The 54,804-nt window shown below is 63.3% G+C and carries 53 protein-coding genes and 1 pseudogene; 30 read left to right on the plus strand and 24 right to left on the minus strand.

The features are described 5' to 3' along the window. Positions 1–129: 129 nt before the first annotated feature. From AC5ZGW_RS22085 to AC5ZGW_RS22100, 4 genes are all read left to right on the plus strand, one after another. The gene (locus tag AC5ZGW_RS22085) at positions 130–1,257 is read left to right on the plus strand and encodes an acyl-CoA dehydrogenase family protein (protein ID WP_130226640.1); all 1,128 of its coding nucleotides are present in this window, start codon (positions 130–132) and stop codon (positions 1,255–1,257) included. Between the two features lie 125 nt (positions 1,258–1,382). After that, the gene (locus AC5ZGW_RS22090; protein ID WP_130226639.1) at positions 1,383–2,627 is read left to right on the plus strand and encodes an acyl-CoA dehydrogenase; all 1,245 of its coding nucleotides are present in this window, start codon (positions 1,383–1,385) and stop codon (positions 2,625–2,627) included. A 139-nt stretch (positions 2,628–2,766) separates the two neighbouring features. After that, a complete protein-coding gene (locus tag AC5ZGW_RS22095; protein WP_130226638.1) occupies positions 2,767–4,011 on the plus strand; it encodes an acyl-CoA dehydrogenase in 1,245 nt (414 codons plus the stop codon). Positions 4,012–4,013: 2 nt separating this feature from the next. Further along, the gene (locus tag AC5ZGW_RS22100; protein ID WP_051397040.1) at positions 4,014–4,727 is read left to right on the plus strand and encodes a nitroreductase; all 714 of its coding nucleotides are present in this window, start codon (positions 4,014–4,016) and stop codon (positions 4,725–4,727) included. Positions 4,728–4,765: 38 nt separating this feature from the next. Here the strand turns inward: AC5ZGW_RS22100 and AC5ZGW_RS22105 are convergent. After that, positions 4,766–5,171: pseudogene (locus AC5ZGW_RS22105) on the minus strand (hypothetical protein). A gap of 222 nt (positions 5,172–5,393) precedes the next feature. Then, positions 5,394–6,179, minus strand: coding sequence for an enoyl-CoA hydratase/isomerase family protein (locus tag AC5ZGW_RS22110; RefSeq protein WP_130226637.1), 786 nt, complete (start codon positions 6,177–6,179; stop codon positions 5,394–5,396). A 354-nt stretch (positions 6,180–6,533) separates the two neighbouring features. Between AC5ZGW_RS22110 and AC5ZGW_RS22115 the strand changes: the two genes are divergently transcribed. Together AC5ZGW_RS22115 and AC5ZGW_RS22120 are read left to right on the plus strand one after the other, a co-directional pair. Further along, complete coding sequence (locus AC5ZGW_RS22115) at positions 6,534–7,196, plus strand: Crp/Fnr family transcriptional regulator (protein ID WP_028166780.1); 663 nt, start codon at positions 6,534–6,536, stop codon at positions 7,194–7,196. Next, positions 7,193–8,089 carry a DUF6537 domain-containing protein gene (locus AC5ZGW_RS22120; protein ID WP_130226636.1) on the plus strand — a complete coding sequence of 299 codons (897 nt, stop codon included), beginning with the start codon at positions 7,193–7,195 and terminating at the stop codon, positions 8,087–8,089. Before AC5ZGW_RS22115 ends, AC5ZGW_RS22120 begins: the two co-directional genes overlap by 4 nt. A 64-nt stretch (positions 8,090–8,153) precedes the next feature. On the opposite strand, the gene AC5ZGW_RS22125 is transcribed toward AC5ZGW_RS22120, so the two are convergent. From AC5ZGW_RS22125 to AC5ZGW_RS22135, 3 genes are all read right to left on the minus strand, one after another. Then, the gene (locus AC5ZGW_RS22125) at positions 8,154–8,393 is read right to left on the minus strand and encodes a hypothetical protein (RefSeq protein WP_130226635.1); all 240 of its coding nucleotides are present in this window, start codon (positions 8,391–8,393) and stop codon (positions 8,154–8,156) included. 64 nt (positions 8,394–8,457) lie between these two features. Then, on the minus strand, positions 8,458–8,673 hold the full coding sequence (locus tag AC5ZGW_RS22130) for a hypothetical protein (protein ID WP_028166777.1): 216 nt from the start codon (positions 8,671–8,673) through the stop codon (positions 8,458–8,460). Between the two features lie 16 nt (positions 8,674–8,689). After that, positions 8,690–8,899 carry a hypothetical protein gene (locus AC5ZGW_RS22135; RefSeq protein ID WP_028166776.1) on the minus strand — a complete coding sequence of 70 codons (210 nt, stop codon included), beginning with the start codon at positions 8,897–8,899 and terminating at the stop codon, positions 8,690–8,692. A gap of 228 nt (positions 8,900–9,127) precedes the next feature. Between AC5ZGW_RS22135 and AC5ZGW_RS22140 the strand changes: the two genes are divergently transcribed. Next, positions 9,128–9,334: a hypothetical protein gene (locus AC5ZGW_RS22140; RefSeq protein ID WP_028166775.1), complete on the plus strand. Its 207-nt coding sequence runs from the start codon at positions 9,128–9,130 to the stop codon at positions 9,332–9,334. Between the two features lie 63 nt (positions 9,335–9,397). Here AC5ZGW_RS22140 and AC5ZGW_RS22145 read toward each other — a convergent pair whose 3' ends face one another. After that, positions 9,398–9,589, minus strand: a complete 192-nt coding sequence (locus AC5ZGW_RS22145; protein ID WP_130226634.1) for a hypothetical protein — start codon at positions 9,587–9,589, stop codon at positions 9,398–9,400. Between the two features lie 216 nt (positions 9,590–9,805). On the opposite strand from AC5ZGW_RS22145, the gene AC5ZGW_RS22150 reads away from it, so the two are divergent. From AC5ZGW_RS22150 to AC5ZGW_RS22160, 3 genes are all read left to right on the plus strand, one after another. After that, a complete protein-coding gene (locus AC5ZGW_RS22150) occupies positions 9,806–10,543 on the plus strand; it encodes a Crp/Fnr family transcriptional regulator (protein WP_028166773.1) in 738 nt (245 codons plus the stop codon). A gap of 562 nt (positions 10,544–11,105) precedes the next feature. After that, a complete protein-coding gene (locus AC5ZGW_RS22155; RefSeq protein WP_051397039.1) occupies positions 11,106–11,453 on the plus strand; it encodes a DUF3307 domain-containing protein in 348 nt (115 codons plus the stop codon). 227 nt (positions 11,454–11,680) lie between these two features. Next, positions 11,681–12,079, plus strand: coding sequence for a hypothetical protein (locus AC5ZGW_RS22160; RefSeq protein ID WP_130226632.1), 399 nt, complete (start codon positions 11,681–11,683; stop codon positions 12,077–12,079). Between the two features lie 171 nt (positions 12,080–12,250). Here the strand turns inward: AC5ZGW_RS22160 and AC5ZGW_RS22165 are convergent, their stop codons facing one another. Next, positions 12,251–12,571, minus strand: coding sequence for a YkgJ family cysteine cluster protein (locus AC5ZGW_RS22165; RefSeq protein ID WP_130226631.1), 321 nt, complete (start codon positions 12,569–12,571; stop codon positions 12,251–12,253). Next, on the minus strand, positions 12,571–13,269 hold the full coding sequence (locus AC5ZGW_RS22170) for a helix-turn-helix transcriptional regulator (RefSeq protein ID WP_130226630.1): 699 nt from the start codon (positions 13,267–13,269) through the stop codon (positions 12,571–12,573). Before AC5ZGW_RS22170 ends, AC5ZGW_RS22165 begins: the two co-directional genes overlap by 1 nt. Before the next feature lie 130 nt (positions 13,270–13,399). On the opposite strand from AC5ZGW_RS22170, the gene AC5ZGW_RS22175 reads away from it, so the two are divergent. After that, positions 13,400–13,672 carry a hypothetical protein gene (locus AC5ZGW_RS22175; RefSeq protein ID WP_035691433.1) on the plus strand — a complete coding sequence of 91 codons (273 nt, stop codon included), beginning with the start codon at positions 13,400–13,402 and terminating at the stop codon, positions 13,670–13,672. Positions 13,673–13,708: 36 nt separating this feature from the next. Then, complete coding sequence (locus AC5ZGW_RS22180; RefSeq protein WP_028166768.1) at positions 13,709–14,437, plus strand: glutathione S-transferase family protein; 729 nt, start codon at positions 13,709–13,711, stop codon at positions 14,435–14,437. 11 nt (positions 14,438–14,448) lie between these two features. Here the strand turns inward: AC5ZGW_RS22180 and AC5ZGW_RS22185 are convergent, their stop codons facing one another. After that, on the minus strand, positions 14,449–15,081 hold the full coding sequence (locus tag AC5ZGW_RS22185) for a pyridoxamine 5'-phosphate oxidase family protein (protein ID WP_130226629.1): 633 nt from the start codon (positions 15,079–15,081) through the stop codon (positions 14,449–14,451). 118 nt (positions 15,082–15,199) lie between these two features. Here AC5ZGW_RS22185 and AC5ZGW_RS22190 point away from each other — a divergent pair, with 118 nt between their 5' ends. Further along, on the plus strand, positions 15,200–16,093 hold the full coding sequence (locus AC5ZGW_RS22190) for a LysR family transcriptional regulator (protein ID WP_130226628.1): 894 nt from the start codon (positions 15,200–15,202) through the stop codon (positions 16,091–16,093). A gap of 65 nt (positions 16,094–16,158) precedes the next feature. On the opposite strand, the gene AC5ZGW_RS22195 is transcribed toward AC5ZGW_RS22190, so the two are convergent. Then, a complete protein-coding gene (locus tag AC5ZGW_RS22195; RefSeq protein ID WP_130226627.1) occupies positions 16,159–16,611 on the minus strand; it encodes a PaaI family thioesterase in 453 nt (150 codons plus the stop codon). Between the two features lie 288 nt (positions 16,612–16,899). Next, entirely contained in the window at positions 16,900–18,069 is a 1,170-nt protein-coding gene (pobA, locus tag AC5ZGW_RS22200) for a 4-hydroxybenzoate 3-monooxygenase (RefSeq protein ID WP_130226626.1), read from the minus strand. A gap of 138 nt (positions 18,070–18,207) precedes the next feature. Between pobA and AC5ZGW_RS22205 the strand changes: the two genes are divergently transcribed. The 3 genes from AC5ZGW_RS22205 to AC5ZGW_RS22215 all read left to right on the plus strand — a co-directional run bounded on the left by AC5ZGW_RS22205 (position 18,208) and on the right by AC5ZGW_RS22215 (position 21,299). Continuing rightward, complete coding sequence (locus AC5ZGW_RS22205; protein WP_130226625.1) at positions 18,208–19,224, plus strand: TRAP transporter substrate-binding protein; 1,017 nt, start codon at positions 18,208–18,210, stop codon at positions 19,222–19,224. Positions 19,225–19,463: 239 nt separating this feature from the next. Then, positions 19,464–19,973: a TRAP transporter small permease gene (locus AC5ZGW_RS22210; RefSeq protein WP_130226624.1), complete on the plus strand. Its 510-nt coding sequence runs from the start codon at positions 19,464–19,466 to the stop codon at positions 19,971–19,973. A 6-nt stretch (positions 19,974–19,979) separates the two neighbouring features. Next, positions 19,980–21,299 (plus strand): TRAP transporter large permease, encoded by a 1,320-nt coding sequence (locus tag AC5ZGW_RS22215; RefSeq protein ID WP_130226623.1) that lies wholly within the window; start codon positions 19,980–19,982, stop codon positions 21,297–21,299. Between the two features lie 153 nt (positions 21,300–21,452). Here the strand turns inward: AC5ZGW_RS22215 and glpK are convergent, their stop codons facing one another. The 7 genes from glpK to AC5ZGW_RS22250 form a co-directional block, all read right to left on the minus strand. Further along, positions 21,453–22,955 (minus strand): glycerol kinase GlpK, encoded by a 1,503-nt coding sequence (glpK, locus tag AC5ZGW_RS22220; RefSeq protein WP_130226621.1) that lies wholly within the window; start codon positions 22,953–22,955, stop codon positions 21,453–21,455. Positions 22,956–23,181: 226 nt separating this feature from the next. Further along, entirely contained in the window at positions 23,182–23,955 is a 774-nt protein-coding gene (locus AC5ZGW_RS22225; RefSeq protein ID WP_130226620.1) for an SDR family NAD(P)-dependent oxidoreductase, read from the minus strand. 164 nt (positions 23,956–24,119) lie between these two features. Further along, positions 24,120–25,262: a pimeloyl-CoA dehydrogenase small subunit gene (gene pimD, locus AC5ZGW_RS22230; protein WP_130226619.1), complete on the minus strand. Its 1,143-nt coding sequence runs from the start codon at positions 25,260–25,262 to the stop codon at positions 24,120–24,122. Between the two features lie 149 nt (positions 25,263–25,411). Then, positions 25,412–26,602: a pimeloyl-CoA dehydrogenase large subunit gene (pimC, locus tag AC5ZGW_RS22235; RefSeq protein ID WP_130226618.1), complete on the minus strand. Its 1,191-nt coding sequence runs from the start codon at positions 26,600–26,602 to the stop codon at positions 25,412–25,414. Positions 26,603–26,777: 175 nt separating this feature from the next. Then, the gene (locus AC5ZGW_RS22240; protein WP_130226617.1) at positions 26,778–27,965 is read right to left on the minus strand and encodes an acetyl-CoA C-acyltransferase; all 1,188 of its coding nucleotides are present in this window, start codon (positions 27,963–27,965) and stop codon (positions 26,778–26,780) included. Further along, complete coding sequence (gene pimA, locus AC5ZGW_RS22245) at positions 27,962–29,656, minus strand: dicarboxylate--CoA ligase PimA (RefSeq protein WP_130226643.1); 1,695 nt, start codon at positions 29,654–29,656, stop codon at positions 27,962–27,964. The genes AC5ZGW_RS22240 and pimA overlap by 4 nt, the downstream gene beginning before the upstream one ends. A gap of 139 nt (positions 29,657–29,795) precedes the next feature. Beyond that, positions 29,796–31,892, minus strand: a complete 2,097-nt coding sequence (locus tag AC5ZGW_RS22250; RefSeq protein WP_130226616.1) for a 3-hydroxyacyl-CoA dehydrogenase NAD-binding domain-containing protein — start codon at positions 31,890–31,892, stop codon at positions 29,796–29,798. Positions 31,893–32,064: 172 nt separating this feature from the next. Here AC5ZGW_RS22250 and AC5ZGW_RS22255 point away from each other — a divergent pair, with 172 nt between their 5' ends. The 11 genes from AC5ZGW_RS22255 (at position 32,065) to AC5ZGW_RS22305 (ending at position 44,806) form a co-directional block, all read left to right on the plus strand. Continuing rightward, on the plus strand, positions 32,065–32,928 hold the full coding sequence (locus tag AC5ZGW_RS22255) for an IclR family transcriptional regulator (RefSeq protein WP_130226615.1): 864 nt from the start codon (positions 32,065–32,067) through the stop codon (positions 32,926–32,928). 72 nt (positions 32,929–33,000) lie between these two features. After that, complete coding sequence (locus AC5ZGW_RS22260; RefSeq protein WP_130226614.1) at positions 33,001–33,798, plus strand: ABC transporter ATP-binding protein; 798 nt, start codon at positions 33,001–33,003, stop codon at positions 33,796–33,798. After that, positions 33,795–34,508 carry an ABC transporter ATP-binding protein gene (locus AC5ZGW_RS22265; RefSeq protein WP_130226613.1) on the plus strand — a complete coding sequence of 238 codons (714 nt, stop codon included), beginning with the start codon at positions 33,795–33,797 and terminating at the stop codon, positions 34,506–34,508. The genes AC5ZGW_RS22260 and AC5ZGW_RS22265 overlap by 4 nt, the downstream gene beginning before the upstream one ends. A 13-nt stretch (positions 34,509–34,521) precedes the next feature. Beyond that, complete coding sequence (locus AC5ZGW_RS22270) at positions 34,522–35,400, plus strand: branched-chain amino acid ABC transporter permease (RefSeq protein WP_028166750.1); 879 nt, start codon at positions 34,522–34,524, stop codon at positions 35,398–35,400. 2 nt (positions 35,401–35,402) lie between these two features. After that, on the plus strand, positions 35,403–36,419 hold the full coding sequence (locus tag AC5ZGW_RS22275) for a branched-chain amino acid ABC transporter permease (protein ID WP_028166749.1): 1,017 nt from the start codon (positions 35,403–35,405) through the stop codon (positions 36,417–36,419). Positions 36,420–36,449: 30 nt separating this feature from the next. Continuing rightward, positions 36,450–37,679 (plus strand): ABC transporter substrate-binding protein, encoded by a 1,230-nt coding sequence (locus AC5ZGW_RS22280; RefSeq protein WP_130226612.1) that lies wholly within the window; start codon positions 36,450–36,452, stop codon positions 37,677–37,679. 241 nt (positions 37,680–37,920) lie between these two features. Further along, entirely contained in the window at positions 37,921–39,147 is a 1,227-nt protein-coding gene (locus AC5ZGW_RS22285; protein ID WP_130226611.1) for an ABC transporter substrate-binding protein, read from the plus strand. A gap of 165 nt (positions 39,148–39,312) precedes the next feature. Continuing rightward, positions 39,313–40,542, plus strand: coding sequence for an ABC transporter substrate-binding protein (locus tag AC5ZGW_RS22290; protein WP_130226610.1), 1,230 nt, complete (start codon positions 39,313–39,315; stop codon positions 40,540–40,542). A 387-nt stretch (positions 40,543–40,929) separates the two neighbouring features. Next, positions 40,930–42,156: an ABC transporter substrate-binding protein gene (locus AC5ZGW_RS22295; protein ID WP_130226609.1), complete on the plus strand. Its 1,227-nt coding sequence runs from the start codon at positions 40,930–40,932 to the stop codon at positions 42,154–42,156. Between the two features lie 137 nt (positions 42,157–42,293). Beyond that, positions 42,294–43,526 carry an ABC transporter substrate-binding protein gene (locus AC5ZGW_RS22300; RefSeq protein WP_130226608.1) on the plus strand — a complete coding sequence of 411 codons (1,233 nt, stop codon included), beginning with the start codon at positions 42,294–42,296 and terminating at the stop codon, positions 43,524–43,526. Beyond that, the gene (locus AC5ZGW_RS22305) at positions 43,526–44,806 is read left to right on the plus strand and encodes a glycerate kinase type-2 family protein (protein WP_463327353.1); all 1,281 of its coding nucleotides are present in this window, start codon (positions 43,526–43,528) and stop codon (positions 44,804–44,806) included. The genes AC5ZGW_RS22300 and AC5ZGW_RS22305 overlap by 1 nt, the downstream gene beginning before the upstream one ends. 332 nt (positions 44,807–45,138) lie before the next feature. Here the strand turns inward: AC5ZGW_RS22305 and AC5ZGW_RS22310 are convergent, their stop codons facing one another. Continuing rightward, positions 45,139–45,657: a MarR family winged helix-turn-helix transcriptional regulator gene (locus AC5ZGW_RS22310; protein ID WP_130229914.1), complete on the minus strand. Its 519-nt coding sequence runs from the start codon at positions 45,655–45,657 to the stop codon at positions 45,139–45,141. Positions 45,658–45,815: 158 nt separating this feature from the next. Here AC5ZGW_RS22310 and AC5ZGW_RS22315 point away from each other — a divergent pair, with 158 nt between their 5' ends. The 3 genes from AC5ZGW_RS22315 to AC5ZGW_RS22325 are packed head-to-tail and all read left to right on the plus strand — an operon-like array spanning position 45,816 to position 49,359. Further along, positions 45,816–46,856, plus strand: a complete 1,041-nt coding sequence (locus AC5ZGW_RS22315; protein WP_165435577.1) for a branched-chain amino acid ABC transporter permease — start codon at positions 45,816–45,818, stop codon at positions 46,854–46,856. Positions 46,857–46,861: 5 nt separating this feature from the next. Continuing rightward, positions 46,862–48,631: a branched-chain amino acid ABC transporter ATP-binding protein/permease gene (locus tag AC5ZGW_RS22320; RefSeq protein ID WP_130229915.1), complete on the plus strand. Its 1,770-nt coding sequence runs from the start codon at positions 46,862–46,864 to the stop codon at positions 48,629–48,631. Further along, entirely contained in the window at positions 48,628–49,359 is a 732-nt protein-coding gene (locus tag AC5ZGW_RS22325) for an ABC transporter ATP-binding protein (protein WP_130229916.1), read from the plus strand. Before AC5ZGW_RS22320 ends, AC5ZGW_RS22325 begins: the two co-directional genes overlap by 4 nt. A 22-nt stretch (positions 49,360–49,381) precedes the next feature. Here the strand turns inward: AC5ZGW_RS22325 and AC5ZGW_RS22330 are convergent, their stop codons facing one another. The 5 genes from AC5ZGW_RS22330 to AC5ZGW_RS22350 all read right to left on the minus strand — a co-directional run bounded on the left by AC5ZGW_RS22330 (position 49,382) and on the right by AC5ZGW_RS22350 (position 54,525). After that, positions 49,382–50,533 carry an ABC transporter substrate-binding protein gene (locus AC5ZGW_RS22330; protein ID WP_130229917.1) on the minus strand — a complete coding sequence of 384 codons (1,152 nt, stop codon included), beginning with the start codon at positions 50,531–50,533 and terminating at the stop codon, positions 49,382–49,384. A 92-nt stretch (positions 50,534–50,625) separates the two neighbouring features. Continuing rightward, entirely contained in the window at positions 50,626–51,045 is a 420-nt protein-coding gene (locus tag AC5ZGW_RS22335; protein ID WP_130229918.1) for an acyl-CoA thioesterase, read from the minus strand. Between the two features lie 9 nt (positions 51,046–51,054). After that, positions 51,055–51,816 carry an SDR family NAD(P)-dependent oxidoreductase gene (locus AC5ZGW_RS22340; protein ID WP_130229919.1) on the minus strand — a complete coding sequence of 254 codons (762 nt, stop codon included), beginning with the start codon at positions 51,814–51,816 and terminating at the stop codon, positions 51,055–51,057. Positions 51,817–51,836: 20 nt separating this feature from the next. Next, entirely contained in the window at positions 51,837–53,702 is a 1,866-nt protein-coding gene (locus tag AC5ZGW_RS22345; protein WP_496113960.1) for a feruloyl-CoA synthase, read from the minus strand. 19 nt (positions 53,703–53,721) lie between these two features. Beyond that, positions 53,722–54,525 (minus strand): crotonase/enoyl-CoA hydratase family protein, encoded by an 804-nt coding sequence (locus AC5ZGW_RS22350; RefSeq protein ID WP_130229921.1) that lies wholly within the window; start codon positions 54,523–54,525, stop codon positions 53,722–53,724. Between the last annotated feature and the right edge of the window lie 279 nt (positions 54,526–54,804).

A 54,804-nucleotide genomic window follows, 5' to 3' on the forward strand; every position in this document is an offset into this window, starting at 1 on the left:
GCCGCGCAGCGGCGAACCCGGAATCCATTTCTCCGCTTGCGCGCGTGGCCCGATGGATTCCGGGTTCGCGCTTCGCGCGCCCCGGAATGACAGTTCCTTGTTACGCATCATCAACCCGAGTGAAACGCCATGAATTTCGATTTCTCCGACGAACAGAAGCAGATGCGCGACGAGGCGCGGAAATTCCTTAGCGAGCAATGTCCGCCGAAAGCGGTGCGCGCGGTGCTCGATGGCAAGGCCGCCTACGACAAGGAACTCTGGAAGGGCCTCGCCGAGATGGGCTTTCTCGGCGTCGCGATCCCCGAACAGTTCGGCGGTGCGGGCGCGGGCCATCTTGAGCTCTGTGTGATCGCGGAGGAGATGGGCCGGGCGCTGGCGCCGGTGCCGTTCTCTTCGACCGTGTATCTGGCGGCCGAAGCCTTGATGCTCGCCGGCAGCGATGCGCAGAAGCAGAAATGGCTGCCGAAGATCGCCGCAGGCGAAGCCATCGGCACGCTGGCGCTGTTCGAGGGCAAGGGCAATCCGTCGCCGAAGGCGATCAAGCTCACTGCGGCGGGCGCAGCGCTCAACGGCACCAAGAAGCCGGTGCCGGACGGCGCCATCGCCGATTTCGCCGTGGTGGCCGCGCGCACCGGCTCGACCGGACGTGATGCCGATATCTCGCTGTTCCTCGTCGATCTCAAGGGGAGCGGCGTCGAGGTCAAGGAATTGACCAATCTCGATCCGACCCGCGGCCAGGCGGAGCTCACTTTCACCAACGCCAAGGCCGAGCCGCTCGGCGCCACCGGCGAAGGCTGGGGCATCATCACGCAAGTGCTCGACCGCGCCGCGGTGCTGCTGGCCTTCGAGCAGGTCGGCGGCGCCGACCGCGCGCTGGAGATGGGCCGCGACTACGCGCTCGATCGCATCGCCTTCGGCCGCCCGATCGGCTCGTTCCAGGCGGTGAAGCACATCCTCGCCGACATGTATGTCTCGGCGACGCTGGCGCGTTCCAATTGCTACTACGGCGCCTGGGCGCTCTCGACTAACGCCGCGGAGTTGCCGGAAGCGGCCGCCGCGGCGCGGATCAGCGCGACGCAGGCGTTCCAGCACTGCGCCAAGAACAACATCCAGGTCCATGGCGGCATGGGTTTCACCTGGGAGTTCGACTGCCACATGTACTACCGCCGCGCCAATGCCACCGCGCTCGGCCTCGGCAGCCTCTCTTATTGGGAGGACGCCCTGATCGACCGCATGCGCAAGAAGAACGCGGCGTAAGTCGTAATGACCGTAGGATGGGTAGAGCGAAGCGAAACCCATCAAACCAGTGGCGGCAAATGATGGGTTTCGCTGCGCTCTACCCATCCTACGACGCCACGAAACACGGCCGAGGATTTTAGAACATGAATTTCGACGACACCCCGCAGGAAGCCGCGTTCCGCGCCGAGGCGAGAGCCTGGATCGCGGTGAACGCGCCGAAGCAATATGAGGAAGAGCTGCGCACATCCTCGCTCGGCCGCGTCCAGCTCAAGAATGCCAACATCCTCGAGGTCGCAAAGGCCTGGCAGAAGAAGAAGGCGGATGCCGGCTGGGCCTGTCTGCACTGGCCGAAGGAATATGGCGGCCGTGGCGCCTCGCCGATCGAGCGCGTGATCTGGCAGCAGGAGGAGGGTCCGTTCGGCAGGCTCAGCGCGATGTTCATCATCGGCCACGGCATGTGCGGCCCGACCATGATGGCGTTCGCCCGCGAGGAGCATAAGCGCCACTATCTGCCGCCGCTGGCCTCGGGCGAAAAGATCTGGTGCCAGCTCTTCTCCGAGCCCGCAGGCGGGTCCGACGTCGCGGGGCTTCGTACCCGTGCGGAGAAGAAGGGCGACGAGTGGATCATCAACGGCCAGAAGATCTGGACCTCGGGCGCGCATTATTCCGACTACGGCATCCTGCTGACCCGCACCGATCCGACCGTGCCCAAGCACAAGGGCCTGACGATGTTCTTCCTGGACATGAAGAGCCCAGGCGTCGAAGTCAGGCCGATCAAGCAGGCGAGCGGGCAGTCCGACTTCAACGAGGTCTATTTCACCGATGTCAGGATTCCCGATCATCAGCGGCTCGGCGAAGTCAATGACGGCTGGAATGTCTCGCTGACCACGCTGATGAATGAGCGAATGTCGATCGGCGCCGGCGTCTCGACCGGTTTCCCGGAACTGTTCGAGTTCTGCAACAGTTTGATGCTGGAGGACGGCCCCGCGATCGAAGATCGCAGTGTTCGTTCAAGGCTTGCAAACTATGCGGTCAAGGCGAGCGGGTTGAAATACACCAGCATGCGCGCGATCTCGGCCCTGTCGAAGGGCGAGCGGCCGGGCCCGGAGAATTCCATCGGTAAATTGGTGGCGGGATCGATGATCCAGGAAGTCGCGATGTACGCGCTCGACCTGCAGGGCGCCGCCGGCGTGCTGAGCGGGACGGATGCGGAACTCGCCGGCAAGTTCCAGGCGATGCTGCTGCGCGCGCCCGGCACCCGCGTCGAGGGCGGCACCGACGAGATCATGCGCAACATCATCGCCGAACGGGTACTGGGATTGCCAGGTGATATCAGGGTCGACAAGGACGTGCCGTTCAACCAGATACCGACGAAGGGAAGGTCCTAGACCCTCATCCTGAGGAGCCCGCGGAGCGGGGTCTCGAAGGTTGCAGGCCCGCCTGGGGCCTCATGGTTCGAGACGGCGCTGCGCGCCTCCTCACCATGAGGGTTGATAGAGAACAAGAATAGAGATTGAGAGGTCCGCCATGAACTTCGACGATACCCCGGAGGAAGCCGCCTTCCGCGCCGAGGCGCGCAAATGGGTCGAGGCCAACGCGCCCAAGGAGTATGAGGCGGAGCTGTCAAGGTCGTCGCTCGGCCGTATCCGGCTGGAGAAGGCCGAGATCGTCGACGTCGGCAAGGCCTGGCAGAAGAAGAAGGCAGAGGCCGGCTGGGCCTGTCTGCACTGGCCGAAGGAATATGGCGGCCGCGGTGCTTCGCCGATCGAGAAGGTGATCTGGCAGCAGGAAGAGGGCATCTACGGCAAATTGACCCAGCCGTTCCAGATCGGCGAGGGCATGTGCGGCCCAACCGTGATGGCCTATGGCAGCGAGGAGCATAAGCGGCGCTATCTGCCGAAGCTCGCTTCGGGCGAAGAGATCTGGTGCCAGCTCTTCTCCGAGCCGGCCGGCGGCTCTGACGTCGCAGGGCTGCGCACGCGCGCGGAAAAGCAGGGCGACAACTGGATCATCAACGGCCAGAAGATCTGGACCTCCGGCGCGCACTATTCCGATTACGGGCTTTTGATCACGCGCACCGATCCCAACGTGCCAAAGCACAAGGGCCTCACCATGTTCTTCCTGGACATGAAGAGCAAAGGCGTCGAAGTCCGCCCGATCAAGCAGGCCAATAGCATGCAGGAGTTCAACGAGGTCTATTTCACCGACGTGGTGATCCCGGACAGCCAGCGGCTTGGCGCGGTCGGCGACGGCTGGAACGTCTCGCTGACCACCTTGATGAACGAGCGTATGTCGATCGGCGCGCGGCTTGCGACCGGCTTTCCGGAAATGTTCGAGTTCTGCTCGAATTTGATGACGGAGGACGGGCTTGCGATCGACGATCCCGCCGTGCGCTCGAAGCTCGCGAGCTGGGCCGTGAAGGCAAGCGGACTGAAATACACCAGCTACCGCGCGATCTCTTCGCTCTCCAAGGGCGAGCGGCCGGGACCGGAGAACTCGATCGGCAAGCTCGTCGCGGGCACCATGCTGCAGGACATCGCGACTTACGCGATGGACCTGGAAGGCGCCGCCGGCGCGCTCACGGGCGCTTCGGAGGAAGTGGCAAGCGGCCAGTTCCAGCAGATGCTGCTCACTTCACCGTCGATGCGGATCGCCGGCGGCACGGATGAAATTTTGCGCAACATCATCGCCGAACGCGTGCTCGGTCTGCCCGGCGATATCCGCGTCGACAAGGACGTGCCGTTCAACAAGATCCCAACCAAAGGACGCTGACCATGGATGCGAAAACGCCAAGCCCGCGTTACACGACGGAAGATCGCATCGGCGTTCTCGAAGAGCTCCTCAACGAGCGCTACTCCGTTCGCGCCTTCCTGCCGCGCGAAGTGCCGCGGGAGATCATCGAGCATGTGCTCAACGTGGCGCAGCGTACCGCGTCCTGGTGCAACAGCCAGCCCTGGCAGGTCCTGATCGCGAGCGGTGAGGCCAAGGAACGGTTCCGCAAATCGATCTATGCCGAGGCGGCTTCCGGTGCCAAGGACGACCATGACTTCACGCCGCCGCGCGAATATGTCGGGGTCTATCTTGAGCGCCGCCGCGAAAGCGGCTTCCAGCTCTACAACACGCTTGGCATCGCGCGCGGCGATAAGGCGGCGTATGCGAAACAGGCGCTGGAGAACTACAATTTCTTCGGGGCGCCGCATGTCGCTGTTATCCACACCAACGAGCCGCTCGGCATTTACGGCGCAATCGATTGCGGCGCCTATGTCTCTAATTTCATGCTGGCGGCCCAGGCGCTGGGGCTCGGCACCATCCCGCAGGCGGCGCTCGCCCGCCATTCCGGCCTGATCCGCCGTCACTTCAACCTGCCCGACGACCGCCGCGTCGTCTGCGGCATCTCCTTCGGCTACGCCGATCACAGCCACAAGGTGAACAGCTATCGGACCTCAAGGGCGACCGTCGCAGATGCCGTGACGTTCCTGGATGAGTAGTCCGTGATCTCGACGTGGCTCGTTTAACCCGCGACCGATCAGCGGGTGCGCGTCGGCGGTTTCGGTAGCTTGTCAGGGTCGAATTTTGGTGTCGGCCCGATCGGCTCCGGTGCAGGCAGCTGTGGTTCGCTGAGAATCAGGGTCCCTTCAAGGATCACTCCCGGCACCTGCTCCGCGGTCGCTGTGTAACGACCCAATTTGTCGGCGCACGTTCCTTCAAGCCGAAGCGTAAGGTCATCGGCGCCGAAGACGGTTGCATGTGCTTCGGTGTGCCTTCTGATCGATAGGATGGCGGTGAAGCGGTCCCCGTCGATTTCGCAGGAGCCGCTATAGGTCGTGATGCTGTCATGACCCCATATCCTGCCGTCTTCGACATGGGCGATGCCGGTGCCTTTGGCCCAGCGAGGTCTTGAACCACGCTGCATAGGTACCGTTTCTGAGCATGGAGGAACCTTCTCCCTCGGTGTTCACAGATGCCCCAGCCGGATCATCGACATGGCTAGCGCTAAAACTTGGTTAACCTCCTTCTCCGGGCGAATCCGGTGAAGAGCTGCGCAGCGGATCCAAGTGCAGCGGACCCAAGTGCGGCCGCCCCAGTCGCCGACCTCGACCGGCTGGTTGCGCAATCCGTGCCATTGACGTTTGCCGGCAGCAGCGCGCCCACGGTCAGAACTTCGCCGGCCGTTTCTCCGCGCGCGCCTTGATGCCTTCCTTGATCTCGGTCCCGCGCAGGCTCTCGCGATGACGGGTGTCGGCGGCTTCCTTGTCGAACTCGCCGTGAGCGAATTCATTGATAGCGCGCTTCATGCCGGCCATCGCGCGAGGCGCGTTGGCGGCGAGCAGGCTCGCGAGCCGGTCGACCTCCTGGTCCAGTTCGCCCTCGGGCACCATGGCGGTGAGATAGCCGATCCGCAGCATCTCCACCGCGCTGATCTTCTGCCCGGTCAGAAACAGCATCTTGGCATTGTTGACGCCGAGCCGCGACACATAACGCCTGATACCGCTCGGGTAATAGTGCAGGCCGAGCTTTGCGGCCGGCATGAACATCTCCGCGGTGTCGACGCCGATGCGGAAGTCGCAGGCAAGCGCCAGATCGGTCGAGCCGCCATAGACGCCGCCGTTGAGCCGGCAGATCGTGGGCACCCGCAGATCTTCGAGCCGGTTGGCCACGCCCTCGAACGCGGAACCGGAGCTCGGCTCGTCGCTGCCAGCACCGGCGCGGGCCGCCACCGAATTGAGATCGTAGCCGGCGGAAAAGGCCCGGCCGGTGCCGGTCAGCACCAGCACGCGGACGGCGGGATCGGCCTCGACGCGGTCGAACAGTCGCACCAGCTCGACCAGATCTTCCGCCTGCAGCCGGTTCATGTGCTTGGGACGGTTGAGGCGGATGGTGGCGCGAGGGCCCGAAATCTCGAGCTGCGGCGGGGTTGCGGTCTCGGCCGCGTCAGACATGGTTTGCTCCATTGTTGGTTCTCCAGCTCGCGCCGGTTTGGCGTCGGTCGTCTCGGCAAGGCCGGGCCTGTTGGCTGCTTCGCGGACGTGGTAATCCACACCGGTTGCCGGAAGGTGCCTTTCCTTGCCCAGCCCGTCAACGACCACTGGCAAATGGCTGCATTCCGCCTCGGTCTCACCCGTCTGGGCATGCCAGGCCGCCCTGGCCGGCGCCTGATTTGCCTGACAAAGTCGTGAGATTCGCGAACAAAAGAGCGACATTTCCCGTATATCAGGGAGAGGCTGCCGTGCGGGGCGGCCCCGGATTTAAGAAATCGCGGCGACATTCACTGCTTAGAAATTGGTTGGTTTCCTATGGATACCTCACATCTTGTTCAGCACGCAGGGACTGCCGGCACGTTGTTCGCGTCGATCTTCGTGATCGCGACCACCACGATGCGGACAATGATTCCCTTGCGCGTTTTCGGCATTCTCGCAAACATTGTCCTGATCATCACAGCCATTCCGATCCATAATTATCTGGTCATTCTGGTCCAGGTGGTCATGCTGCTGGTCAATACCTATCGCCTGCACCAGATGCTGCAGCTCGTCCGCGACGTCAGGAAGTCCGTCAACAGCGATCTCTCGATGGAATGGCTGAAGCCGTTCATGACCGAGCGCAAATGCAGCGCCGGCGAAGTCCTGTTCTACAAGGACGAGAAGGCCGACAGCATGTTCTACATCGTCAGCGGCCGCTTCCGCCTGGTCGAGTCCGGCATCGAGCTGCCGGTCGGCGCCATTGTCGGCGAGCTTGGCATGCTGTCGCCGTCCAACGTCCGCACGCAGACGCTGGAATGCGTCCAGGGCGGCGTCATCCTTTCGGTGAGCTACGACCAGGTCGAGCAGCTCTATGTGCAGAACCCGGCCTTCGGCTTCTACTTCCTCAGGCTTGCCAGCGCGCGGCTGTTCCAGAATATCGATACGCTGGAGCAGCGGCTGGCCCAGCAGGTGGCGGCGGTAGAGCCGAAGCCGGCATGACGAGCGAGAGTGCAACCGTGGCGGACGATGGCATCCTGTCCTCGTTGCGTTATCTGTTCGCCGATTTCCTCGGCGACGATGACGACACGCAGCCAGTGCTTCCCGAGGGATTGCCGGAGAGCGTCGCAGCCGTCGCGAGCGATGCCATCCACCTGCTGATCGACTATCAGAGCGCCGGCTATGCGCAGCTCTATGTCGACCGCTTGCGGCGCTTCGTCGGCAGGCGCGACGTCGACGAAGCGACGCTTGCCGAGATCGCGCAGTTGATGATGCAGCGCATGGCCTATGAGGATCCGATCCGGATCGCGCAATTGAAACTGCTCGAGCTCGGCGACAAGGGTGCGCAGGCCGGATCGGTGGATATCAGGAGATTCCGGTTCGACGAACTGGTTGATGCTCTGCCCGCGGCGATCGCCGAGCCGGTGCTCGATATCCTGGAGCGGCTGGGCTGGGCACGAAGGACGGTCAAAGTCCGCTTCTCCACCAAGAACCGCTTCAGCATCCGCCGCCTGAAGCTTGAGGCCGGCCTGAAGCGCTGGCGCCTGTTCTCGATTCGCTACGCCAAGGAGCGGGTCTGGGTGGAGCGCTGGCTGCATATGATCAACCGCAGCCTGGCCAAACAGCCCGCGGCAGCCCTCGCTGTCATCCGGACGGCGACGATGATCGAAGGCTATGGCGCGAGCTACCGCCACGGGCTCGCCGACTGGCACACGATCATCGACGACCTCGCCAAGCCGACCTTCGATGGCGTGCTCGCCTTGCCTGATCTCGCCGAGACCATTGCGGAGGCACGCGCGGCAGCGATGCCCGATCCGCGCCAGGCGGCGCTGAAGCGCAAGATCGCGGAGATCCGGGCCCGTCTGCCTGCCGAAGCCAGCGCAGCAGCCGGGTGATCGTTCGATTTATCTGAGCATGATCTCTTTCGGAAAACCGGTGCCCACTTTTCCGGATCATGTTTTATCGCGGGCCGTCCTCGCGCGAGGACAGTTTCGGCGGTTCGTCATAGCCGCGGCGGCTCGAGTAGAACAGGAGTGCCATTAGGCCGACGCCGATGACAACAGAGAACACGATGCCGATTGCCATGGCTGCATAGCCTTGGCCGGGCATCGCGGCACCCGGCATTGTGAGTCCCTCATAGGCGAAGACGCCAACGGCCGCCAGAATCGCGAGCAAGGCAAGGATGATCGCCACTCGCATGGCTGCTGCCTTTCCTGTTTGGGTAACAAGAGCCGGCAGGCGGGTTGTGTTCCTGCGAAAGCCGTTATTTCGCGGCGGGAGCCAGATTGCTGAGCGACCGCTTGCCCGCGGCGATCAGTTCCGTCAGCGTGGTCTTGCCGCCCTCGGCGGATCTGATGATTCGTCTCGCGATTCTCTTGCGAACCGAGTGCCGTTCGCCATGCTGCGTTTGCTCACATATCCGATCCAAGGCGGCGTTCATGATTGCCAAGGTCTTCGAATCAAATTTGCTCTCGATCATTTGCCCCTCCCTGATCTCACCTCTCATTGGTCGCATCGACATGGCGGACGCTCAGCATGGCGCTGACATCGAGGACATTCTCGGTCTGCCGGGCTTTCTTCATTAGCGCATCGCGCTCGCGGCCAAGCGGCAACCGGCGCGCAGCGGCGCGGGCATCGCGGGCGAATTTCTCTAAACGGACCTCGAATGGCTCGGTCGGCCGCGATCTGTTTCGCTTCTTCTTCATGCCGCCTCCGATCTGGAAGCGAAGCTAGTCTGACGCCTGGACAGCGTCCTTAACCTATGAAAGCCGATCAAACCAAAGATGCAAATCTCGGGCGACTGGAACGTTTGCAGCAGTCGGGCGTAAGCCTGTTGCTTCCGCTATCCGTCCCCGGAGGATGGCGGAGCACTCCGATGACAGGCCCCGGCGAAAGAGATCGTCGGGGCCGTCGAGATATCAGGGAAGCAGCCGATGACGCGTTCGGATCAGGGTATCGTCAGGGACAACAAGGGCGAGGAGCAGCCTGCCGACAAGCGTCGCGCTCAGACCGTTCACAAGACGGATCCGAAGCATTCGGTTTCGAAGGAGGCGACCCGCGATCCCAAGCTCACCGACGACAACAAGACGCCGGGGTCGGGCATGGGCCCCGACGACAGCGGCGACGCGCCGACGGGATAGAAGGACGCGCGTGGCTTTCTTGCGGGGCTGCGCGTGGCGACGGCCTGACACGAAGGGGTCCACTTATCGGGAGTCATCTCGGGAGTCATCGTCAAGTTTGGCGACGATGCGCACCCCCTGCCAGACCTCGACCGTCCCGCCATTGAAGTGCTGGCGTGCCCTGGCGACAGCCTCGTCGTCGGTCTCGCTTTCCAGCTCCATTTGCTTCCGAATGTGGCCGTCGCTTCCCAACAGATAGGCCCGGTATTCCTGCATCACATTTCCCCGACTGCACCAACAGCGATTGTCACAGACAGGGTTCCGCTCGCGCATTAACATGTGCTGGGGTCGTTGAAGAAACTCGCCTTTCAGGCGTCACTATCTGCAACCTGATAGAGTATAATATATAATTGGCTACTTGAGGGGGAATAACATAGGTTATTGAAAACGGTCTTATCCTTTACTCGACTTATTAGCGGGGAGACTGTTCCTTTGAGTCCACTCGTTCGTAAGCTTGAGCAGTTTGTGCGGCTGTCGTCGGCCGATCGCGCGTACCTCACCCGCGCGGCATCGGAACGGCTGCGCAAGTTCGGTCCCAGGGTCGATATCGTGCGCGAGGGCGAGAGGCCCAAGGACGTGCAATTGGTCGTTGCCGGCTGGGCATGCCGCTACAAGCAGTTGGAGGATGGGCGACGGCAGGTGGTGTCCTTTTTCCTGCCGGGCGATAGCTGCGATCTCAACGTCTTCATCCTGCGCGAGATGGACCATTCGATCGGCTCGATCACGGACTGCACCATCGCCGACCTGTCGCGCGATTTCTTCGAGGAGATCAGCGTCGGATATCCGCGCATCGTGACGGCGCTCTGGTGGGAAAGCCTGGTTGATGCCGCGATCCAGCGCGAATGGACGTTGAACCTGGGTCAGCGCACGGCGCTGGAGCGCATGGCGCATCTTTTGTGCGAGCTCTTCTTCCGCCTACGCCTTGCCGGTCTCACCAACGGCGACGGTTGCGACTTCCCCCTGACGCAGGCCGATCTCGCCGACGCCAGCGGGCTGTCCAAGGTGCATGTCAACCGCACCCTGCAGGAATTGCGTTCGGCGAATCTGATCGTATTGAAAGGCAGGACGCTTGTCGTGCCGGATCTTCGGCGCCTGATGAATGCCGGCCTGTTCAACGCCAACTATCTGCATATGGAGCGCGAAGGCCGTCAGCTCGATGCCACCGAGTGATGCCGCCCGGTCGGTGATCGCTTGACGCTTGGTATTGCGGACGCCTGGAGCGGGAGCGGTGACGCTCTGGCCCGGCAGCCGATCGTCGCGCCGCGACGCGAGGGCGGTTCGCAATCTTCTTGAAATGCCCGTTTCACCTGCTCTGTTTGCGAACATATATCTGTTTGATTTTGCTATATTTTTTGTTCCAACGTAACTCCATCGCGTTCAGGAGGTGGCGATCGTATTGGGCGGGCGATGCCGCGCGGCTGAACGATGTCCGGCTTTGTCCCGACTACGGATCGCCGTCGACTGTTAACCTTTATGGCCTGCGCGACGATGCCGCAGCACTATCGCCGTAGGGCCACACCATATGAATTTCGGAGGACCGAGAGGTGCATTCGGGCGCGGGAGATGCCATAAATGGCCGCAAGTTTTGAATATTGCGGGTTTAAGAAAAAGTTGCGCTGACGCCCAGGTCCGGTTTCTCTCCATCATTTTCCATCAGTCGCAGCGAAGGGCGTCAGCTTTGTCGTTTCCATCCATGTCGTCGTCGGTCCCGGTTGCTGCACTGGTAGGATGGATGCTGCTGCTGACCGCCAAGCACATCGTGGCGGACTTCTTTCTGCAGACTTCCTGGATGGCGATCGGCAAGGATCAGAAGACCGGCTGGGCGCTGCCCTTGTTTGCGCATTGTCTCGTGCACCTCGCGACCTCGCTGCTCGTGATCCTGGTGATCGCGCCGAGATTCTGGTTCGTCGCCTTCATCGATTTCTTCATCCACCTTGCGGTGGATCGCGCCAAGGGAATCACCACCTCGACCTTCGGCGTCACGACCGAGCACCCGTGGTTCTGGTCACTGATCGGCGTCGATCAGGCGCTGCATCACCTGACCGGCTTCGGCCTTGCAATCTTTATGGCCGCGAACTGAGCCCAATTCTCTCCGTCATTCCGGGGCGGGCTCCGCGCGAGAATCCATTACGCCGCACGCGCAGGCCGAGAAATGGATTCCGGGCTCGATGCTTCGCATCGCTCCGGAATGACGTGCGCGTTTCTGATTCGCTCAAAAATCGCAATCACCCCGGACGACTACTGGCACCCGTGGTTAACCCTTCGTTAGAGAATTGCACGGCATCTTCCGGACCAGGGAGAACTGCAATGTTTTCAAGCCGCAACGCCTTCGAGAACGACGTTTGCCCGGTCCGCGAGGAGCTGCTCGGACAGATGTACCGCGCCAATCCTGCCGGCCTCCAGGCCCTCGTCGAAAGCGTCTCGTCCGATGTCCGGGCCATGCTGGCGCTGTTCTGCTATCGCCGCCATCATCTGCATTCGCTGGCAGTGGCGATCGCCGCAAGCTGCAGCGAACGCGAGCTCGCTTATTTCGGCGGCCACGTCGGCAACAACCTTTATAAACTGTCCCGCCAGCCGGCCCGCTCGGCAGCGCCCTCGCATGGCGGCCGCAAGCCGATCACGCTGTCGACCAAGCCGCTCGCGACCTTCGCGCCGATCGTCGACGATCTCGACGAGGAAGAGGTTGCGGAGACTGTGACTGCCTAGGCCCTATACGGGACCACGAACTCTCCCTTATCCCGAGGAGCCGCAAAGCGGCGTCTCGAGGGATGGGCCGCGGGCGAGATCGGGGCCTCATGGTTCTCCCGGCGATGCGCAGCATCGTCCGGACGCGCGAAGACGCGCTCCTCACCATGAGGGACTCCTGCCCCATCCGGGCTACGATTCAACTGCCAACACCGGAAGTCCGTGCCGGCGTCGCGCCATCGCGCATTCGGCATCGCCGGGCATGCAGGTGCGGCAGACCTCGGGCCGTATCGCATAGATCGCGCAGCTCGTGGCCACGCCGATCTTGCCCGACAGCGCCGAGCAGCGGTCGCCGTCGCAGCGCATGCCGGATTGCCTTGCATTGACGTATTCCAGCGGGATCAGGTCGAGCTCCGCGTCGTCCTCGGTGGTGAAGCGGGGCCAGTTCTCCGAGTAGAAGCAGCACGCGCCGCAACCCTGGCAGGGATTCTCGGTCGCATTTTCGATCGCCATCAGATGTCCTTCGGCGCTTCCCAGACCAGGCTGCGGCGCCAGCGCGCCCGCAACAGGTCGCGCCTCTCGGGATATTTCTCGTCATGATAGACCGCGTCGAGCACGCGGTCGGTGCGGAAACTGCGGAAATCCTTCCGCAGCTCGCACCACGCCGCCAGGATGCGCACCGCCTCGTGATAGCCGACCGCGATCGGCCAGATCGTGCGTTCGGTGTCGCGGCCACGTTCATCGCGATAGTTGAGCGTGATCTTCTTGCCGTCGTGGATCTGCGCGCGTGTCCGCACCATGTCGATGCGGTCGGGTTCTCGGTTCCACGCCGAACGCGCGCGGCTTGCGGGTTCGAGCACGAACGGCCGCAACCGCTCCGGCACGGTATCGGCGATCTTGGCCATCAGATCCTGTGCGGCGCGCGCCAGCGCCGGATCGGCGTGGCCCGTGACCCAGCTCGCGCCGAGCACGCAGGCCTCGATCTCGTCGGGTGTCAGCATCAAGGGCGGCAGGTCGAATCCCTTCTCCAGGATATAGCCCATGCCGGCTTCGCCGCGAATCGGCACGCGCTGCTCGATCAGGGTCGCGATGTCGCGATAGATCGTGCGCTTGGATGTCTCGAGCTCGGCGGCGATCGCGTCCGCGGTCAGCGGTTTGCGGGTGCGCCGAAGCACCTGGATGATCTGAAACAGCCGGTCGGCGCGTCTCATAGTCGGTCTCTTTGGCTGGCTAGTTCCGGGCCGTCGATTTTCTCAAGGTCCGCCTCGCCGCTGCTGACAGGATGTTGGCAGCAGGGGGTGGTTATAACGGGACAACATCTCAACTGAAGGGAATTTGTCCATGCTGAATCGTCTTGATACGGGCGGCTTCGATAGCCGTCTTGAAAGGTTCAGGCGAGCCCAAACCTTTGCGTTGGAACAGCTCGTCACGATCCACACCGTCTCCTCCGATCTCCGTTGGGCGCTGATCGAACTGGCCCTGCGTTCGATCGCGGCCCTGTTCACGGCCATCGGAAAGCATCTGGTTTTCCGGGGCCGCCGCCTCGTGAAACGGGTTCGTTTGGCGACCCATTTTACCCCTGCTGACACCATGGTGGCAGCAGGGGGCCGCTAGGCTCGGCATCGTTTTTTGGAAATTGGGAGGCTTCATATGATCATTCTCCATGGCTTCGGTCCGGGGTTCGGCTTGCCGGAAATCAGCCCGTTCGTGACCAAGACCGAGGTCCAATTGAAAATGGCCGGGCTTGCCTATTGCAAGGAGAAGGCGATGCCGCCGAGTTCGCCCAAGGGGCAGTTGCCCTATATCCGTGACGAAGCGGAGACCATCGCCGATTCCACTTTCATCCGCGCGCATATCGAAGGCAAATACGGCTTCGACTTCGATGCGCCCTTGAGCTTGCAGGCGCGCGCGCAGGCCTGGGCCTTCGAACGGATGATCGAGCACCATGTCTATTGGGCTTTGGTCGGCGCACGCTGGGTCGATGAAACCAATTTTGCCAAGGGGCCGGCACATTTCTTCGACGGCGCGCCGGAACACATGCGCGAGAAACTACGTGAGGATGCTCAATTCCGGGTCGCCGAGAATTATCTCCTGTCTGGCCTTGGCCGCCATGCGCCCGACGACGACATCGACCTCGCCATCCGATCGCTGTTCGCACTTTCCGTGCAGCTCGGCGACAAGCCGTATTTGATGGGCGATACGCCGTGCGGCACGGATGCCACCGCGTTCGGGGCGCTTGCGGGAATCCTGACCCCGTTTTTCGATTCGCCGCTACGCGCGCGGACCGAGAAATTCAGCAATCTCACCGACTATGTCGACCGGATGATGGGGCAATATTATCCAGAATTCGCCTGGTCGCCCGTGCGCGAAGCGGCCTGAGATCAGTTCGCCTAAGATGATGTCGCAGGCTGCGGCTGGCGCTTCAATGCAGCCAGCTCCGCTTCGAGCTCCGCGATCCGTGCGTCGCGTGCGGCGAGTGCCGCAGCGACATCGGCGGCATCGAATTTCTGCGGGATGTGCTGCGGACAGTTGGTGTCCCAAGCCGATATCTTGAACAGGATCACCTGCTCGGGACGCGCCCTGTAATCCTTGGGCGTCAGTGATTGTGTCAGCGCCGGGTCGTCGTCGACCACGCGCGCTTCTCCCCAGAGCTTGACGCGTCTGCGATGCGCGTAATCCATCAGGAAAATATACGCCTTCGGATTTTCCGACAAATTGCCTTGGGTGATGTACTGCCGGTTGCCGCTGAAGTCGGCGAACGCGATGGTGCTGGCGTCCAGGACCTTGATGAATCCCTTCGGTCCGCCGCGGTGCTGGATATAGGGCTGGCCGTCGGCAGACGCGGTCGCGAGATAGAAGCTGTTGGTGTTGGCCAGGAAGGCTGCCAGATTCTCGTCGATCTCGGTGCGCCAACCGCGCCGTTCGACCTGGGCATAGGCCTCGCGCGAACCTTTGCGCGCCTGGATCGCCTTCACCGCCGGCGTGAAGGCGACGTCGCTCGGATAGATCTGAGTGTCTGACATTTGAACCTCCCGGCGTGGAGCGCCAAAGCGTCGTTTCACCGGACAAAATGGGATGGTTCCCTCAGTTGAACAATCAAGGCGATTGACACTTCACTGTTGCGGTTTATGCAATAATGCGATGGACCGCATTGATGCTATGCAGGCCTTCGTCGCCGTGGCCGATCTGCAGGGGTTTGCGCCTGCGGCTCGAAAGCTCGGGCTGTCGCCGTCGGCCGTGACCCGGCTGATCGCCGCGCTGGAGGAGCGGCTTGGTGCGCGGCTGTTGCAGCGGACCACGCGGTCCGTGACCCTGACCGATGCGGGCTCGCGCTATCTGGAGCGCGCCCGCCGCATCCTTGCCGATCTCGAAGAGGCCGAGGAGGCCGTCGAGGGCGAGCGCACACGCCCGGCCGGGCGATTGGTGATCTCGGCGCCGGCCGGTTTCGGCCGCCTGCATGTCAGTCCCATGGTGACGGCCTATCTGAAGCGCTATCCCGACGTCGGCGTCGACCTCAGGCTGTCCGACCGCATGATCAATCTGGTGGAGGAGGGCGTCGATCTCGCCGTCAGGATCGGGCATCTGCCGGATTCGACGCTTGTCGCCCGCCATGTCGGCGAGATGCGGCGCATCGTGGTGGCGTCGAAGGCATATCTGAGCGCCCGCGGCGAACCGATGCGGCCCTCGGAGATATCAGCGCATGACACCATTCAGTTCGGCGCCATGTCGGCGGCGCCGGATTGGCGCTTCGTCGAGGAAGGGCAGGAGGTCCGCGTCTCGCCGAGTCCGCGCTTCTCATCGAACAACGCCGATGCCGCGATTCAATACGCCGAAGCCGGCGGCGGGCTGACGCGGGTGCTCGCCTATCAGGCGGCTGCCTCGCTGAAGGCAGGGCGGCTCAGGATCGTGCTGGCGAAATTCGAGCAGCCGCCGCTGCCGATCCACATCGTCTATCCGACCTCGCGCCTGCTCTCGGCCAAGGTGCGCACCTTCGTCGATCTGGTGACTGAGACAGCCGACTGGCGGTTTGGGTAACGGCTCGTGCGCACCCCGCCGTCATGCCCGGGACAAGCCCGGCCATGACGGTGCAAGGCGCAGCATCACCCACTCACCGGAGCGCCATCGCGTTTCGGCATCACCCGGAACGTCCCACTCGCCCGCGCGATGATGACGTCGTCCGCCTTCACCAGGCTCTGCGTGAAGCAGATCGTGCTCCCGGTCTTGATCACGTCGGTCTCGACCGCGAGCCACTGCCCGATCCCCGCGGTGCCAATGAAATCGACCGCAAGCGAGACCGTCACCAGCGAAGATGTCCAGCCCATCACTTGGGCGCAGCTATAGCCCATCGCGTTGTCGGCGAGTGCAGCGATCAATCCACCATGGATCAGACCGCGCGAGTTGGTGTGCGCCCTTGCGAGCCTGAGCCCCATGATCACTGCCCTGTCGGTGCGCTTCGAATAAAGCGGCTCCCAGGGATCGGTGAGCGGGCTCTTGCGGAAGTGAGGCTCAAAGCCTTCCGGAATGTCGGCAATGACGGAAGTATCGGTGCTCATGGTCGGCCCGTATGTCTGATGATCTCGGCGCCATTGAACGCGATGTCGATGACAGTTTCACCGCATACAAAGTTTTAAACGGCATCTGCGCGGATGTTTGAAATGCTCCGTCGTCATTGCGAGCGAAGCGAAGCAATCCATTTCTCCCCGCGTGGGCGCATGGATTGCTTCGTCGCTACGCTCCTCGCAATGACGGCGTAGCCTGTCGGGTGGGCAAAGCGAAGCATGCCCACCATCGCGAGCGGAGTGCTGATGGTGCGCACGCTACGCTTTGCCCACCCTACGATTCTACAACGGCAGGCCGACGTAATTCTCCGACAGCGACGTCGATGCCGCCTTGGAGCTGACGAGATAGTCCAGCTCGGCGAGCTGGATACGTGCACCGAATTCGCCCTGATCGGGGAATTTGTGCAGCATCGAGGTCATCCACCAGGAGAAGCGCACCGCTTTCCAGACCCGCGCCAGCGCTCTGGCGGAATAGCCATCGATGCCAGCGGAAGATCTCTCGTCGTAATATTCACGTAAGCCTTGCGACAGGTAGTGCACGTCGCTGGCGGCGAGGTTCAGTCCCTTGGCGCCGGTCGGCGGCACGATATGCGAGGCGTCGCCGGCCAGGAACATCCGGCCGAAGCGCATCGGCTCGGCGACGAAGCTGCGCAGCGGCGCGATGCTCTTTTCGATCGAGGGGCCGGTGACGAGTTCGTCCGCCGCCTTCTGGTCGAGCCGCCGCTTCAGCTCGTCCCAGAACCGCTCGTCGGACCATTGGTCGATACGGTCGTCGAGCGGACACTGCACGTAATAGCGGCTGCGGTGCATCGAGCGCATCGTGCACAGCGCAAAGCCGCGGTCATGGTTGTTGTAGATCAGCTCATGCGAAACCGGAGGGGTCTCCGAGAGGATGCCGAGCCAGCCGAACGGATACACCCGCTCATACGTCTTGATGGCGGAAGCCGGCACGCTGGCGCGGCTGACGCCGTGGAAACCGTCGCAGCCTGCGATGAAGTCGCAGATGATCTCGCCTGCTTTGCCATTCTTCACGTAAGAGACGCGCGGATGGTCGGTGTCGAAATCATGCGGCTGGACATCGGCGGCCTGATAGATGGTGGTGAGCCCGGCCTTCTGCCGCGCGTTCATGAGGTCGAGCGTCACCTCGGTCTGTCCGTAGATCATGACCGTCTTGCCCGTCGCCGCGTGCATGTCGATGCGATGCCGGTCGCCGCCGAAGGCGAGTTCCAATCCGTGATGAATCAGCCCCTCGCGATGGGCGCGCTCGCCTGCGCCGACTTGGTCGAGCAGGCCGACCGTGCCCTCTTCCAGCAAGCCGGCGCGGATCCGTCCCAGCACATAGTCCGGCGTCTGCCGTTCCAGGATCACATTGTCGATGCCATGGGCGTGAAGTAGTTGCCCAAGCAACAATCCTGCCGGACCTGCGCCTATAATTGCTACCTTTGACCGCAATTTTTGCTCCTCCCGATACCGTAGGCCACAGCTTATACCCGCTGGCCGGCCGCTGTCGTCAGCTTGCAATGGTGATTATATCATATAACAATAATCGCAAAGGGCCACCAAAGGCCCGCAAAGAGGGAGAGGATGCCGATGAGGAAGACGGTTCTGGCGTTGCTGCTGGCCGCCAGCGTGACGCCTGCGTTCGGGCAGGAGAAGACGTTCGACCTGAAGATCTCGCATTGGGTGCCGGCCTCCCATCCGCTGCAAAAGTCGCTGGAGGACTGGGCCGCGGCGGTGGAAAAGGATTCCGGCGGCACCATCAAGGGCAAGGTGTTCCCGGCTCAGCAGCTCGGCAAGGCTTTCGACCATTACGACATGGCGCGCGACGGCATCGCCGATGTCACCTATGTCAATCCGGGCTACCAGCCCGGCCGCTTCCCGATCGTCGGCGCCGGCGAATTGCCGTTCCTGATCTCGGACGCCAAGGGCGGCTCGATGGGACTGGATGCCTGGTACCGCAAATATGCCGAGAAGGAGATGAAGGACGTCAAATATTGTCTGGCCTTCGTCCATTCGCCGTCTTCGTTCCATTCGCGCACCAAGAAGATCGTCGTGCCCGAGGATGTCAAAGGCCTGAAGATCCGCCCAGCCCATGCCACCATGGCCAATTTCGTCACCTCGCTCGGTGGCACCAATGTGCAGTCCTCAGCGCCTGAAGTGCGCGACATCATCGAGCGCGGCGTTGCCGACGGCGTCACCTTTCCCTGGGGCTCGCTGGTGCTGTTCGGCATCGACAAGGTGACGAAGTACGACATGGAGGCGCCGCTCTATGTCACGACCTTCGTGTTCGTCATCAACAAGGACAAGTACAACGCGATGTCCGACCGCCAGAAGGCCGCCATCGACAAGAATTGCTCGACCGAGATGGCGGGCATCGTCGGCGAGCACTGGGGTAAGTTCGAGGACGCCGGCATCGACAAGGTGAAGGCCGAGTCCGGCCACGAGGTCTACAAGCTGACGCCGGAACAGACCGCGCTGTGGAAGAAGGCGGCCGAGCCACTGGTCAAGACCTGGGCCGACGGCGTCAAGAAGGCCGGCGTCGATGCGGACGCTGCGATGGCCGACCTGAAGGCGTCACTCGCGAAGTACAATGCGCTCGCGCAGTAGTGCCTCATGAATCCGATGAGATCGGATTGTGCTGGTGCTGCATCGGCGGTGCCCCACCTCTCCCCTGGGAGAGGTCGGATTGCATCGCAGATGCGATCCGGGTGAGGGGTTCCGCTCCCTCGTGGGACCTGATCCCCCTCACCCGGCGCTTCGCGCCGACCTCTCCCCGATGGGGAGAGGTGAACCATGCTGCGAGACGGCCTCGATCAAGTGATCGTACGCAATAGGACACCGAGCACATGAAACGCGCTTACATGGACCGTTTCATCGACACGATCGAATGGATCGCGGCCGGATTTGTCGGCATCGTCGCCGCCAATATCTTCCTTGCGGTGCTCCTGCGAAACACGCTGAACTACGCGATTCCCGATTCCTTCGACATCGGGCGGATGCTGCTCGGCATCCTCATTTTCTGGGGCATCGCCGCGACGTCCTATCGCGGCACCCACATCACCGTCGACCTGGTCTGGGCCAATGTCGGGCCGAGATACCAACGTGTCATCGACGTGTTCGCGACGCTGGTGCTGCTGTTCGTGGTCTCCGTGCAGACCTGGACGTTGTTCGACAAGGTGCGCGGCACCTACAACGACAATGTCCTGACCTTCGACCTGCACATGCCGACTTGGCCGTTCTTTGCGCTCGCCTGGATCGGCGACGTCTCCGCCGTGCTTTTGATCGCGATCCGCACTTATCGGCTGATCTTCCACCCCGAGGAGATGCACGATCCCAAGATCAAGGCGACGGAGTAAGCGCCGATGAGTACCGACGCCGTCGCCATCATCGGCTTTGTCGCGCTGTTCGCGCTGATGTTGCTCCGCGTGCCCGTGGGCATGGCGATGGGCCTCGTCGGTGTCTGCGGTTTCAGCTATCTGGTCGGCGCCACGCCGGCGCTGAAACTGGTCGGCCAGACCTCGATGCGCACGGTGACCGACTACACTTTCGGCGTGATCCCGATGTTCCTCCTGATGGGGACCTTCGTCAGCAATTCCGGCATGAGCCGCGAATTGTTCCGAGCCGCCAATGGCTTTGTCGGCCATCTTCGCGGCGGGCTCGGCATCGCCACCGTCGCCGCTTGCGGCGGCTTCGCCGCGATCTGCGGCTCCTCGGTCGCGACCGCCGCGACGTTCTCGGCCGTGGCCTATCCGGAGATGCGCCGCTTCGGCTATCCGCAATCCTTTGCCACCGGCGTGATCGCGGCGGGCGGCACGCTGGGCGCGATGCTGCCGCCGTCGACCGTGCTCGCGGTCTACGGCATCATCACCGAGCAGGACATCGGGAAACTCTTCATCGCCGGCATTATCCCGGGCCTGCTCGCGATGACCATGTATATGATCACCATCGCGCTGATCGGCCATGTCAGGCCCGGCTTCCTGCCGACGGGGAAGCGGATTTCCTGGCGCGAGCGCTTTGCCGGCCTGCGCGACATCTGGGCGCCGGTGCTGCTCTTCATCTTTGTCATCGGCGGCCTCTACGGCCTGCCATTCCTGCCGCGCTTCACGCCGACGGAGGCCGGCGGCGTCGGCGCCACCGGCGCATTCCTGATCGGCATTCTCACCGGACGGTTGGACAAGGAGAAGATCCTTAATTCGTTGCTGCAGGCGACGCGCACGGCGGCCGCGGTGTTCACCGTGCTGATCGGCGCGCTGATCTTCGGCTATTTCCTGACGGTGACGCAGACCCCGCAAAAGGTCACCGAATTCCTCACCGGCCTCGGGCTCGGCAGCTACGGCATCCTCGCCGTCATCATGGTGATGTATCTCGTGCTCGGCTGCCTGATGGACGCCATGGCGATGATCATCCTGACCGTGCCGATCATCTTCCCGGTCATCATGCATCTCGGCTTCGATCCGATCTGGTTCGGCGTCATCATCGTGATGACGGTCGAGCTCGGCCTGATCCACCCGCCTGTCGGCATGAACGTGTTCGTGATCAAGAGCGTGGTGAAGGACGTGTCTTTTTCCACGATCTTCAAGGGCGTGATCCCCTTCGTCGTCACCGACCTGATCCGCCTCGTGATCCTGATCGCCTTCCCGCTGCTCGCGACGTGGTTGCCGCAGCGGATGATGGCGAATTAGCGATCTCTCCATTCGTCATGGCCGGGCTTGTCCCGGCCATCCACGTTCTTCGTTGCCGCCAAGACGTGGATGCCCGGGACATCTGCGCGAAGACGCGCTTCGCGCTTTTGCCCGGGCATGACGGAGAATGTGGCGCTGGCGATCAACAGCGCATCACTCTCCCTCGTCGCTCGCGAGCACACCCTTCACCGCCCTCGCCCAACCCGCCAGCTTCCGCTCCCGCGTCGCCTGGCTCATCGCCGGCTTGAAGCGGTGTTCGAGCCGCCAATTGTCGGCGAATTTGGTCGGCTCGGGATAGACGCCCGCCTGCAGGCCGGCGAGATAGGCGGCGCCCAGCGCCGTGGTCTCCTGGATCATCGGCCGATCGACCGGGGCGTCGAGCAGATCGGCCAATCGCTGCATGGTCCAGTCGGAAGCGGTCATGCCGCCGTCGACGCGGAGCACGATGTTGGCCGCGGTTGCGTCAGGCCAGTCGGCGCGCATCGCGGCCCAGAGGTCGTAGGTCTGGTAGCAGACGCTTTCCAGCGCGGCATGCGCGAGCTCGGCTGGCCCGGTGTTGCGGGTGAGGCCGAACAGCGCGCCGCGCACGCGTGGATTCCAGTAGGGCGCGCCCATGCCGACAAAGGCCGGCACCAGATAGACGCTCTGCATCGAGTCGGATTTGTCGGCGAGCGGCCCGGTCTCGGCGGCCTGCTTGATGATACCGAGCCCGTCGCGCAGCCATTGCACTGCGCTTCCGGCGACGAAGATCGAGCCTTCCAGCGCGTAGGTGCGTTTGCCGCCGAGCTGGTAGGCGATCGTGGTCAGCAGCTTGTTCTTCGACTTCACCGGCGTGGTGCCGGTGTTGAGCAGTGCAAAGCAGCCGGTGCCATAGGTCGACTTGATCATGCCGGGCTCGAAACAGGCCTGCCCGATGGTCGCAGCTTGCTGGTCGCCGGCGATGCCTGCGATGGCGATGCTGCCGCCGAACAGGTCGGGCACGCTGTCGCCGAATTTCGCCGACGAGTCCTTCACCTCTGGCAGCATCGAGCGGGGCACGCCGAGGATTTTCAAGAGCTCGTCGTCCCATTCGCCGGTGTGGATGTTGAACAGCAGGGTGCGCGAGGCGTTGGTGGCGTCGGTCGCGTGCACCTTGCCGCCGGTGAGCCGCCAGAGCAGATAGCAATCGACGGTGCCGAACAGCAGTTCGCCGCGCTCGGCGCGCTCTCGCGCGCCGGGCACGCCGTCGAGGATCCAGGCGACTTTTGTCCCCGAGAAATAAGGGTCGATGATCAATCCGGTCTTGGCCGAGATCACGGGCTCATGGCCATCTGCTTTCAATCGGGCGCAGAAATCCGCGGTGCGACGGTCCTGCCAGACGATGGCGCGGTGCACGGCCTGGCCTGTCGCGCGGTCCCACACGACAGTGGTCTCGCGCTGGTTGGTGATGCCGATCGCGGCGATGTCCTTCGCTGTTAGACCGGCCTTCTCCAGCGCATTGCGGCAGGTGGCGATGGTCGAGGTCCAGATGTCCTCCGGCTCATGCTCGACCCAGCCGGAGGCCGGGAAATGCTGCGGGAACTCCTGCTGCGCCACTGCCGCGATGGAAATATCGCTGCGGAACACAATGGCGCGCGAGGACGTGGTGCCCTGATCGATGGCCAGCACAAAGGACATGGCGCTCCTTCCCGGAGGTGATGGTTTGCGCCAAGGGAGCGGATTGGCGCGGGAAGGTCAATATCTCAGCTCGGGCCGGCTGCTTAACCTCGCCCCGCTCTTGCGGGGAGAGGTCGGCGCGCCAGCGCCGGGTGAGGGGACGCGCCGCATTCACGGTGTTCGGAGTGCGTGGAGGCAGCCCCTCACCCCAGCCCTCTCCCCGCAAGAGCGGGGCGAGGGAGATTGACTACACCGCTGCCGTGGTGACGCCGCCGTCGATGACAATGGTCTGGCCGGTCATGAAGGTGGAGGCGTCGGAGGCGAGGTAGGCGACCGCGCCGGCGATCTCGTCGGGTTCGCCGATGCGACGGAGCGGGGTGGTGGCGGTGCGCCGTTTCAAAAGCTCCGCGTCTTCCCAGAGCGCGCGGGCGAAATCGGTCTTGACCAGCCCCGGCGCGACGCAATTGACGCGCACGCCTTTCGGTCCCCATTCGCCGGCCAGGCTGCGGCAGAGCGCGAAGTCGGCCGCCTTCGAGATGCCGTAGGCGCCGATCACGGTCGAGCCGCGCAATCCGCCGATGGACGAGATGATTACGACCGAGCCAGTGCCGCGTTCGGCCATCTGCGGGATTGCCAGCGCGCAGAGCCAGATGTTGCTCTTGACGTTGGAGCCCATGATCTTGTCGAACGCCTCGTCTTTGATGTCGAGCAGCGGGCCGTAATACGGGTTCACCGCGGCGTTGCAGACCAGGATGTCGATCTTGCCGTAATGTTTGGTTGCGCCGGAGATCAGCGCCTCCACCTCCTCGCGGCGCGAGATGTTGCAGGGGATCACATGCGCATCGCCGCCGGCCGCATTGATGCCGTCAGCCACTTCCTGGCAGGCGTCCGCCTTGCGCGAGGAGATCACCACCTTGGCGCCGAGCTTTGCCAGCAGTTCGGCGGAAGAACGGCCGATGCCGCGGCTCGACCCGGTGATGACGGCGACTTTTCCGGTGAGATCGAATGGGGTGTTCTTCATTGTTATGTTATTCCCTCTTCTGTTTTGTTCGCATTTTCCCACACCGTCATGGCCGGGCTTGACCCGGCCATCCACGCTGTTCCTTCGCCGCCAAGACGTCGTGCCCGGGACAAGCCCGGGCATGACGACCATTATGCGGCTTACGGGCTCGCAATGGCGAGCAGCTAAATCAACCCGCCCGCGTCTGCGACGCGGCGCAGGTGATACTCGGTGTCGCCAAAGGTGTTCTCGATCATGGTCAGGCGCTTGAAGTAGTGGCCGATCTTGGCCTCCATCGTCATGCCGATGCCGCCATGGAGCTGGATCGACTGCTGGCCGACGAACTTCAGCGACTTGCCGATCTGCACCTTGGCCGCCGCGATTGCGCTCGCGCGCTCCTTGGCATCCTCGAAGTCGCCAGCCATGGTCGCGAACATCGACATCGAGCGGGCCTGCTCGGCCGCGACGAACATGTCGGAGGCGCGGTGCTGCAGGCTCTGGAACGAACCGATCGCGACGCCGAACTGCTTGCGCGTCTTGATGTACTCGACGGTCTCCTTGAGCGATTCATCCATCGCGCCGACCGCCTCTGCGCACAGCGCGACGCGGGCTTCGTCGACCACGCGCTCGATCAGATCAAGCGCATCCTCGGGATTGCCGATCGCGGCATCGCTGCCGACTTCGACGCCGGTGAAGCTGATGTCGGCGGCGTGCAGGCCGTCCTGGGTCGGATAGCCCTTCTTGCTGATGCCCTTGGCATCGGCGGGCACCAGGAACACGCCGATGCCGCTTCTGTCGCGCCGCTCGCCCTTGGTGCGCGCGGTCACGATCAGCGTGTCGGCGTTCTCGCCATTGAGGACGACGAACTTCTCGCCGTCGATCACCCAGCCGGCGCCCTTCTTCTTCGCCGTCGTGGTGACGTCGAACAGGTCATAACGCGAGTTCTTCTCGAGCTGCGCGAACGCGAGCGTCTTGCTGCCGTCGATGATGCCGGGAATGTGCGCGGCCTTCTGCTCGGCCGAGCCGCCATGGCGCAGGAAGCCGCCGCCGATCACCACGGTCGCCAGATAAGGCTCGAGCACGAGCGCTTTGCCGAGCGCTTCCATCACGATCATGGTCTCGACGCCGCCGGCGCCGAACCCGCCGTCGGCCTCAGTGAAGGGCAGGCCGAGCAGGCCCTGCTCGGCGAGCTTGCTCCAGACGGCTTTGCTCCAGCCGCCCTTCTCCTTCATGTATTTCTTGCGCTGCTCGAAATCGTAGGAATCCGTCAGCAGGCCGTCGATGCTTTCCTTGAGAAGCCGCTGCTCCTCGGACAAATCAAAATCCATGTTCTTGCTCTCTCAGGATTATCGGAAATTCTCCGTCATGCTCGGGCTTGTCCCGGGCATCCACGCTCTTGCTGTGCCTGCGTCACTGCGTGGATGGCCGGGTCGAACCCGGCCATGACGACAGCGTGCGTGGCGCAGCAGCCGTCAACTCAAAGCCCCAGCACCGCCTTGGCGATGATGTTGCGCTGGATCTCGTTGGAGCCGCCGTAGATCGAGACCTTGCGATTGTTGAAGTAGCTCGGCGCGATCTGGGCGGTCCAATCCATGGCCTCGTTCGAGCCGTCGTCGCCATGCACATCATAGGGCGCGGCAAACGGGCCGATCACTTCCATCAGAAGTTCCGTCGTGGTCTGCTGGATCTCCGAGCCCTTGATCTTGAGCACCGACGAAGCCGGGTTGGGCTTGCCCTTGCCATGCTTGCCTTCGTCGGCGACGACGCGGAGCTGTGTCAGCTCCAGGGCCTTCAGCTCGATCTCGCAGGCTGACAGTCTCTCGCGGAACGCGGGATCCTGGATCACCGGCCGGCCGCCGGATTCGACCTTGGAGGCGAGCTCCTTGATGCGGCGCAGCCGCTCCTTGGAGACGCCGACCCGCGCAATGCCGGTGCGCTCGTTGCCGAGCAGGAACTTGGCGTAGTCCCAGCCCTTGTTCTCCTCGCCGATCAGGTTCTCGATCGGGACCTCGACATTGTCGAAGAACACTTCGTTGACCTCACGGCCGCCGTCGATGGTCTGGATCGGCCGAACCGTGACCCCCTTCGACTTCATGCTGAACACGATGAAGGAGATGCCCATCTGCTTCTTGGCACTGGGATCGGTGCGGCACAGGCAGAAGATCATGTCGGCATGCTGCGCCAGCGTGGTCCAGGTCTTCTGGCCGTTGATGATCCACTTGTCGCCTTTGCGCTCGGCCTTGGTGCGGAGCGAGGCGAGGTCCGAGCCCGAGCCCGGCTCCGAGAAGCCCTGGCACCACCAGTCGTCGACATTGGCGATGCGCGGCAAATACTGCTTCTTCTGCGCCTCGTTGCCGAACGTGTAGATGACAGGGCCGACCATGCTGACGCCGAAGGCGAGCGGCTGCGGCGCCGGATAGGACTGCAGTTCCTCGTTGAAGATGTAGTGCTGCACGGAGGTCCAGCCGGTGCCGCCATATTCCTTCGGCCAGTGCGATACGCCCCAACCCTTCTTGTTCAGGATGCGCCACCAGGTCACCATCTCATCCTTGGAGAGATGGCGGCCCTCCTGCATCTTCCTCCGCGTGTCCGGCGGCACATTGTCCCTGAAGAACGCCCGCACTTCCTCGCGAAACGCCACTTCTTCCTTGGTGAAAGCGAGATCCATCGGATCCTCCTTGTGAGCAAATGAACTATTTCTGCTTTGTGTTTCTCGTTCGTCGTCCCCGCGAAGGCGGGGACCCATAACCCGCGGCCTTCGTAGTGGACTTAAGCTATCTACCAGCGAGGCCCCAAAGCGAGATCACGCGGTATGGGTCCCGGACTTCGCCGGGACGACAGGCTTAGTGCACCACCTCGAACAAACCGGCCGCGCCCATGCCGCCGCCGACGCACATGGTGACGACCGCATATTTTGCCTTGCGGCGGCGGCCTTCGATCAGGGCGTGGCCGGTGAGCCGCGCGCCCGACATGCCGTAGGGATGGCCGACCGCGATCGCGCCGCCATTGACGTTGAGCTTATCGGGATCGATGCCGAGCTTGTCGCGGCAATAGAGCACCTGCACCGCGAAGGCTTCGTTGAGCTCCCAGAGGTCGATGTCCTCGACCTTCAGGCCATGGCGCTTGAGCAGGCGCGGCACGGCGAAGACCGGCCCGATTCCCATCTCGTCGGGCTCGCAGCCGGCGGAAACGAAACCGCGGAAGATGCCGAGCGGCTTCAGGCCGCGCCTGGCCGCTTCCTTGTCGCTCATGATCACGGTTGCGCTGGCGCCGTCGGAAAGCTGGCTGGCATTACCGGCGGTGATGGTGAAACCTTCGCCGCGCACCGGCTTCAGGCCGGCAAGGCCTTCGGCCGTAGTGTCGGGCCGCGGGCCCTCATCCTGCGACAGCGTCACCTCCTTGAACGAGACCGCGCCGGTCGCCTTGTCGGTCACCGCCATCTGGGTGGTGATCGGTGCCAGCTCGTCCTTGAACTTGCCGCCCTGCTGGGCGGCCGCGGTGCGGCGCTGGCTCTCGAGCGAATATTCGTCCTGCTTTTCGCGCGAGATGTTGTAGCGCTTGGCGACCACTTCGGCGGTGTCGATCATGGGCATGTAGACCTCGCCCTTGATCTTCAACAGCGCCGGGTCCTGGGCGTGAAACGTATTGATCTTGTCGTTCTGCACCAGGCTGATCGATTCACCGCCGCCGCCGACCGCGATCTCGACGCCGTCGAACAGCACCGAGCGCGCGGCAAGCGCAATCGCCTGCAGGCCCGAGGCGCATTGCCGGTCGATGGTGGTGCCGGCGACAGTCACCGGAAGGCCGGCGCGGAGCAGCGCCTTGCGCGCGATGTTGCCGCCGGTTGAGCCCTGCTGCAGGGCGGCGCCCATCACGACGTCCTCGATCTCCTTTGGATCGACCTTGGCGCGGGCGACCGCCTCGCCGATGGCGTGTCCGAGCAGGGTCGCGCCTTCGGTGACGTTGAGCGCACCGCGATAGGCCTTGCCGATCGGCGTGCGGGCGGTAGAGACGATAACGGCGTCGGTCATGAACGACCTCCTGTTGCGTTTTCTGGTTGTTGTTTCGCAGCGCCAGCCGGGGCGGCCCGCTGCTGGCGCAATTCGTGGCGGGAAAGTTTTCCGACCGACGTTCGCGGCAATTCCTCGACGAATTCGAGTGCGGCCGGCAGTTCATGCTTGCCGAGCTTGCCGGTGAGAAAGACGCGCAGATCGTCGATCGTGAATGGCGCGGCGCCATCGCGCAGCTTGATGAAGGCTTTCGCAGCCTCGCCCCGGTAGTCGTCGGGGATGCCGATCACGATCACTTCGTGCACTGACGGATGCGTATAGATCGCCTGCTCGATCATCTGCGGATAGACATTGAAGCCGCCGGAGATGATCATGTCCTTCTTGCGGTCGACCAGATAGAAATAGCCGTCCGCGTCCATGTAGCCGATGTCGCCGGTGAGGAAGCGGTCGCCGACAAACGCTTCGGCGGTTTCCTTGGGCCGGTTCCAGTAACCCTTTGTCACATTCGGGCCGCGAATGCGGATTTCGCCGACTTCGCCGACGGGCAGGACCTGTTTGGGGTCATCCAGCGAGACCACATCGAGCTCGATGCCCGGCAGCATCAGGCCGATCGAGCCCGGCTTGTCCGGCCCTTCCTTGACGTGGCCGGTGCCCGGCGAGCAGGTCTCGGTCATGCCCCAGCCGCTGCGCAGCTTCATGCCGACCCGGCGCTCGAAGATCTTGGCGACTTCCACCGGCAGCGGCGCGCCGCCGGAACCACAGCTCACCAGCGAGGACAGGTCGCGCTTGTCGAGATCGGGCAGGGCGGCGATCGCAATCCACATCGTGGGCACGCCCGGGAACACGGTGGCGCGCTTCTCCTCGATGTCGCGCATCACGGCCTGGACGTCGAAGCGTTGGTGCAGCGAGATCAGATAGCCGTGCCGGATCGAGGACAGCAGCACGACCGTCAGCGCGTAGATGTGGAACAGCGGCAGCACGCAGATCACGCGCTCGATCGCATCGCGCTCCGCGCGGGCAGCCTTGCCCCAGACCTCATAGATCGACACCGCGGCGGTCAGATTGCCGTGGCTCAGCATCGCGCCTTTCGGCAGGCCGGTGGTGCCGCCGGTATATTGCAGCAGCGCGACGTCGTCGGCGCTGACCTCAGGCCATCTGGCGGGTTTGGTCGCGCCGTCGACGAACTGGCGATAGGTGATGATGGCGGGATGGCCGGGCAACGCGGTCTGGGGCGTGCCGACCTTGCCCCAATGATCGTCCTCGCAGACGATCAGCCGGTCGAGCAGGCGCTTGTCGAGGAACTTCAGCGCGGTCGGCAGCAGCGCCGAGAGATTGCTGGTGATGAGGATGCGCGCACCGGAATCCGAGAGCTTGTGCGAGAGCGCGATCTCGCCGTCGAGCGGCGAGAGATGTACGACGCGGGCACCCGCCTTCAGCGCGCCGAAGAAGTTGATGGGATGGTCGGGCGTGTTGCCGAGGAACAACGCCACCGAGGTGTCCCTGCCGTAGCCGGCCCGCAGGAACGCGGAAGCCGCGGTTTCGACCAGCGCTTCCAGCTCCGCATAGCTGATCGGCCGGTCGCGGAATTCGATCACCGTCCGCGGGCCGTAGGCCGCCGCGGCCGTGGAGAGCAAATCAGGCAACGTGCCGCGCGCGATCGGATCGTCCCAACGCACGCCCTTCGGATAAAACTGTTCGCCGGGATGAGTCATGATGTTCACTGGGCTGTCATTCCGGGGCGCGCGAAGCGCGAACCCGGAATCCATTGGGCCACATACTCGGGCGGAGAAATGGATTCCGGGCCTGCGCCTTGCGGCGCATCCCGGAATGACACGTAGCGGAAGCCGATCATCAAGCCGCCTTCGACGGCGCGGCGAGCGAAGCAAACGTCTTGCCTTCGTCGGCAAGGCGCTTGAGCAGCGGCGCCGGCTCCAGCGAGGGATCGTTGGTCTCCTTGGCATAGAAGGAGAGGCGATCGGCGATATGCTTCAGACCCACCGTATCTGCCCAGAACATCGGGCCGCCGCGGTAGATCGGCCAGCCATAGCCATAGAGCCAGACCACGTCGATGTCGGAAGGCCGCGCCGCGATGCCTTCCTCCAGAATGCGCGCGCCCTCATTGATCATCGGGTACATCATGCGCTCGAGGATCTCGTCGTCGCTGACGACACGCTTCTTGCGGCCGAGGCGCGCCAGCGTCTCGTCGATCAGCTTCTCGACTTCCGGATCGGGCAGGGGCGCCCGCGAGCCCGCCTCATATTTGTAATAGCCCTTGCCGGTCTTCTGGCCGAAGCGGCCGGCTTCGCACAGCGCGTCCGCGATCTCCGACTTGATGCCGCGGTCCTTGCGCGAGCGCCAGCCGATGTCGAGGCCGGCGAGGTCGCCCATCGCGAACGGCCCCATCGGCATGCCGAATTTTGTGACGACAGCGTCGACCTGCTGCGGCAGCGCCCCCTCGAACAACAGCTTTTCCGCCTGCTTGCCGCGCTGGGCCAGCATGCGGTTGCCGACGAAGCCGTCGCAGACGCCGACCACGGCCGGAACCTTCGCGATCTTGCGCGCAATCGAAACCGCCGTGACCAACGCGTCGGGCGCAGTCTTCTCGGCGCGCACGATCTCGCACAGCTTCATGACGTTGGCCGGCGAGAAGAAGTGCATGCCCAGCACGTCCTGCGGCCGTTTGGTCTCCTTGGCGATCTCGTCGATGTTCAGGTAGGACGTGTTGGAGGCCAGCACGGCGCCCGGCTTGGCATATTGATCGAGCTTGCCGAACACTTCCTTCTTGACCGCCATGGTCTCGAACACCGCCTCGATGACGAGGTCAGCATCCTTGACGTTTTCCAGGCCGACCACGCCTGATATCAGCGCCATCCGCTTGGCGGGTGCATCCGCCGGGATGCCGCCGCGCGCAGCGGTCGCTTCATAGTTCTTCTGCATCACGCCGAGGCCGCGCTTGAGCTGTTCCTCACCGGTCTCGATCAGCGTCACGGGGATGCCGGCATTGGCAAACGACATCGCGATGCCGCCGCCCATGGTGCCGGCGCCGATGATGGCGACGCGCGCGACGTTGCGCGGCTTGGTGCCATCAGGCACGCCTGCGATCTTCGCGGCCTCGCGCTCGGCGAAGAAGGCGTAACGCTGCGCCTTGGACTGGTCGCTCGCGACCAGCTTCAGGAAGGTCTCGCGCTCCTTCTTCAGGCCTTCATCGAAGGGCAGGTCGATCGCGGCGCCGACCGCGTCGGCTGCGGCGAACGGCGCTTCCAGGCCGCGTGCGCGCTTGGTCAGCGCGGCGACCGCATTGGTGAAGATCGAACGGTCGGCCTTGGCCGCGGCGAGCTTGGAGTCGTCGTCGCGCAACTTGCGCAATGGGCGCTTCTCCGCCAGCACCTTGAGTGCGAAGGCTTCGCCGCCGGCGGCCGGTCCCTCGACGATCTCTTCGATCAAGCCGTTCTTCAGCGCTTCCGCGGCGCCGATCGGATCGCCGCCGACGATTATCTTGACCGCAAGCTCCGGTCCGACCGCGCGCGGCAGCCGCTGGGTGCCGCCGGCGCCGGGCAGCAGGCCGAGCTTCACTTCAGGCAGGCCGAGCCGGGCGTCCTTGGTGGCCACGCGATAGTGGCATGCCAGAGCGACTTCGAGGCCGCCGCCGAGCGCGGTGCCGTGGATCGCGGCAACGATCGGCTTCGGTGAATTCTCCATCGCCTCCAGCACCTCGTTGAGGCCGGGCGGCTTCGGCGGCTTGCCGAATTCGGTGATGTCGGCACCGGCGATGAAGGTGCGGCCGGCGCAGGTCAGCACGATCGCCTTCACTTCGGCATCGGCAATCGCGCTCTTGATGCATTCCAGGATGCCGCCGCGTACCGCGGCACTCAGCGCGTTGACCGGAGGATTGTTAACCGTGACGATGCCAATGATGTCATGCCGCTCGAGTTTTACGACTTCGCTCACGAGGCTCTCCTTGGATGCTGTGTTCTTTTGCGGTGTGTTCTTTTGCAAGGCGTTGTTGCGGTTCTTGCGTTTAGTAGCTAATTTCGCACTGCGAAATTAAATTCCACATCTTGACACGGAGGGTTATTTTGAAGCACGTCCCTTGTCAACGAGATCGACAAAGTGGCGGGGAATGAAACGTTCAGGAAAGAAGGCGGCGACCGACCGCAATTTTGTGGTCGCGCTTTCCCGTGGATTGGAAGTCCTGCGCGCATTCCGTCCCAATGACGGGCTTCTCGGCAATCAGGAGATTGCGGCCCGCACCAATTTGCCGAAGCCAACCGTTTCGCGGCTGACCTATACGTTGACCAAGCTTGGTTACCTTACACCCGTTCCGCGTTTCGAGAAGTACCAGCTCACGCCCTCTGCCATGGCGCTGGGTTATGCCGCGCTCGCCAATCTCGGCGTCCGGCATTTGTCCGAACCCTATCGCGAGGACGTGATGCGTGCGACCGGCGGTGCGGTCGCGGTCGGCGGGCGCGATCGGCTCAGCATGATCTATTTCGGGCAAAGCCGGAACGGACTGACGCTCGGCGTTCAGCTCGATGTCGGTTCGCGGATACCAATAGCGACCACCGCGATGGGACGCGCCTATATCTGGGCGCTGCCGGACGATGAGCGTACCGCTCTGCTGCGTGAGCTTCGCGACCACTATGGCAGCCGCTGGCCGAAGATGCGCGATGGCATCGAGCGTTCGGGCGAATTGGTAGCGAAGCGTGGCTTTGCAATTTCTGCTGGTGAATGGCAGGACGATGTTCACGCTGTCGGCGTGGCATTGCAGCTCAATGACGGAACCGGTCCGTATGCATTCAACTGCGGTGCGCCGGCATTCCGCTTTACGGAAGACCGGTTGCTCCACGATATTGGACCTCGCCTTGTCGCGATGGTAAGGAACATCGAGCAGGCGCTTGGTGGGGTAGCGCCGCAATCCAGAAAAGTTGAAAGCAAAAAGTCTAGATCAGGAGGGAAAGTTGCACGTGTGGCCGAGGGCATCTGACAGCCTTCTTCATTGCCGGCGCGATCGCTCGCACGGCGCTCTCCGCCCTCTCAAGCGGGCGGGCGAGACGAGATGACGCAGGCACAACTCGCGCAGGGTCATGCGCCACTGCTGGCGGTTCGCGACGTCAGCGTCGTGTTCGGCGGCATCGTCGCGTTGAACGGCGTCTCCTTCGACATGCATCAGGGCCAGATCCTGGGACTGATCGGACCGAACGGCGCTGGCAAGACGACGCTCTTCAATTGCCTCTCCCGGCTCTATCAGCCGAGCTCCGGCGACATCCTGATGGAAGGCGTGAGCATCCTCAGCCGCCCGCCGCACAAGATCGCCGAGATCGGCATCGGTCGCACCTTCCAGAACGTCGCGCTGTTTCCCAATCTCTCGGTGCTCGACAATGTCCGCGTCGGCACCCACGCGCGCACCTCCAGCGACATCATCAGCGACTCGCTCAAGCTCGCCTGGATCAGGCGCACCGAGGCTTCGGTCAACAAGAAGGTGCACGAGATCCTGGCCTATCTCGACCTCGAGGACGTCGCGCACAGCATCGTGTCGGGCCTGCCGTTCGGCACCCAGAAGCGCGTTGAACTGGCGCGCGCGCTCGCGGCCGATCCGAAGATCCTCTTGCTGGACGAGCCGGCCGGCGGCCTCAACCATGAAGAGGTCTATGTGCTCGGCGACCTCGTCCGCAAGATCCGCGACGAGCGCAAGATCACCGTGCTTCTGGTCGAGCACCACATGGGCATGGTGATGTCGACCGCCGACCATGTCGTCGCGCTCAATTTCGGCCGCAAGCTCGCCGAGGGAACCCCTAGCCAGGTCCAGGCCGATCCCGACGTCATCAAGGCCTATCTCGGGAGCAAGGACCAATGACGATGATGCTCAACGTCAAGGATCTGCGCGCCTATTACGGTCAGGTCCAGGCGCTTCACGGCCTCAGCTTTTCCCTGAACGAAGGCTCGCTCACCACGCTGCTCGGGGCCAATGGCGCCGGCAAGACCACCACGCTGCGGGCGATCTGCAACATGGTGCGCTCGACCGGCGCGATCGAATTCGAGGGCAAGCCGATCGGTAATCGTTCGACCGAGAACGTGGTCCGCCTCGGCATCGCCCATGTGCCGCAGGGCCGCGGCACCTTCACCAACATGACGGTGGAGGAGAACCTGCAGCTTGGCGCCATCACGCGCGGCGACAAGAAGAACATCGTCGCCGACATCGAGCGCATGTACGACCACTTCCCGGTGCTCAAGCAGCGCTATACCCAGCAGGCCGGCACGCTGTCGGGCGGCGAGCAGCAGATGCTCGCGGTCGCGCGCGCGCTGATGCTGCGGCCGCGGCTGATGCTGCTGGACGAGCCGTCGTTCGGCCTGGCGCCGCTGGTGGTCCGCGACCTGTTCCGCATTCTCGGCAAGATCAACCGCGAGGACAAGGTCACCATCCTGGTGGTCGAGCAGAATGCGCAGCTCGCGCTCGAGCTCGCCGACCAGGCCTATGTGATCGAAACCGGACGCATCGTGATGTCCGGCAACGCCAAGGACGTCGCCAACAACGAAGACGTCCGTAAATCCTATCTGGGTTACTGAGGGAGCGAGGACCATGGAGCTTTTTGCCAACCAAGTCCTGGCCGGCATCGCCACCGGCGCGATCTACGCCTGCATGGCGCTCGCCGTCGTGATGATCTACCAGGCGATCGACCATCTCAATTTCGCGCAGGGCGAAATGGCGATGTTCTCGACCTTCATGTCCTGGCAGATGATGCAATGGGGCGTGCCTTATTGGTGGGCCTTCATCCTCACCGTCATCCTTTCCTTCGCCGGCGGCATCCTGATCGAGCGGCTGTTGTTCAAGCCCTTGGCGAAGGCGCCGGTACTGACCAACGTCGCCGGCTTCATCGCGCTGTTTGCGATCGTCAACTCGGTCGCGGGCCTGATCTGGGATTTCACCATCAAGCAATATCCGACGCCGTTCGGCTCCTCGCCGTTCCTCGGCAGCCAGCTGATCTCGACCCACCAGGCCGGCATGGTCGGCGTCACCCTGCTGCTGCTCGCCGGCCTCTATTTCTTCTTCCAGTTCACCCGCATTGGCCTTGCGATGCGAGCGGCTGCCTCACTGCCTGAATCGGCGCGGCTGGTCGGCATCAACACGAGCTGGATGATCGCGCTCGGCTGGGGCATGGCCGCCGCCATCGGCGCGATCGCCGGCATGCTGATCGCGCCGGTGGTGTTCCTGGAGCCGAACATGATGGGCGGCGTCCTGATCTACGGTTTCGCCTCCGCGGTGCTCGGCGGCCTTAGCTCGCCGCTCGGCGCTGTGATCGGCGGCTTCCTGGTCGGCGTGTTCGAGAACCTTGCCGGCACCTACATTCCAGGCGTCGGCAACGAGCTCAAGCTGCCGATCGCGCTGGCGCTGATTATCACCGTGTTGGTCGTCAAACCGGCCGGGCTGTTTGGCCGGCCCATCGTGAAGCGAGTCTGATCATGAGCGCGGCTGAAGAAGTTGTAACCGAAGCCCCGGCCGTCGAGGCGGTTCCGAAGCGCGCCATGACGCTCGGCTACGGCACCTCGCTGGTGGTGCTGGCGGCCCTGATCCTGACGCCCCTGTTCGTCAAGAACTTCATCATCTTCCAGATGACGATGCTCCTGATCTACGGGCTCGCGGTGCTGGCGCTCAATATCCTGACCGGCGGCAGCGGGCAGTTCTCGCTCGGCCAGAGCGCGTTCTACGCCATCGGTGCCTATACCACGGCGATCCTGATGGAGCACTTCAACGTCAACTACGCGCTGACCCTGCCGGTCGCGGGCGTCGTCTGCTTCGGGGCGGGTTTCCTGTTCGGCCAGCCGGCGCTGCGCCTGTCGGGCATCTACCTCGCGCTCGCGACCTTTGCTCTGGCGCTCGCCATGCCTCAGCTCCTCAAGCTCGGCTTCCTCGAGCACTGGACCGGCGGCGTGCAAGGCCTGGTGGTGACCAAGCCGGATGCGCCATTCGGCCTGCCGCTGTCGCAAGACATGTGGCTCTATTACTTCACACTGGCGGTCTCGATCGGGATCTATGTCGCCTCGGTGAACCTGCTCCGCTCGCGCTCGGGCCGCGCCCTGATGTCGATCCGCGACAACGAGATCGCGGCCTCCGCCATGGGCGTTAACGTCGCGCTGTACAAGACGCTGGCCTTCGGCGTCAGCGCCGGCATCACCGGCATCGCCGGCGGCCTGGGCGCGATCGCGGTGCAGTTCGTGGCGCCCGACGGCTACACCATCACGCTCGCGATCTCTCTGTTCGTCGGCATGGTGGTCGGCGGCGTCGGCTGGCTGCCGGGTTCGATCGTCGGCTCCGCCTTCATCATCTTCGTGCCTAACATTGCGGAAGGCATTTCCAAGGGTCTCTCTGGCGCCGTGTTCGGCGTGCTCCTGTTCCTCGTCATCTACCTGGTGCCGCATGGCGCCCGGCAGGTCGCCCTCATTGCCCAGCAACTGGCGGCGAAACTCAAGAAGAACTGAAGAACCAAAAAAGAGACTTTAGGAGAGACGATGCCCTTCAAACTACGGACCGCCGTGCTTTCGGCGGCGGTCGTCGCTTGTGCTGCCGCTTCCGGCAGTGCCTTCGCCCAGAAGACATACGATACCGGCGCCTCCGACACGGAGATCAAGATCGGAAACATCATCCCTTATAGCGGACCTGCGTCCGCCTATGGCAGCATCGGCAAGACCGAGGCCGCCTATTTCCGGATGATCAACGATCAGGGCGGCATCAACGGCCGCAAGGTCAATTTCATCACCTATGACGACGCCTACTCGCCGCCGAAGGCGGTGGAGCAGGTGCGCAAGCTGGTCGAGAGCGACGAAGTCCTTGTCGTCTTCAACCCGCTCGGCACGCCCTCGAACACCGCGATCCAGAAATACCTCAACTCCAAGAAGATCCCGCAGCTCTTCGTCGCCACCGGCGCGACCAAGTGGAACGATCCGAAGAACTTCCCGTGGACCATAGGCTGGCAGCCGAGCTACCAGAGCGAAGCGCAGATCTACGCGAAATGGCTGATGAAGGAGAAGCCGGACGCCAAGGTCGCGATCCTCTATCAGAACGACGATTTCGGTAAGGATTACCTCAAGGGCACCAAGGACGGCCTCGGCGCCAAGGGCGCCTCGATGATCATCCTCGAGGAAAGCTACGAGATCGCCGAGCCGACGATCGATTCCCACATCGTCAAGATCAAGGCCGCCAACCCGGACGTGCTGCTGATCTATGCCACGCCGAAATTCGCCGCCCAGACCATCAAGAAGACCGCCGAACTCGGCTGGAAGCCGCTGCAGATCGTCGCCAACGTCTCGATCTCGGTCGGCAGCGTGATGCAGCCGGCGGGATTTGATAACGCCCAGGGCGTGCTCTCGGCCGCCTACGCCAAGGACGGCAGCGACTCGCAATGGAACAACGATCCCGGCATGAAGAAGTGGAATGAATTCCTCGACAAGTACATGCCGGGCGCCGACAAGACCGAAAGCGCCCTGGTTTACGGCTACGGCGCTGCACAAACCCTGGCGAAGGTGCTGGAGATGTGCGGTGACAATCTCACCCGCGCCAACGTCATGAAGCAGGCGGCGAGCCTGAAGGATTTTACGCCGGACACGCTGCTGCCCGGCGTCAAGATCAACACCAGCGCCACCGACTTTGCCCCGATCAGCCAGCTTCAGATGATGCGCTTCAAGGGACAGAAGTGGGAACTGTTCGGCGAGATCATCAGCGGCGACATTCCCGCCGACTAGGGTTGTGCAGTGCAAGAGACCAGCGCAAGGCCCCGCGGTGCAAGCCGCGGGGCTTTTTGTTGACGGACGGCGCGAGAACCGCATTCAATGCCCGCCGTGGGAGTTCCAAGAAACGCATCCACCACAGCATGATCCGGAAAAGTGGGAACCGGTTTTCCGAAAAGATCATGCTCAAACAAGAGATGAGATCATGATCCGATTCCGTCTAATCGGATCATGATCTCAAGGATGAAGGAAACGAATGACTGCCGTCCGCTTGCGATTGACTGCTCTTTCAGCCGTGCTCGTCCTGATCACCGCCAGCACCGGCGGTGCGCTCGCCCAGAAAAAGTACGATATCGGCGCCAGCGATACCGAGATCAAAATAGGCAACATCATGCCCTATAGCGGACCGGCTTCCGGCTATGGCGTGATCGGTAAGACCGAGGCGGCCTATTTCAACAAGGTCAACGCCGAGGGCGGCATCAACGGTCGCAAGATCGTTTTTCTCAGCTACGACGACGGCTACAACCCGTCGAAGACGGTGGAGCAGGCGCGCAAGCTCGTGGAGAGCGATAAAGTGCTTCTGATCTTCAACTCGCTCGGCACGGTCACCAACCTCGCGATCCAGAAATACATGAACGGCAAGGGAGTGCCGCAGCTCTTCGTCGCCTCCGGCGCCAGCAAGTGGGACCAGCCGAAAGAGTTTCCGTGGACCATGGGCTGGCAGCCGAACTACCAGAGCGAGGCGCGCATCTATGCCAAATACATCATGAAGGAGAGGCCGGACGGCAAGGTCGGCGTGCTCTATCAGAACGACGATTTCGGCAAGGACTACCTCAGAGGCTTGAGGGACGGATTCGGCGAGAAGGCGGCGATGATCGTCGCCGAAGAGAGCTACGAGACCTCAGAGCCGTCGATGGAGAGCCACATCGCCAAGCTGAAGGCCGCCGGCGTCGACGTCTTTATCAACGTCGCCATGCCGAGATTCGCAGCTCAGGCGATGAAGAACGTCGCGGAATTGAACTGGAAGCCGCTGCAGATCGTGTCCAATGTCTCCGCTTCCGTCGGCGGCGCGATGAAGCCGGCCGGCTTTGAGAATGTGCAGGGCGTCCTGTCGGCGGCCTATGCCAAGGATGGCGCCGACCCGCAATGGGACAACGATCCCGGCATGAAGCGCTTCTTCGCGTTCCTGCAGGAATATTATCCGGAAGCCGATCGGCGCGATGACGCGGCGGTCTATGGCTATGGCGCGGCGCAAACCATGGTGAAGGTGCTGCAGATGTGCGGCGACGATCTCACCCGCGCCAATATCATGAAGCAGGCCGCGAGCCTGAGGGAGTTTGCGCCCGACACGCTGCTGCCCGGCATCACCATCAACACATCGCCGACCGACTTCGCGCCCATCAAGCAACTGCAGATGATGCGCTTCAAGACAGACAAGTGGGAGTTGTTCGGCAGCATCATGAGCGGAGCGCTCGGGCATTGAGGGAGCCGCGGCGGCATCCGCCGTTTGCAGCCCCCCGCGACGCCATCGCGGGAGGCTTTTTGTTGCTGGGACCAGGTGGAAGGTATTCAATACCGGCAGGAGCCGGAAAAGTGCTGCCAAATCCAAAAAACATGAGACGTCCACCATGAGCCCAAGGAGATCCCAATGTCTGCCATCCATTTGCGGCTGGGGGCCCTTGCGGCCGCCGTCGCATTGCTGGCCGTGAGCAGCGGCCACGCGCTCGCCCAGAAGGCATACGACGTCGGCGCCACCGACACCGAGATCAAGATCGGCAACATCATGCCCTACAGCGGACCGGCCTCCGCCTATGGCGTGATCGGCAAGACGGAGGCGGCCTATTTCAACAAGATCAATGCAGAGGGCGGCATCAACGGCCGCAAGATCAACTTCATCTCCTATGACGACGCCTACTCTCCGCCGAAGACGGTGGAGCAGGCGCGCAAGCTGGTCGAGAGCGACGAGGTGCTCTTCATCTTTAATTCGCTTGGCACGCCGCCGAACTCGGCGATCCAGAAATACATGAACCAGAAGAAGGTGCCGCAGCTCTTCGTCGCCACCGGCGCCACCAAGTGGAACGATCCGAAAGATTTCCCCTGGACCATGGGCTGGCAGCCCAATTACCAGAGCGAGTCGATCATCTACGCCAGGTACATCCTGAAGAACCATCCGAATGCCAGGATCGCGGTGCTCTACCAGAACGATGATTACGGCAAGGACTACCTGAAAGGCTTCAAGGACGGCCTCGGCAGCAAGGCGGATTCGATGATCGTGATCGAGGAAAGCTACGAAGTCTCCGAGCCCTCCATCGACTCCCACATCGTCAAGCTGTGGTCGTCCGGGGCCGATGTGTTCTTCGACATCACCACGCCGAAATTCGCGGCGCAGGCGATCAAGAAAAACGCGGAGATCGGCTGGAAGCCGTTGCACTTCCTCAACAACGTCTCGTCCTCCGTGGGCAGCGTGCTCAAGCCGGCCGGCTTCGAGAACGCACAGGATATCATCTCGTCGAACTACCTGAAGGATCCGACCGATCCGCAGTGGAAGAACGATCCCGGCATGATCGCCTGGAACGAATTCCTCGATAAGTACTATCCTGAGGCCAATCGCTCCGACCTTTCGGTGATGTACGGCTACACGGTCGCGCAAGGCATGGTGCATGTGCTGAAGGCCTGCGGCGACAACCTGACTCGCGAGAACATCATGAAGCAGGCCGCCAGCATCCGCGACCTCGAGCTCGACGGGCTGTTGCCCGGCATCAAGGTGAATACGTCGCGGACCGATTTCGCGCCGCTGTCGCAACTGCAGCTCATGCAATTCAAGGGCGACACCTGGGAGCGCTTCGGCGACATCCTGAGCGGCGACGTCGGCGGCTGATCCTGATGTCATTTGCTTGAATCAGTCTATACGCGAGCTCATTCACCTCTCCCGCTTGCGGGGGAGGTCGCTGCGCCCTTGGCGCAGCGGGTGGGGGCTCTCTCCCCACGAAGAGTCCCATCGCGGAGACACCCTCACCCCAACCCTCTTCCGCAGGCGGGAGAGGGAGCGCTGTGTTCGTCGCGGATGCAATTCGGCCCGATCTCGTCGTGCTGCTGCGGCTTGCGTGCACATGGCTACTAAAGATGCAGCCCCTGTGGCTTTGCAGCAGGGGCTTTTTGTTGAGGCAATGTCGGCAAAATGGTAATCCATACGGTCAACACCAAGAGCTTTCGGATCAAGAAAGCCATGACACAGCATCAATGTCATCCAAGGGAGAGAGGCGGCATGTCCGTTATCAAAAAACTTGCGATTCTTTCGACAGCGTTCGGCTTGTTCGCGGCCACTGCCGGCACTGCTACGGCACAGAAGAAATACGACCCCGGCGGATCGGATACCGAGATCAAGGTCGGCAACATCATGCCCTACAGCGGACCGGCCTCCGCCTATGGCGTGATCGGACGCACCGAGGCCGCCTACTTCAAGAAGATCAACGACGCCGGCGGCATCAACGGCCGCAGAATCAATTTCGTCTCCTATGACGACGCCTATTCGCCACCGAAGGCGGTCGAGCAGGCGCGCAAGCTGGTCGAGAGCGACGAGGTGCTGCTCATCTTCAACTCGCTCGGCACGCCCTCGAACACCGCGATCCAGAAATACATGAACTCGAAGAAGGTGCCGCAGCTCTTCGTCGCCACCGGCGCCACCAAGTGGAACGACCCGCAGAACTTCCCGTGGACCATGGGCTGGCAGCCCAGCTACCAGAGTGAGACCCAGATCTACGCCAAGTACATCCTGAAGAACCATCCCGACGCCAAGATCGCGGTGCTCTTCCAGAACGACGACTACGGCAAGGACTATCTAAAGGGCCTGAGGGACGGGCTCGGCTCCAAGGCCGCGAGCATGATCGTGATGGAGGAGAGCTACGAGACCTCCGAGCCGTCGATCGATTCGCATCTGGTCAAGCTCAAGGCCACCGGCGCCGACATCTTCATCAATGTCACCACGCCGAAATTTGCCGCGCAGGCGATCAAGAAGAACGCCGAGATCGGCTGGAAGCCGCTGCACTTCCTCAACAACGTCTCGGCGTCCGTCGGCAGCGTGCTCAAGCCGGCCGGCTTCGAGAACGCCCAGGACATCATCTCCGCCGCCTACCTCAAGGACGCCTCCGACAAGCAGTGGGACAACGATCCCGGCATGAAGGAATTCTATGCCTTCATGGCCAAGGATTTTCCGGAAGGCGACAAGCTCGACGGCGGTACCGTGGTCGGCTACGGCGTGGCGCAGACGCTGGTTCAGGTGCTGAAGCAATGTGGCGACAACCTGACGCGCGAGAACGTCATGAAGCAGGCGGCGAGCCTGAAGGATTTCCGCACCGAAGTCCTGCTGCCCGGCATCAAGATCAACACCGGACCAAACGACTTTGCTCCGATCAGCTCGCTTCAGCTCATGAAGTTCAAGGGCGACAAGTGGGAACTGTTCGGCGACGTCATCAGCGCTGACGTCGGCGGGTAAAAGTCTCCCGCAGTTACCCAAGGTTAAGCACGCAAAGCTCCTGCGACACAGTCGCAGGGGCTTTTTGTTGCCAACATGATTTTCCGCGCTATCAATGCGATGCACCAGAATGGGAGCTTCTGCTCCGAAGGAGTCCTATGCCTATGTTGACCCGACGCCGCCTTGCAACCGCATTCCTCGGCTTTGCCGTAACCGCCACCACTGCCTCTGCCGCACTCGCGCAGAAGCAATATGACACCGGTGCGACGGACACCGAGATCAAGATCGGCAACATCGTGCCCTATAGCGGGCCGGCTTCGGCTTACGGCAGCGTCGGCAAGGCGATGGCTGCATTGTTCAAGAAGGTCAACGACGAGGGCGGCATCAACGGCCGCAAGATCAACTTCATCTCCTATGACGATGCCTATAGCCCGCCGAAGACGGTCGAGCAGGCACGCAAGCTGGTCGAAAGCGACGAGGTTCTGCTGGTGGTCGGCACGCTGGGCACCGCGCCCAACACTGCAATCCAGAAATACCTCAACAGCAAGAAAGTGCCGCAGCTCTTTGTCGCCACTGGCGCGACCAAGTGGAACGAGCCGAAGACCTTTCCCTGGACCATGGGCTGGCTGCCGAGCTACCAGAGCGAATCGCGCATCTACGCGAAATACCTGACGAAGGAGAAGCCGGGCGCCAAGGTGGCCGTGCTCTACCAGAACGACGATATGGGCAAGGACTATCTGAAGGGCCTGAAGGATGGGTTCGGCGCAGACGCCTCGCGGATCGTCCTGGAGGAGAGCTACGAGGTCTCGGAACCGACCATCGATTCGCACGTGGTGAAGATCAAATCGGCCAATCCCGACGTTCTGGTGCTTTACACCACGCCGAAGTTCGGTGCGCAGGCGATCAAGAAGCTCGGCGAGATGAGCTGGAAGCCGCTCACGATCATCTCCAACGTCAGCGCCTCGACCGCGGCCGTGATGAAGCCGGCGGGGGTTGAGAACGCGCAGGGCGTGATCTCGGCGACCTATGCCAAGGACGTTAGCGATCCCCAGTGGGCAGGCGATGCCGGCATCAAGGCGTTCGACGATCTGCTTGCGAAATATCTTCCCGAGATGAACCGCATCGACTCTTCGGCGATGACCGGTTACAACATTGCGACTACGATGGTAGAGGTGCTCCGTCGCTGCGGCGATAACCTGACCCGGGAGAACGTCATGAAGCAGGCGCAAAGCCTGAAGCAATTCGCGCAAGGCGGACTGTTACCGGGCGTGACGCTGACCACGAGCGCGACTGATTACATGCCGATCGAGCAGTTGCAATTGATGCAGTTCAAGGGTGAACGCTGGCAGTTGTTCGGCGAAGTCCTCAGCGGCGAGATCTCTGGCAACTGATGACGAACCGACGCCCTCTTCTGCGCGCGATCTTCGATGCGGCGGTAGCTGCCGCCCATCCGGACGTCGTGCTGGCGCCGCACTTCCGTCCGGTGCCGAAGGGGAGGGTGATCGTGCTTGCCGCGGGCAAGGGCGCCGCCGCCATGGCGGCGGCGGCCGAACGACACTATCTCGACGCGCTCGAGCTGGATCCGGCGCTGTTGGCGGGGATTGCAACTACCCGCCACGGCCATGGCGTGCCGACCCGCCGGATCAGGGTGGTCGAGGCTGGCCATCCCGTACCTGACGAAGCCGGGCTGAAAGCCGCCGACGATACGCTGCGGCTGGCGGCGACGGCGACCGCGGATGATCTCTTGCTGGTGTTGATCTCCGGCGGTGGCTCCGCCAATTGGATCGCGCCGGTGGACGGCGTCAGTTTTGCGCAGAAGCAGCAGGTGAACCGGGCGCTGCTCCGCTCGGGCGCGCCGATCGGCGAGATGAACATCGTGCGGAAACATCTGTCGCGCATCAAGGGCGGCCGCTTGGCGCGGGCCGGCCAGCGCGCCGAGATCGTGACGCTCGCGATATCCGACGTGCCGCATGACGATCCTTCCGCGATCGCATCCGGCCCCACGGTGGCAGATCCGACTACGCTTGCGGACGCACGCGCCATCGTCGCCAAATACAATCTAGCCATCGATGACTCCGTTCGCCGCGCGCTCGATGATCCTGGCAACGAAAGCTGCAAGCCGGGCGATCCCGCCTTTGCGCGCTCGACGTTCGAGTTGATCGCAAAGCCGAAGGCCTCGATCGAAGCCGCGGTCAAGGTTGCCCGCGAGGCCGGCTATGCGACCATCGATCTCGGCGCCGATCTCGAAGGCGAAGCGCGCGACGTCGCCGCCGCGCACGCGCAGCTCGCGCTGACGGCCCGCAGCGAGGGCAGGCGCGTCGCGATCCTGTCCGGCGGCGAACTGACCGTGACCGTGCGCGGCAATGGCCGCGGCGGCCCCAACCAGGAATACGCGCTCGCGCTCGCCGATCTGCTCAAGGGCATGACCGATGTCTCGGCGCTCGCCGCGGACACCGACGGCGCCGACGGCGGTGCCGGCAGCGCCAGCGACCCGGCCGGCGCCGTCATCGACCACTCTACGTTCGCGAAGATGAAATCGCAGGGCCTCGATCCCAGGGCCTATCTCGAGAACAACGACGCCAGCGGCTTCTTCGCTCAAACCGGCGATCTGCTTTTGACCGGCCCGACGCTGACCAACGTCAACGACGTCCGCGTCATCCTGGTGGACTGACGCCACGCTGCCGTCATTGCGAGCGAAGGGAAGCAATCCACGTCTCCGCTTGCGGCCCTATGGATTGCTTCGCTGCGCTCGCAATGACGTGGATAGCGCGGCGCACTCCAGCTCATCCCCTCACCCTGAGGAGGCCGCGCAGCGGTCGTCTCGAAGGGCGAGGCCACCGGCGGGGCCTCATCCTTTAAGACGCGGCGAAGACGCCGCTCCTCAGGATGACGATCTGGCAGAATCGTAGGATGGGTAGAGCGGAGCGAAACCCATCATTGGCGCGGCATGCTCCATCGCGATGGGTTTCGCTTCGCTCTACCCATCCTACGGCAGCTCCACCCTCAAAACTCGCGCGCGATCTTCGCCAGCATCTCCAGCAGCGCCGCGTGGTTCTCAGGTCCCAAGAGTTCGATCAGCCGCGCCTCGTGCTTGTTGGCGACGAGCTTCTTGGCGCGTGCCAGCACCGCGCGGCCCTTGTCGGTCAGCACGAGAATGTGCGAGCGGCGGTCGCTTGCCGAGCGCATGCGCGCGCAGAGTTCGCGGCTCTCCAGGGCGTCGAGCATCGCCACGAAATTCGGCCGCAGGATGCCGAGCGTACTCGCGATCTCGGTCTGGTTGCGGCCGGGATTCTGGTCGAGCAGCAAGAGCACCGAGAATTGTGCCGGCGTGAGTTGCAAAGGCGCGACGCAGCGCAGAAAATCCTCGAACACCCTGAGCTGCGCACGCTTCAGCGAATAGCCTAGCAGCCCCGACAGTTCCCCAAGCTGCAGCAGGCCATCGTCGCTCGAAGCATCAAGATCCTGCCCGGCGACGGGGCGGGATACCTTGGCGGCGTCGGCGGCGGTCTTGGGAACAGTCATCGCTCGAGGCTCGCAATCCCGGGAGTCGGGCTCTTGAGATTATATTCGATAATTGTTATTGATTATATCAAACGTCGGCAGCTTTCAACAGCCGACACCGGACGATCGAGCGCGGCGACGCGTCGATCGGCCCGCCGCGTGAGGGGGAGCGCTCGGCCTTGAACACGACGATCATGCTGTTCCTGCTGCAGGACGGCATCACCAACGGCGCCATCTACGCATTGCTGGGGCTGGCTCTGGTCCTGGTATTCGCGGTCACGCGCGTGATCCTGATCCCGCAGGGCGAATTCGTCACCTATGGCGCGCTGAGCTATGCCATGCTGGCGACCGGCCAGGTGCCGGGCACCGCGAAGCTCGCGGTCGCGATGGGACTGGTGGCGTTCGGCCTCGACCTGTTCTTTGCGCGGAAGTCGCTGCATGCGCGGCTGATCGCGCGGGCCGTCGCGGTCGACATCGTCTTTCCAGTCGCCGTCTGCCTGCTGACCTATGCGCTGGCCGGGCCGAAGACGCCGATTGCCGTCAACATCGCGCTTGCGCTTCTGATCGTGGCGGCGATCGGGCTGTTCCTCTACCGCATCGCGTTCCAGCCGATTGCGCATACGTCCGTGCTGGTGCTGTTGATCGCCTCCGTCGGCTGCCATCTCGCGCTGCAGGGCCTGGGTCTCGTCTTCTTCGGCGCCGAAGGCCTGCGCGGCCCGGCGCTCTCCAACGTCGCGCTGACAGCGGGCGCGCTCCGCTTCACCGGCCAGAGCCTTGCGGTCTACGGCCTCACCATTGGTTTCATCGTCGCGCTCTGGCTGTTCTTCGGCTACTCGCTGACCGGCAAGGCGCTGCGGGCCACCGCCGTCAATCGCCTCGGCGCCCGCCTCGTCGGTATCCGCACCACATTGTCCGGCCAGATCGCCTTCCTGCTGGCCTCGCTGATCGGCGCGATCTCGGGAATTTTGATCGTGCCGATCACGACGCTCTATTACGACACCGGCTTCCTGATCGGCCTCAAAGGCTTCATCGCGGCGATCATCGGCGGTCTCGTCAGCTATCCCTTGACGGCCGTCGCCGCCATTCTCGTCGGTGTCGTCGAGGCGTTCTCTTCGTTCTATGCCAGCAACTTCAAGGAAGTCATCGTCTTCACGCTGATCCTCCCCGTCCTGGTGCTGCGTTCGCCCGCGGCGCCCGCGGTCGAAGAAGAGAAGGATTGAGCGCGATGACGCAGCGATTGCCTCTCATCATCTTCGCCCTCGTGATGGCGCTGATCCCGCTGGTGCCGGGCATCCCGCCATTCTGGATCGTGCTGCTCGACAATATCGGCCTCGCCGCGCTGGTGGCGATGGGATTGGTGCTGCTCACCGGCGTCGGCGGGCTCACCTCGTTCGGGCAGGCGGCGTTCTGCGGCTTCGGCGCCTACACCACGGCGGTGTTGACGACCGCCTATGGCGTCTCGCCGTGGCTGACGCTGCCGGTCTCGCTCCTGGTCAGTGGCATCGCCGCGGTGCTGCTCGGCATCGTCACGGTGCGGCTGTCCGGCCACTATCTGCCGCTCGGCACCATCGCCTGGGGCATCGCGCTGTTCTACCTCTTCAGCAAGCTCGAATTCCTCGGCCGCAATGACGGCATCTCCGGCATCCCGCCGCTTGCGATCGGCTCCTACAAGATGCTGAGCCCCGGCACGATCTACTATGCGATCTGGATCGCGGTCTTGCTCTCAGCGGTGCTGACGTTGAACCTTTTGGATTCGCGCACCGGCCGCGCCATCCGCGCACTGCGCCGCGGCCACATCGCGGCCGAAGCCTTCGGCGTGCAGACGCCGCGCGCCAAGCTCTTGGTGTTCATCTACGCTGCGGTGCTGGCGGGCCTGTCCGGCTGGCTCTATGCGCATTTCCAGCGCGCCGCCAACCCGACGCCGTTCGGTCCGCAGGCCGGCATCGAATATCTCTTTATCGCCGTCGTCGGCGGCGCCGGCTATGTCTGGGGCGCGGTGCTCGGCGCCGGCATCGTCGTGATCCTGAAGGAAGTGCTGCAGAGCTATCTGCCTTACATCTTCGGCGGCCAGAGCCAGCTCGAGACCATCGTGTTCGGCATCCTCCTCGTGATGCTGCTGCAGCTCGCGCCATCCGGCGTCTGGCCGTGGCTGATGGCGCGATTGCCGTTCAAGGCGGTCCGCAGGACGGTGGACAATTCGCTGACGCTGCCGGCCCGGGAGCGTGCGCCGACGACGTCTGCCGTGCTCCTGCAGCTCGACAAGGCGCGCAAGCAGTTCGGCGGCGTCACCGCCGTCAACGATGTCAGCTTCGACGTCAGGGCCCGAGAGATCGTGGCGCTGATCGGCCCCAATGGCGCCGGCAAGAGCACGACCTTCAACCTGATCACGGGCGTCCTGACCGCAACCAGCGGCGCCATCTCCGTGCTCGGCAGGAAGGTCGAGAACGCGCCGCCGCAGGAGGTGGTCAAGCTCGGCGTTGCCCGCACCTTCCAGCACGTCAAGCTGGTGCCCGACATGACGGTGCTGGAGAATGTTGCGATCGGCGCCCATCTGCGCGGCGCGTCCGGCGCTGTCGCCAGCATGCTCCGCCTCGACCGCGCGGATGAAGCGCGGCTGCTCGCGGAAGCCGCACGGCAGATCGAGCGCGTCGGGCTCACCGACCAGATCGACCAGCTCGCGGGCTCGCTCTCGCTCGGCCAGCAGCGCATCGTGGAGATCGCCCGCGCGCTCTGCGTCGACCCGATGCTGCTGCTGCTCGATGAGCCCGCCGCGGGGCTGCGGCACATGGAGAAGCAGCGGCTCGCGGCGCTGCTGCGGCAATTGCGCGACGGCGGCATGTCGGTGCTGCTGGTCGAGCACGACATGGGTTTTGTCATGGACCTCGCCGACCGCATCGTCGTGCTCGATTTCGGCACCAAGATCGCGGAAGGCACGCCGGAGGCGATCAAGAAGAACCCCGAGGTCATCAAGGCCTATCTCGGAGCCGCGGCATGAGCGCGTTGTTGTCGGTGTCCGATGTGCATATCGCCTATGGCAAGGTCGAAGCCGTGCGCGGCGTCTCGCTCGAAGTTAACGAGAACGAGATCGTCACCATCATCGGCGCCAATGGGGCCGGGAAGACCACGCTGCTCAACGCCGTCATGGGCATCCTGCCGCTGAAGGGCCGCACCGCCTTCGCAGGCCGAGACATGGCCACGCTCGACATCGAGGACCGTGTTGCGGCGGGCCTCAGCCTCGTGCCGGAGCACCGCGAACTGTTCGCGACCATGAATGTCGAGGACAATCTGCAGCTCGGCGCATTCCGGGTCCCGAAGGCGACCGCGGCAAATTCGTTCAAGCGCGTCTACAGCCTGTTCCCGCGGCTGAGGGAGCGGCGCAAGCAGCTCGCCGGCACGCTTTCTGGCGGCGAGCAGCAGATGCTGGCGATGGGGCGGGCGCTGATGGGCGCTCCGAAACTCCTGATGCTGGACGAGCCGAGCCTGGGCCTCGCGCCGATCATTGTCGCCGACATCTTCCGCACCATCGGCGAGCTTCGCGCCGCCGGCGTGTCGGTGCTGCTGGTGGAGCAGAACGCCCAGGCCGCGCTACAGATCGCCGACCGCGCCTATGTGATGGAGCTCGGCGAGTTCGTGCTCAGCGGAGCGGCCCGCGACATCGCCAGCAACCAGCGCGTCGCCGCAAGCTATCTCGGCTTCCAGCATGAGGGCGAGAGCGCGGTTTGATCCACGCTCCCGCCCCGCATCGTCACATCGCCGGCACGTATTTGCCGTCTTTCACCGTGAGCAGGATCCGCGAGCGATCGTCGAGACCGTAGCGGTCCTTGTCGGTCCAGTTGTAGACGCCTTGCGTAGCGACGATTTCCTTCTCGCTCATCAGCGCCTGGCGGATGCCTTCGCGGAACTCCGGCGTGCCGGGCTTGCCGGCCTTCAGCGCGACCGGAATCACGCGCTTCAACACTTCGAAGGCGTCGTAGGAGTGGCCGGCAAACTGACTGCGGCTGTTGGCGCCATACTTCGCCTCATAGGCGGTGTTGAGCGTAAGCCCTGGCTTCTTGGTCAGCGCGCTGTCCGGCTGGCTCTCCGGCGACATCACCGGGCCCGATGCCATGATGACGCCCTCCGCCGCGGGACCGGCGATGCGGACGAAGTCCATGCTCGCGGCGCCGTGGGTCTGGTAGATCAGGCCCTTGTAGCCGCGCTCGCGCAACGCGGTCTGCGGCAGCGCCGCGGCAGTGCCGGAGGCACCGACCAGGATCGCGTCGGGATTGGCTGCGACGAGCTTCAGCACCTGGCCCGCGACCGAGGTATCGGGCCGGGCAAATCGCTCTTCGTCGACCATCTGCAGGCCCATCGGCACGCCTTGGGCCTTGAAGTCGTTGAACCAGAGGTCGCCGTAGGAATCGGAGTAGCCGATATAGCCGACGGTCTTGATGCCGTGCGCCTTCATGTGCTCGTACAAGACCTTGCCCATGATCGGGATCGACTGCGGCATGTCGACCGACCATTTCGCGCGCGCTTCGTTGATCGGAAACGGCGCCAGTCCGAAATGCGGGATGCCAGCCTCGTTGGCGACGGTGGAGACCGCGATCGAGGGCGGAGTGGTGGAGGAGCCCATGATGATGTCGGCCTTCGATTCCGTGATGAAGCGCCGCGCGTTGGTGGTAGCCGCGGTCGGATCGCCGCCGTCATCGAGCACGATCACCTTGAGCGGCACGCCGCCGATCTCCTTCGGCACGAAGTCCAGCGCGTTACGCTCGGGGATGCCGAGCGCCGCGGCAGGCCCCGTGGTCGAGATCGAGATACCGATGACGATCTCGTTATTCTGCGCGGATGCCGGCGTGCCCGGCAGCGCCAGCGCCGCAGCCAGCGCAGCGGCGGCGAGATAAGCCTTCCTCATTCATTCCTCCCTTTCAATTATTCTTGTCGGTGTAAGCAACTGGCAGGGCCAATCCAGCCCCTTCTTTAGGTCAATAGAACAGGGCACTCAAATCAGCCCTTCATGAAACGGTCAATGATCTCCTGCGGAAACGGCGCGGACTTCAATTTTGCGGGATCGTTCGGATCACGGCCGACGAGGACGCGGGTTTCGAAAGCTTCGATCGCCAGCGCCTCGCCCTTGAACACCTTGTGCGTCACTTCGAAACTCGAGCGCTTGATGCTTTCCACCCGCGTTTCAATTGTAATCCAGTCGCCGTGCGTCGACGGGATGTAAAACTTCGCCCGCGTGTCGACCATGGGAATGCCGACCAGGCCGTAGTTGCGGACGAGGTCCTGTTTCGAGAAGCCGGCCGCTTCGAACATGATCGAGGTCGAATCGTCGAACATCGCGAAATAGCGCGGGTAGTAGACGATGTTGGCGGGGTCGCAGTCGCCCCACTGGATCTGCACATCGCGCCGGTGCACGAACATGCGCTGGCCTCAGCGCGGCGCCATGCGAAGCGCGGCATCGAGCCGCACCACCTCGCCGTTGAGGTAGGGGTTGTCGATCATGTGCAGCGCCAGCGAAGCGAACTCGCCAGCGTCGCCGAGCCGGTGCGGGAACGGGATCGAGGCGGCGAGCGAATCCTGCGCTTCCTGCGGCAGACCTGCGAGCAGTGGCGTCAGGAACAGGCCGGGCGCGATCGCCAGCACACGGATGCCGAACTGCGCGAGCTCGCGCGCGATCGGCAGCGTCATGCCGACGATGCCGCCCTTGGAAGCCGAATAGGCCGCCTGGCCGATCTGGCCGTCATAGGCGGCAATCGACGCCGTCGAGATCACGACGCCGCGTTCGCCGGTTGGCAGCGGCTCGAGCTTTGCCATCGCCGCGGTCGCAAGCCGCAGCATGTTGAAGGAGCCGAGCAGGTTGACCTTGATCACCTTGTCGAAATCGCCGAGCGGCATCGGGCCGTCACGCCCGATCACGCGCTTTGCCACGCCGATGCCGGCGCAGTTGACCAGGATGCGCGCCGGGCCATGCGCTGTCGCAGCCTGCGCGACCGCGGCTTCCGCTGAGGCCGCATCCGACACGTCGCAGATCACGGCAACGCCGCCGATCTCGGCCGCGACGCTTTCGGCAAGCTTTGCGTTGAGGTCGCACACTGCAACCTTGGCACCCTGCGCGGCGAGCCGGCGCGCGGTCGCGGCGCCCAGTCCCGATGCACCACCGGTGACGATGGCGGCCTGATCCTTCAACTGCATGATCTTCTCCCTTATAAAACTCAGCTCAATGGGATGACGTGCGCAGGCGGCACATCGGCATAAAGCGCCTCGATCAGCGCTGCGCGATGCTCCAGCACCGCGCGCTGATTGACCGAACCCTTGTCGGTGACCTCGCCGCGATCGATCGATAGCGGCGCATCGAGCAGGATCGCGCGGGTGATCCGGGTCGACGATCCGGTAGCGCTGGCGAGGAAGCGGGCGAAGCGCTCGCGGAAAGCGGCGCGGACCAGGGAATCGGACGCCGCCGCCGCGATATCGTTGGCTGACAGCGCCGGGTTGATGACGCGGCAGCCGTCGAGATCCAGGATCACGATGGCGGAAATCTCGTCGCGGTTGATGCCGGCGATGACGACGTCGCGCACCAGCGGCGCGCAGGTCGCGATGAAGCGCGCGCGGAGCGGGCCGACGCTGACCCAGGTGCCGCTGGCGAGCTTGAAATCCTCGGCGATGCGGCCATCGAAATCGAAGCCGGCATCAAGATCATCCGCTTTGGCCGGCTTCAGCGCATCGCCGAACTTGTAGAAGCCCTCTTCGTCGAAGGCGGCGGCGGTCAATTCGGGCTGGCGCCAATAGCCCGGTGTGACGTTCGGCCCCTTGGCGCGCACTTCGAGCTTGCCGTTGTTCGGCAACAGCTTGGCTTCGTTGCCTGATACGGGCAGGCCGACATGGCCGGAGCGGCTGGTGTCGGGTCGCACCGACATGAAGAACGGCGCGGTCTCGGTGGCGCCGAGCCCGGTCAGCATCGGCACACGGAAGCCGGTCTCGCGGACCGCAAGCTCGTCGAGGCTGTTCCAGACATAGGGCGACAGCGCCGCGCCCGAGAAGAACATCGCGTGCAGGCGGCCGAAGAACTTCGCGCGCAGGTTCGCATCGTCGCGCAGATAGGGCAGCAGCGATTCATAGCCCTTGGGCACGTTGAAATAGACCGTCGGCGAAATCTCGCGGAGGTTCTTCACGGTGTCCTCGATGCCGCCGGGCATCGGCTTGCCCTCATCGAGATACATCGAGCCGCCGTTGAACAGCGTCAGCCCGATATTGTGGTTGCCGCCAAAGGTGTGATTCCAGGGCAGCCAGTCGACGATGACAGGCGGCTCGTCCTTCAGGAACGCCAATGTCTCGCGCAACATCACCTGGTTCGCGCAGAGCATGCGCTGGGTGTTGATGACGGCCTTGGGGTTGCCGGTCGAGCCGGAAGTCAGCAGGAATTTCGCGATCGTGTCCGGCGTGATGGCTTGGTGTGTCGCGTCGAGCAGCGGATGCTCCGGCGTGGCCAGCAGCTCGGAAAGTCTGGTCACGACCCGGCCGGGAAGGTCGCCGCGCGTGGCGACGATCTCGGTCTCTGGCGCTACATTCGCGGACAGCGCTGCGGCGAACTTGCCGGCGTCATCGGCGAAGACAAGGCCGGGCGTCAGCAGCTTGATGACAAAACCGAGCTTGCCGAAATCGCGTGACACCAGTGAATAGGCCGGCGACACCGGGCAGAACGGCACGCCGGCATAGAGCGCGCCGAACGCGAGCAGCGCGTGGTCAATCGAATTGCCGGAGAGGATCACAAGCGGCTTTTCCGCCAACAGGCCGCGCGCGATCAGAGCGGAGGCGATATGCCTCGCGGCATCGAGCAGCTCAGCGTAAGTGATCTCGCGCCAAGCGCCGCCTGTTGCCCGCTCGGCCATGAACACGCGGTGTGGCTCGGTGGCGGCCCAGTGATGCAGCCGATCGGTGATGCGCTGCGGATAATCGAGGAGCTTGCTGCGTGGGCGAAGATAGATCGTGCCATCGTCGCGGCGCTCGATGATAACAGCGGGATTGCCGAACGATATCGCGCGCAGCGGATGCGCGGCGACGTCTGTAACTAGCGCTGACATGTCGGCTCTCGCGCTCATCTCAGGTCGGCTTCACTTTCGCGGTCTTGTGCTCGAGGAATTCGCGGATCCGGCGTTTCGCCTCCTTGTCGCTCTGCGCCACCGTCGCCATCAGCGATTCCATCAACAGCCCGGTCTGCGGATTGGCTTCGGCGATCATCGGCAGCGCCTGCAGCACCGCAAAATTGGTCAGCGGCGCATTCCCGGCGATACGCTCGGCAAGCTCGATCGCCTTCGGCAATGCGCCGCCCGCGTCCGTCAGATATTGTGCGAAGCCGTAGGCCGCGCCTTCGGTCGCGGAATAGACGCGTCCCGTCAGCATCATATCGATCATGCGGGGCACGCCGATCAGGCGCGGCAGCCGCACCGATCCGCCGCCGCCGACAAAGATGCCGCGTTGGCCTTCGGGCAGTGCGAAATAGGCTGACGGTTCGGCGACGCGGATATGCGCGGCGCAGGCAAGCTCCAGCCCGCCGCCGATCACGGCGCCCCTCAGTGCGGCGATCACGGGCACGCGGCTGTACTGGATGCGGTCGAACACCCGGTGCCACATCTGTGAATGCTGCAGGCCTTCGGTCGCGTCGCGCTCGGAGAGTTCGGAGAGATCGAGGCCGGAGGAGAAATGGTCGCCGATGCCGTGGACGACGATGGCACCGACGCCATCGGGGATGTCGGAAAAGCAATCCTGGATCGCCAGCATGATGCCGTCGTTCAGCGCATTGCGCTTGGCCGGCCGGTTGAGGCCCACGGTCAGGACCGCGCCGTTATTCTCGATTGTCAGTAGCGCCGCGCGATCCTCGCTCGCGGCGGAGTCGGCGTTTCCCATGGCCTTATTGTTTCCTTCCCAGAATAGTTATACCTTATAACGATTGGCCCGGGAGTCAATACGATGCGTCATCGCGAGCGAGCCCCGTAGGATGGGTAGAGCGCAGCGAAACCCATCGCGATGGAGCAAGCTGCGGATGATGGGTTTCGCTGCGCTCTACCCATCCTACGATTTCATCCCTGCCTTCGGCGGGACGACCCAAGCGTGATGCGGCAGAGCGAATCCCACCACGATACCGGCGGCGATTGCGACAGGATTTCGCAATCATCGATCTGTATT

The sequence above is a fragment of the Bradyrhizobium sp. Crot121 genome, assembly GCF_059512385.1.

Excerpts from the sequence above, each read along its gene's own strand:
- AC5ZGW_RS22085 (WP_130226640.1), top strand. The coding sequence starts at position 130 with ATGAATTTCGATTTCTCCGACGAACAGAAGCAGATGCGCGACGAGGCG.
- AC5ZGW_RS22090 (WP_130226639.1), top strand. The coding sequence starts at position 1,383 with ATGAATTTCGACGACACCCCGCAGGAAGCCGCGTTCCGCGCCGAGGCG.
- AC5ZGW_RS22095 (WP_130226638.1), top strand. The coding sequence starts at position 2,767 with ATGAACTTCGACGATACCCCGGAGGAAGCCGCCTTCCGCGCCGAGGCG.
- AC5ZGW_RS22100 (WP_051397040.1), top strand. The coding sequence starts at position 4,014 with ATGGATGCGAAAACGCCAAGCCCGCGTTACACGACGGAAGATCGCATC.
- AC5ZGW_RS22110 (WP_130226637.1), bottom strand. The coding sequence starts at position 6,179 with ATGTCTGACGCGGCCGAGACCGCAACCCCGCCGCAGCTCGAGATTTCG.
- AC5ZGW_RS22115 (WP_028166780.1), top strand. The coding sequence starts at position 6,534 with ATGGATACCTCACATCTTGTTCAGCACGCAGGGACTGCCGGCACGTTG.
- AC5ZGW_RS22120 (WP_130226636.1), top strand. The coding sequence starts at position 7,193 with ATGACGAGCGAGAGTGCAACCGTGGCGGACGATGGCATCCTGTCCTCG.
- AC5ZGW_RS22125 (WP_130226635.1), bottom strand. The coding sequence starts at position 8,393 with ATGCGAGTGGCGATCATCCTTGCCTTGCTCGCGATTCTGGCGGCCGTT.
- AC5ZGW_RS22130 (WP_028166777.1), bottom strand. The coding sequence starts at position 8,673 with ATGATCGAGAGCAAATTTGATTCGAAGACCTTGGCAATCATGAACGCC.
- AC5ZGW_RS22135 (WP_028166776.1), bottom strand. The coding sequence starts at position 8,899 with ATGAAGAAGAAGCGAAACAGATCGCGGCCGACCGAGCCATTCGAGGTC.
- AC5ZGW_RS22140 (WP_028166775.1), top strand. The coding sequence starts at position 9,128 with ATGACGCGTTCGGATCAGGGTATCGTCAGGGACAACAAGGGCGAGGAG.
- AC5ZGW_RS22145 (WP_130226634.1), bottom strand. The coding sequence starts at position 9,589 with ATGCAGGAATACCGGGCCTATCTGTTGGGAAGCGACGGCCACATTCGG.
- AC5ZGW_RS22155 (WP_051397039.1), top strand. The coding sequence starts at position 11,106 with ATGCTGCTGCTGACCGCCAAGCACATCGTGGCGGACTTCTTTCTGCAG.
- AC5ZGW_RS22160 (WP_130226632.1), top strand. The coding sequence starts at position 11,681 with ATGTTTTCAAGCCGCAACGCCTTCGAGAACGACGTTTGCCCGGTCCGC.
- AC5ZGW_RS22165 (WP_130226631.1), bottom strand. The coding sequence starts at position 12,571 with ATGGCGATCGAAAATGCGACCGAGAATCCCTGCCAGGGTTGCGGCGCG.
- AC5ZGW_RS22170 (WP_130226630.1), bottom strand. The coding sequence starts at position 13,269 with ATGAGACGCGCCGACCGGCTGTTTCAGATCATCCAGGTGCTTCGGCGC.
- AC5ZGW_RS22175 (WP_035691433.1), top strand. The coding sequence starts at position 13,400 with ATGCTGAATCGTCTTGATACGGGCGGCTTCGATAGCCGTCTTGAAAGG.
- AC5ZGW_RS22180 (WP_028166768.1), top strand. The coding sequence starts at position 13,709 with ATGATCATTCTCCATGGCTTCGGTCCGGGGTTCGGCTTGCCGGAAATC.
- AC5ZGW_RS22185 (WP_130226629.1), bottom strand. The coding sequence starts at position 15,081 with ATGTCAGACACTCAGATCTATCCGAGCGACGTCGCCTTCACGCCGGCG.
- AC5ZGW_RS22190 (WP_130226628.1), top strand. The coding sequence starts at position 15,200 with ATGGACCGCATTGATGCTATGCAGGCCTTCGTCGCCGTGGCCGATCTG.
- AC5ZGW_RS22195 (WP_130226627.1), bottom strand. The coding sequence starts at position 16,611 with ATGAGCACCGATACTTCCGTCATTGCCGACATTCCGGAAGGCTTTGAG.
- AC5ZGW_RS22205 (WP_130226625.1), top strand. The coding sequence starts at position 18,208 with ATGAGGAAGACGGTTCTGGCGTTGCTGCTGGCCGCCAGCGTGACGCCT.
- AC5ZGW_RS22210 (WP_130226624.1), top strand. The coding sequence starts at position 19,464 with ATGAAACGCGCTTACATGGACCGTTTCATCGACACGATCGAATGGATC.
- AC5ZGW_RS22215 (WP_130226623.1), top strand. The coding sequence starts at position 19,980 with ATGAGTACCGACGCCGTCGCCATCATCGGCTTTGTCGCGCTGTTCGCG.
- glpK (WP_130226621.1), bottom strand. The coding sequence starts at position 22,955 with ATGTCCTTTGTGCTGGCCATCGATCAGGGCACCACGTCCTCGCGCGCC.
- AC5ZGW_RS22225 (WP_130226620.1), bottom strand. The coding sequence starts at position 23,955 with ATGAAGAACACCCCATTCGATCTCACCGGAAAAGTCGCCGTCATCACC.
- pimD (WP_130226619.1), bottom strand. The coding sequence starts at position 25,262 with ATGGATTTTGATTTGTCCGAGGAGCAGCGGCTTCTCAAGGAAAGCATC.
- pimC (WP_130226618.1), bottom strand. The coding sequence starts at position 26,602 with ATGGATCTCGCTTTCACCAAGGAAGAAGTGGCGTTTCGCGAGGAAGTG.
- AC5ZGW_RS22240 (WP_130226617.1), bottom strand. The coding sequence starts at position 27,965 with ATGACCGACGCCGTTATCGTCTCTACCGCCCGCACGCCGATCGGCAAG.
- pimA (WP_130226643.1), bottom strand. The coding sequence starts at position 29,656 with ATGACTCATCCCGGCGAACAGTTTTATCCGAAGGGCGTGCGTTGGGAC.
- AC5ZGW_RS22255 (WP_130226615.1), top strand. The coding sequence starts at position 32,065 with ATGAAACGTTCAGGAAAGAAGGCGGCGACCGACCGCAATTTTGTGGTC.
- AC5ZGW_RS22260 (WP_130226614.1), top strand. The coding sequence starts at position 33,001 with ATGACGCAGGCACAACTCGCGCAGGGTCATGCGCCACTGCTGGCGGTT.
- AC5ZGW_RS22265 (WP_130226613.1), top strand. The coding sequence starts at position 33,795 with ATGACGATGATGCTCAACGTCAAGGATCTGCGCGCCTATTACGGTCAG.
- AC5ZGW_RS22270 (WP_028166750.1), top strand. The coding sequence starts at position 34,522 with ATGGAGCTTTTTGCCAACCAAGTCCTGGCCGGCATCGCCACCGGCGCG.
- AC5ZGW_RS22275 (WP_028166749.1), top strand. The coding sequence starts at position 35,403 with ATGAGCGCGGCTGAAGAAGTTGTAACCGAAGCCCCGGCCGTCGAGGCG.
- AC5ZGW_RS22280 (WP_130226612.1), top strand. The coding sequence starts at position 36,450 with ATGCCCTTCAAACTACGGACCGCCGTGCTTTCGGCGGCGGTCGTCGCT.
- AC5ZGW_RS22285 (WP_130226611.1), top strand. The coding sequence starts at position 37,921 with ATGACTGCCGTCCGCTTGCGATTGACTGCTCTTTCAGCCGTGCTCGTC.
- AC5ZGW_RS22290 (WP_130226610.1), top strand. The coding sequence starts at position 39,313 with ATGTCTGCCATCCATTTGCGGCTGGGGGCCCTTGCGGCCGCCGTCGCA.
- AC5ZGW_RS22295 (WP_130226609.1), top strand. The coding sequence starts at position 40,930 with ATGTCCGTTATCAAAAAACTTGCGATTCTTTCGACAGCGTTCGGCTTG.
- AC5ZGW_RS22300 (WP_130226608.1), top strand. The coding sequence starts at position 42,294 with ATGCCTATGTTGACCCGACGCCGCCTTGCAACCGCATTCCTCGGCTTT.
- AC5ZGW_RS22305 (WP_463327353.1), top strand. The coding sequence starts at position 43,526 with ATGACGAACCGACGCCCTCTTCTGCGCGCGATCTTCGATGCGGCGGTA.
- AC5ZGW_RS22310 (WP_130229914.1), bottom strand. The coding sequence starts at position 45,657 with ATGACTGTTCCCAAGACCGCCGCCGACGCCGCCAAGGTATCCCGCCCC.
- AC5ZGW_RS22320 (WP_130229915.1), top strand. The coding sequence starts at position 46,862 with ATGACGCAGCGATTGCCTCTCATCATCTTCGCCCTCGTGATGGCGCTG.
- AC5ZGW_RS22325 (WP_130229916.1), top strand. The coding sequence starts at position 48,628 with ATGAGCGCGTTGTTGTCGGTGTCCGATGTGCATATCGCCTATGGCAAG.
- AC5ZGW_RS22330 (WP_130229917.1), bottom strand. The coding sequence starts at position 50,533 with ATGAGGAAGGCTTATCTCGCCGCCGCTGCGCTGGCTGCGGCGCTGGCG.
- AC5ZGW_RS22335 (WP_130229918.1), bottom strand. The coding sequence starts at position 51,045 with ATGTTCGTGCACCGGCGCGATGTGCAGATCCAGTGGGGCGACTGCGAC.
- AC5ZGW_RS22340 (WP_130229919.1), bottom strand. The coding sequence starts at position 51,816 with ATGCAGTTGAAGGATCAGGCCGCCATCGTCACCGGTGGTGCATCGGGA.
- AC5ZGW_RS22345 (WP_496113960.1), bottom strand. The coding sequence starts at position 53,702 with ATGTCAGCGCTAGTTACAGACGTCGCCGCGCATCCGCTGCGCGCGATA.
- AC5ZGW_RS22350 (WP_130229921.1), bottom strand. The coding sequence starts at position 54,525 with ATGGGAAACGCCGACTCCGCCGCGAGCGAGGATCGCGCGGCGCTACTG.